The sequence below is a fragment of the Mesorhizobium sp. dw_380 genome, assembly GCF_018588885.1.
Classification (GTDB): Bacteria; Pseudomonadota; Alphaproteobacteria; order Rhizobiales; family Rhizobiaceae; genus Mesorhizobium.
In genome coordinates, this window is sequence record NZ_JAFFIW010000001.1 from 1 (window position 1) to 56349 (window position 56349).

The following is a 56349-nucleotide window of genomic DNA, read 5'->3' on the forward strand; positions in this document are numbered from 1 at the left end:
GAACTTTTTGCGACAGAAATTTCGGGCCCGCTTTATCGATAGCCAACTGCCCCAAGGGAACAGGGACAACGTGGGGGGACGGCCACGAAGGAGCCCTATTGCCGCCGCATTGCCGTTCGACACCAAGGCCAACAAAGAGGCCATGGCACAACCGTGCATGGCCCTCTTTCAAGAGCCTCGTAATTAGAGCGGGCGATGAGCCTCATAAAGAAGGCGCGCCGCCCTCATTTGCAGAGTGCTCTATAAGAGAAGTGCATGGGGGCAATTCGACCGGGGCCTGGGGCTTCGTTGACTTAACCTGCCGTGACAGGCAAATGTCATGGCCACAACAAAAGCGACAAGCCGTTCCGCCCGGGGAAGAAGCAGCCTTTCTGGATGCCAGACACGGAAGATGTCATAGCCGAACTCGGCAACGAGCCGCCGCTTATCGCGGACGGCCGCAGCGGCCCTCCCGATCGGCGTGAGGTTTCTGCGCGCTGGCTGTCGGGAACATTCCTGACCGGCGTAACCTCGAGCGTGCTGATGGGTGTGGCGCTGTTCGCCGCCCTCGACGGGCGCCAGCAACTCGCGACCCCGCCCGAAATCGCGGAACTGATTGGCCTTGCCAGCAATGGCGATTCCGGCGAGGTGGCCAAGACGACCAGGCTGGTGGCGCCGCGTCAGATCGCCAAGGCCAAGGACCGCCGCCGCATGGAAGTGTCGATGGTCACCAAGGTTGGCGACCGCGATGTCATCCACACCATGCCTTTCGTGCAGATCAAGATGGCGCTCGCCGCGGGCCACACCACCAGCCGGCCCTACCCGCCTTTTGACCCGATGCAGGTGTTCGGCGACGACGGCGACGATACTCCGGCGCAACCGGCAACGGCTTCCGCGGCCTCCGGCCAGATCTATGGCGCCAAGGTCGAAAGCGAGATGAGCCTCAAGACCGTCGATTTCCCGATCGAGACGGCCTCCTTCGACGAGAAGAGCGACCTGTCCGCCGACGAGGTGGAAAAGGTGGTGCGCGAAGCCGGCACCGACCTCAGCGACGGCGCCGTGCAGGTCGCTTCACTCCATTATGTCGACCCGCAGCGATTCGGCGAGGCGTTTGCCGAGTCGATGGCCGGCTCCTATGACGTGAAGATCGTATCGGAAAACGTCTCCGTGGCGCCGCGCGCCAACGTCGATGACCAGGCACCGGCTTTTGCCGAGGAAATCATCCCCTTCACCAAGGATCTCGAGGTATCAGAGGCCTTTGCCGATTCGGGCTATACGGGCGAAGACGCCACCGGCATGGCCGAAGCGATCGCCAAGCTGTTGAACGCACCGGCACTCAAGGCGGGAACCGTGCTGCGCGTCGGCCTCGAGGTCCGTGGCGATGCCGCAAAGGTCGTGCGCACCAGCGTCTACGACAAGACCACGCATATTGTCACCATCGCGCTCGACGACCGCGGCCAGTATGTGCCCGCGCAGGAGCCGGAGCCCAATCCCGAACTTTTGACCGCGTTCGACGATTCGTCGGCGCCCGTGGTGGTGCGCGGCAATCTTCCCAATGTCTATGACGGCATCTATCGCACCGCCTATTCCTACGGCATGTCGAAAGCGATGACCCAGCGGCTGATCAAGCTGCTTGCGCCTGGCGTCGACTTCCAGTCGCGGCTCAATCCGTCGGACAGGCTGGAAGTGCTGTTCTCGCAGCCGGACGGGGACGACCAGACTTCCGACAATTCGGAACTTCTCTATGTCTCGGCGACCTTCGGCGGCACGACGCGCAACTTCTATCGCTTCCAGATGCAAGACGGCAGCACGGACTATTTCGACGAGAATGGATCGAGCGCCGAGCAGTTCCTGTTGCGCAATCCACTGCCAAACGGGAGATTCACCTCCGGGTTTGGTGCGCGCAAGCATCCTATTCTCGGCTATGTCCGCATGCACACGGGCACCGATTGGGCTGCTCCCATCGGATCGCCGATCATCGCCGCCGGCAACGGCGTGGTCGAGAAAGCGGGCTGGGCCGGTGGCTATGGCAAGCAGATCATCCTGCGCCATGCCAACGGGTACGAGACCTCCTATAATCACCAGAGCGCTTTCGCCAAAGGCATCGCGCCTGGCGTTCATGTCCGGCAAGGCCAGGTCATCGGCTACCTCGGCCAGACCGGCCTCTCCACCGGTCCGCATCTACACTACGAACTGATCGTCAATGGCACCAAGGTTGATTCGATGCGCGTCCGGCTGCCGGTCGGCAAGGTGCTGAAGGGCGACGACCTCGTCGCCTTCAAGCGCGAGCGCGAGCGTATCGACGATCTGCTGAAGCAGGAAGACGGCAATTCGCTGAAGGTCGCCAGCGCTAAGATCGACGGCTGACCGTCGGCTTTTCAAGCTTGCCGATGTTTCAGTCCTGTGGGTTCTCGGCACGTCGCGACCACGGCAACCGCTCGCCGGAAATGGTCGTCCATGCGATGACCGCGGAAAGCAGGCAAAGCAGCGCGGTTACCGAAGAGACCGCCGAAAAGGCGGCGTCGCTTGCAACAAGCCTTGCCGCATCGAGCACCGGCGCAAGCCCGGCCGATGCCGGTTCGCCGAAGCCGGGTACGCCTGAAATGGCGTTCCCGTCCAGTGCTTTGGCGTAGACCCACGCGGCCAGCGACCCCATCGCCGCCACCGCGATCAGGCCGCCAATGCGTGACACGGCGTTGTTGATGCCGGAGGCGGCACCCGTATCCTTGTCCTCCACCGCTGTCATGATCGCGGTCGAGAGCGGCGACACGACCAGCGCCATGCCGAGCCCCATCAGTGCCATCAGCGGGAATATTCCGGTCCAGAATTGGTGGATGCCGGCATGGCTGAGCAGGGCAAGTCCGGCGAAGGCGAATGCCACGATCAGGCTGCCGCAGGCGATCGGGAACCGCGGCCCGATCCGGTCCGACAATTGGCCGACCGGCCCCGACAGAAGCGCGATCGACGCCGACAGCGGCAGGAAGATGAAGCCCACCTCAGCCGTGCTCAGCCCCCAGCCGGCGATCAGCAGCATCGGCAGGTAGAAAAGATTGGCCGACAGCGCGAAATAGAGGAAGAAGGTCGCGAGATTGGCGCCGGCGAATGCACCGATCCGAAACAGGTCGAGATCGATCATCGGCTCGCGCTGCCGCTGCTCGAACAGGATGAAGACCACAAGCAGCACGACGCCGGCGGCAATGCTCGGCCCCGCCATGTGGCCCTCGCCGCTGGAGCTCATCGAGGTCAGCCCATAGGCGAGCGCGCCGAAGGCCAATGTCGCGAGCGCGCCGCCCGCAAGGTCAAGGCTGCGTTTCTCCGTCGGCGCATCGGCCGGGATCTTGACGAGCAGCAGATAGATCGAGATCAGGCCGAGCGGCAGGTTGACGGCAAAGATCGCCCGCCAGATGCCGCCACCGAAAGCCGACAGCACAAGCCCGCCGAGCACCGGTCCAAGTGCGGTGGTCAGCGCCGAGGCCGCCGCCCAGATGCCGATCGCGCGGCCGCGTTCTTTCTTCGGGTAGGCCTTGGCGATGATGGCCAGGCTGCCCGGCACCATGATAGCCGCGCCAATGCCCTGAAGGGCGCGAAACGCGATCAGGATAACAGCGTTCGGTGCCAGCGCACAGGCGAGCGACGTGGCGACGAACAGCGCGATGCCGGCCACGAAGGCTCGGCGCAGCCCGAACCGGTCGCCGGCGGCACCGCCGGCAAGGATCAGCGCCGAAAGCGTCAACGCATAGGCATTGGAAATCCACTGCGCCTCGGCGAGGCTGGCGCCAAGATCGACACGGATGGCCGGCATGGCGATGGCCAGGACCGAACCGTCGATGAAACCGAGCGCCGAGGCCAGGATCGCCGACACCAGCACGTATCGCCGCTGTGATTGCGGACAGAAGGTTCCGTTCGTGACCGGTCTGGTCTGCGGGACGGCGGCGGCTTTGCTTGGTGAACGCATGAATGCTGCTTAAACCGCCGACGCACCGGCAACAACCGGCCACCGGCTTGCTGTCGTTGAAACCAGCCACCTACCGGGCGCAAACGGCGGCAGCCATGCTAGGTTCCGGACAGTTGCAGGCGGAGACCAATCGATGAAGCGCCCACTCGAAGCATCGGCCGAGGGACGCGGCCGCGTCGTCGGCATCACCGACGGGGTGTTCGCCATCGCGCTCACCCTGATCGTTCTCGAGATCAGGGTGCCGGCGCACGAGGCGATCCACTCCGAACGCGATCTGCTTGCCGCCATCGCGGCGCTGGCGCCGCGCTTCCTGACTTATGCCTTGAGTTTTCTGACGCTGACCATTTTCTGGTTCGGCCAGCAGGCGCAGCATGGGCTGATCGCCAAGTCCGACAGGCGGCTCGCCACGCTGAACCTGTGCTTCCTCGCCTTCATCGCCTTGCTGCCGTTCTCGACCGATTTGTTGGCCGATTTTCTCGAATTCAGGACGGCAGTGCTGGTCTACTGGCTCAACCTGCTGATGCTCGGCGTCACGCTGCTCGCCAGCTGGCGCTATGCGGAAAAGAACGGCTTTGTCGCGGAAGATGTCGATGCCGACACGAAGCGCACGGTCTATCTGCGCATCGTCAAGGCGCAGATCCTGTGGGCAGTCGGCGCGGCGCTCTGCCTGATCACCCCGTTGCTCAGCGTCGGGTTCATTCTGGTGGTGCAGCTGATCTACGCCATCGCGCTGCGCGGCTCATTGCTGCGCAAAGTCATCGGCTGAAGATCCGCCGACGAACTCCACCGTCACGCCGGGCGAAACAAGCTTGGCCAGTTCACGCGCATCCCAGTTGGTCAGGCGCACGCAGCCATGGCTTTCGGTCTTGCCGATCTTCGACGGATCCGGCGTGCCGTGAATGCCGTAGGTCGGCTTGTCCAAGGCGATCCACACCGATCCAACCGGACCGTTGGGCCCAGGCGGAATGGTCAGGATCTTGTCGTTCTGGCCTTGCTTGAAGTTGATGTTGGGATTGTAGGTGTAGTTCGGATCGAGCGCGACGCGGGAAACCGCGTGGATGCCGGACGGAGACGGCGTGTCCGACGAGCCGATGGTTGCGGGATAGGCCGCGACCAGCTTGCCGGCCGCGTCATAGGCGAAGACTTCCTTCTTGCCCTTGTCGGCGACGATGCGGGCAACCGGCGTCGAGACCAGTTTGCCGAAATTGGCGACCTTGATGATCGTGCCGGGACGGTTGAAGTTGGCGTCCGGGTTAAGCGCCTTGAGGTAGTTCTCGTCCATATGGAAGCGCTCCGCCAGCGCCTCGGTCACCGAGGTGTAGCCCATGCGGTCGAGCTGCGCCTTCTGGCTGTAGTCTTCCGGGATCGAGGCGACATACGGGCCGGCCGCGTCTTCCGCTGTGATGGTGTAATTGGCAAAGGCGTCGCCGCCTGATTGCGAGAGGGCCGCCTGGATGCCGACAGCATCGGTCGATTTCAGGTTGCTGCCAGTGATCTCATTGTAGGCGGCAAGCGCCTTGTCGACGTTAGAGCCGAATCGTCCGTCGATGACGCCAGGCGAAGCGCCGCCCCTATCGAGCAGGACCTGCAGTGCCGCCACATCCTGGCGCGCGCCGAGCGAAAGCGACGGATCGACCGTGGTCCTGCCGCCGGCCTTTGGCGGCAGTGCCGCCTGATCGGCGGGTGCTGTCTGTTCCGTCGGACCTGTCGGCTGGACCGGCTCTATCGAGGCCTCGTCGAGCGGCTGGCGCTTGATGGTGCCCGGCTTTGCCGGCTGCGGCGCGTCGGGATAATTGTCGTAACTGCCGTCGTCCTGCGGTGCCGGCGGATAGGCTTCGACCGAATTGTCGCTATTGGGGTCATATTCGTCGGCCGGCGGCGGGATGACCCGGCCTTCCTCTTCCAACTGCTTGCGGCGGAAGCGTGCCATATCCTCCGGATCGTCGAGATAGTAGCGATCATCATCGGCAGGGGCGCGGCCCAGCTGGCGCAGCCTTGTCTCACGGCGCAATGCACGACGGTCGAGGCGTGTCTGCGGCGGCTGGATGGCGATGACCTTGCCGGTATCGGCATCGACGATGACGCGGTTGCCCCTGGCGTCGTAATAGATGTCGAGATTGCCGTCCTGGGCGACAAGGATGCCGCCGTCTTCAGCATTGCGGCTGACCCTCGGCACATTGTCCTGCGTCGGCGCGGCGAGCGCGCCCCAAGAGAGCATCCCGGCTGCGAGTGCCGAAAAGACGAAGATCGTGCGGAACATCGTGGCCAAACTCTCCGGTCCGTAAATTGCCGCCGCCCGGCATTGTTCTTCGGCGAACCCCTTCGCCAGCAATCACTATCCCACCATATGGTTCCGATATGAACCGGGCATGAAGATGGCGGTTTTCCGGCCTATCGACGAATATCAGCCAGCTTGCGCGAGCCCCAGTTCCTTGCGCGCCTGTTTCGTCAGCTTCAGGGCGACTAGGCGATGGCTCTCACGCAGATAGTCCTTCAGCGCACCATCATCCATGCTCTGGCTTGTCTGACGCTGGATCCATTTCATGCCGCGCGAGGCAAGATAAGGCGCCGGCCGACAGCCAGGCAACTCCTTCAGCACATCATAGGCGATATCTGAACATTTGAAGGTGACGAAGAGCTGCTGGCCCTGGTCCCAGCCGCCGATCGCGAACACCTTGGCCCCAACCTTCCAGACATGAGCGCCGCCCCATTGGACGACATGCGTGGCCGAGGGCAGCGAGGCGCAGAAGGCGTTGTAGTCGTCCAGCGTCATGCGCACCCCACCATCAATATGAAAATGCCGCGCGCCCAGCTGGGCGCGCGGCGTTGGATCAGGCCGCCGCTTCGGTTGCGACGACCGTCGGCTTCGAGCGGAAGTTCAGCCGGTCCGAGCCGGCGGTGACCTTGACCGTCGAGCCGTCGAGGATTTCGCCGAGCAGGATCTTCTCTGCCAGCGGATCCTGCAGTTCCTTCTGCATCACCCGCTTCAGCGGTCGCGCGCCATAGGCCGGGTCGTAACCCTTGGCCGCAAGCCATTCGATCGCCTCGTGATCCAGAGACAGCGTGATCTTGCGATCGACAAGCAGGCTCTCCAGCCGCTTGAGCTGGATCTCGACGATGCGGTCCATGTCCTTGCGGCGCAACCGGTGGAACAGGATCACCTCGTCGACGCGATTGAGGAACTCCGGCCGGAACGATGCCCTGACGACGCCCATCACCTCGTCGCGCACCGCGTCGACATCCTGGTCCTCGCTGAGATTGACCAGATATTCGCCGCCGAGATTCGACGTCATGATGATCAGCGTGTTGCGGAAATCGACCGTGCGGCCCTGCCCGTCGGTGAGCCGGCCGTCATCGAGCACCTGCAAGAGCACGTTGAAGACATCCGGATGCGCTTTCTCGATCTCGTCGAACAGCACGACCTGATAGGGCCGGCGCCGCACCGCTTCGGTCAGCGCACCGCCTTCCTCGTAGCCGACATAGCCCGGAGGCGCGCCGATCAGCCGGGCGACCGAGTGCTTTTCCATGAACTCCGACATGTCGATGCGCACCATGGCGCTCTCATCGTCGAACAGGAAGCTCGCCAGTGCCTTGGTCAATTCGGTCTTGCCGACGCCCGTCGGCCCGAGGAACATGAACGAGCCGATTGGCCGGTTCGGATCCTGCAGCCCGGCGCGGGCACGCCGAACGGCCTTGGAGACGGCCTGCACCGCCTCGCCCTGGCCGACGACACGCTTGCCGATCTCGTCTTCCATGCGCAACAGCTTGTCGCGCTCGCCCTGCAGCATCTTGTCGACCGGAATGCCGGTCCAGCGCGAAACGATATGGGCGACGTGGTCGGGGTTGACCACCTCCTCGACCATGCCGGCCTTGCCGTCCTGGGCCTCCGCCTCCTTCAGCTTCTTTTCCAGTTCCGGGATCTTGCCATAGGCGAGCTCGCCGGCACGCTGGAACTCACCCTTGCGCTGGGCAATGGCAAGGTCGTTGCGGGCCTCGTCGAGCTGCTTCTTCAAGTCGGCGGCGAGGCCGAGCTTCTGCTTCTCGGCCTGCCACTTGGCGGTGATCTCGGTCGATTCCTCCTCGAGACCGACAAGTTCCTTTTCCAGGCGGGCGAGCCGGTCTTTCGAGGCATCATCCGTCTCAACCTTCAGCGCCTCGCGTTCGATCTTGAGCTGCATGATGCGGCGATCGATCTCGTCCAGCGCCTCGGGCTTGGAATCGACCTGCATACGCAACCGCGAAGCGGCTTCGTCGACCAGGTCGATCGCCTTGTCCGGCAGGAAGCGGTCGGCGATGTAGCGGTTGGACAACGTCGCCGCCGCCACCAGCGCCGAATCGGAGATACGCACTTTGTGATGCTGTTCGTACTTCTCCTTCAGGCCGCGCAGGATCGAGACCGTGTCCTCCACCGTCGGCTCGTCGACGAAGACGGGCTGGAAGCGGCGGGCAAGGGCTGCATCCTTTTCGACATGCTTGCGGTATTCGTCGAGCGTGGTCGCGCCGACGCAGTGCAGTTCGCCACGCGCCAGCGCCGGCTTCAGCAGGTTTGACGCGTCCATGGCGCCGTCCGCCTTGCCGGCGCCGACCAGCGTGTGCATCTCGTCGATGAATAGGATGATGTTGCCGTTGGCCGAAGTGACTTCCGAAAGCACGGCCTTCAGCCGCTCCTCGAATTCGCCCCGATATTTGGCGCCGGCAATCAGCGCGCCCATGTCGAGCGCCATCAACTGCTTGTCCTTCAGCGATTCCGGCACATCGCCATTGACGATGCGCAGCGCCAGGCCTTCGGCGATGGCCGTCTTGCCGACGCCAGGCTCGCCGATCAGCACCGGATTGTTCTTGGTGCGGCGCGACAGCACCTGGATGGTGCGGCGGATCTCGTCGTCACGGCCAATCACGGGGTCAAGCTTGCCGGCGCGAGCATCAGCCGTCAGGTCACGTGCGTATTTCTTCAGCGCGTCATAGTTCTGCTCGGCACTCGCCGAATCGGCGGTGCGGCCCTTGCGGACATCGTTGATGACCTGGTTCAGCGCCTGCGCGGTGACGCCAGCCTTGGCAAGGATGTCGGCGGTTTTGGCCGATTTCTCCATGGCGAGCGCCTGCAGCAGCCGCTCGACCGTGACAAAGCTGTCGCCGGCCTTCTTGGCCAGTTCCTCGGCGGTCGAAAACACCTTGGCCAATGGCTGCGCCAGATAGAGCTGGCCGTTGCCGCCTTCCACCTTAGGCATCGCCTCGAGCGCCGTCTCGACGCCGAGCTTGACGTCACGGACATTGCCGCCAGCGCGCTCGATCAGTGATGCGGCCAGGCCCTCGTCATCGTCGACGAGTACCTTCAAAATGTGTTCGGGAGTGAATTGCTGGTGGTTGCGGGAGAGCGCCATGGTCTGCGCGGATTGGATGAAGCCGCGCACGCGCTCGGAATATTTCTCAAGATTCATATCTGTCTCCTTCCATCACCGGCCCGCTTTGCGGCACCGGATCAGATTGCGGTGACGGACCCGCCCATTCGAGCCGGATCCTGTTCAGTCGAGATATGGTGCATGGACCCCGGCCCCTCAAGACGTCTCGATATCGGCAGGTGCATAATATTCCACAGCCGCTCAAACGAAAACGGCGGAGATTTCTCCCCGCCGTCCAACGTCTTGAAATGCCGTCGATCAGTTGTCGATGTCGGCGATCACCGGCTCGGCACCGCCATTGTCGGCCGGAGCCGCGGCTGCCTCGCCGGCATTCGCATTGTCACTGCCGCCGTCGACCTGGTCGGCATTGGTGCGCGGGCGGCGCGGACGGCGCGGGCGGCGGGCAGCACCGCTCTCGGCGGCCGCCTCGTTGAGTTCGGCCTGAGCCGCCAGACCGGCTGGCGAAAAATTCTCGAACAGCGGTGCCGGCTCGGCTGCGGCAACGGTCTCGACCGGCGAAGTGGGTTCTGCCTGTGCCTCCGCCGGTGCTTCGTTGCGCTGCTGACCGCCTTGCTCCGTGGAAGAACCGTAGTCGCGCTGGCTGTTCTGGCCATAGCCGCCATGGGGGCGGCGATCGCGGTGGCGCCCGCTATTGTTGTCGCGGCCGCCGTTGTTGCGCCCGCCATTGTCACGGCCGCCATCACGATTGTCGCGACTATTTTCACGGTTGAGCGCAACCTCGGCCGGCGTGCCTTCGATCACCGGCTGGGGGCCGGCGCCATGGTTGACCACGGGAACTTGCGGATCGGAAACGGCGTTGCCACTGCTGCCCACTCCACTGTTGCTCGCCCCACTATTGCCGGCATTATCGAATTCGTCGCGATCCTCATCGCCGTCATCGTCGAAATCGTCGCGATTCTGCTGGACGTTCTGGATCGGCATCTGCGCCTGCGCGGCGGCTATGATGCGATTGTAGTGTTCGGCGTGCTGGAGATAGTTCTCCGCCATGACCCGATCGCCGGAGCTTTGCGCATCACGGGCAAGGGTGGCGTATTTTTCGGCGATCTGCTGAGCCGATCCACGGATCTTCACGTCCGGACCGTTGCTCTCGTAGTTGCGCGTCAGGGGATTAGGCCCCTTGCGATTGTTGTTGTTGTTATTGTTGTTGCTGCCGCCGCCATTGTTGTTGCGACCGCGCATGCGCCTGTTCTGCTGTTGTGGCCTCATTCGACTCTCTTCATTTTGAATTTTGAAATTTTTTGAAAACTCGTCACGAACGGTGGCGCTCATGCAGCCAGCCGTTTGGTTTCTTCACCGGCGTTCGCCCGCATCGATTGCGTTGGCGCCACGTGCCATCCTGTTCCGGTTACATCACTTGCCGGACGATTCCCGCACGAAGCTTGGGCGTCGTTTGCGCAAGAAGGCAGCTATTTCCAAGGAAACCGAATCGCTAAGAGCACTGCCTGCTTCGTCTCATCCGGTTAAGGCGACCCTAGCCGCATTCCCCGGCATTGCCAAGCGCTTTTTTCGCGCTGCGTCAAGGCTTTCCCTGTTGAAAGACAAGAACCCTGTCGTTTCCACCGAGGTCACGGAAAGCGCCGACCAGTCCATAGCCCGCAGCCCTGAATATATCCGTAACTTCGTCATGCTGTGTGTGGCCGATCTCGACCGCAACCCTGCTTTCGGCTTCCAGAAATCTTGCCGCCTCGGCGGCGATAATCCTGTAAGGGCCTAGCCCATCCACGCCGCCATCAAGAGCAAGGCGCGGGTCGAAATCGCGGACTTCATCCTGCAGATTTCCTATGTCTCCTGACGATATATAGGGAGGGTTTGCGGCAATTACATGGTATCGGCCGGAAACTTTTTCAAACCAGTCCGACTGCAGCGCCGTGAACCGATCGCCAAGCCCGAGTTGCCCGGCATTGAGGGTTGCCGTCGCCAGCGCGCCGGCGGAGATGTCGACGCCGGTCGCGGTGGCTGCCGGCACGGCACTCAGCAGCGCCAGGGCGATGGCGCCCGTCCCCGTTCCGAGATCAAGGATGCGGCATGCGCCCTCCCGCTTGGCCATTGCCTTGACGAAGGGCAGCACCGCCTCGACCAGCGTTTCGGTGTCCGGCCGTGGCTCCAGCGTTTCCGGCGACAGCAACAGGCGCAGACCGTAGAATTCGCGATAGCCAAGGATGCGATGCACCGGTTCGCCACCCGCCCGGCGCCTCAAAGCGGCATGGATCGCGGCGATGGAGTTGTCGCCGATCTTGCGTTCGGGGTCGGCAATGGCCTGCGTGCGCGTCGTGCCGGAAAAATGCTCGACGATCAGCCGCGCGTCGAGCGTGGGATCATCGACATCAGCCGCCGCAAGCCTGGTCCGCGCTTCCCGCAGCAGCGGCCCCAGCGCCTTGGGCAGATGGTCAGCCATCGAGGCCGATATCGGCCAGCAGCTTCGACTGGTGATCGGCGATCAGCGCGCCGACGATTTCGTCGAGCTCGCCCATCATCACCCGGTCGAGCTTGTAGAGCGTCAGGTTGATGCGATGGTCGGTGACGCGGCCCTGCGGGAAATTATAGGTGCGGATGCGCTCCGAGCGGTCGCCGGAGCCGACTTGCGACTTGCGCGATTCCGAGCGCTCCTCGTCCGCCTTGCCGCGCTCCAGGTCGTAGAGCCGGGCCCGCAGGATCTGCATGGCCTTCGCCCGGTTCTGGTGCTGCGATTTCTCCGCCTGCACCACCATGATGCCGGTCGGCAGATGGGTGATGCGGACCGCGGAATCGGTGGTGTTGACGTGCTGGCCGCCGGAGCCCGAAGCGCGCATCGTATCGATGCGGATGTCTTCGGCGCGGATCTCGATATCGACCTCTTCCGCTTCCGGCAGCACGGCGACGGTCGCGGCGGAAGTGTGGATGCGCCCGCTGGCCTCGGTCGCCGGCACGCGCTGGACGCGGTGCACCCCGGATTCGAATTTCAGATGGGCAAATACGCCCTTGCCGGACACGGTGGCGATGATTTCCTTGAACCCGCCGGCATCGCCGTCGCTGGCCGACACCGTCTCGAACCGCCAGCCGCGTTCGGCGGCGTAGCGCTCATACATGCGAAACAGGTCGCCGGCGAAGAGTGCCGCCTCGTCACCGCCGGTACCGGCACGGATTTCGAGGATGGCGTTCTTGTCGTCGGCTGCGTCCTTGGGCAGGAGCAGGATCTGGATGTCCTTCTGCAGCGCCTCGATGCGCTCCTCCACGCCGGGCAGATCAGCCTCGGCGAGTGCCCGCATCTCGGCATCGGTGCCCTTGTCGGCCAGCATCGCTTCGAGGTCGGCCTGCTCATGCTCGGCCGAGCGCAGCTCCCTGACCTTCGCCACCATCTCCTGCAGCTCGGCATATTCCGATGCCATCTTCACATAGGCATCCGGCGCCGGTCCGGCCGACATCTGCGCTTCGAGCATCTCGAAACGCTTGACGACTTGATCCATACGATCGCGGGGCAGATTGACCATGATGAGGGTGCTACAACGGGATCGAGCGGTCGTCGGCAAAGGCCTGTAGCAGCGCCCGCATCGGCAATCCCTGCGCCGGCGCCATCAGATTGTCGTCGAAGAACGCCGTCAGCTCCTCCAGCGGCAGCTCCGTCAGCATCGCCTTGACCGGGCCGATCGAGGCCGGCGACATCGAGATCGAGCGGAAGCCGAGGCCGATCAGCGCCATCGCCGAGATCGGCTTGCCGGCAAGTTCGCCGCAGAGCGTGACCGGCGTGTGGTTGCGGGCGCCGGCGTCGGCAATCTGCTTGAGCACGCGCAGGAAGGGTGCCGACAGCGTGTCGAACCGGTTGGCCAACTGCGTGTTGCCGCGGTCGACCGCCATGACGAACTGGAACAGATCGTTCGAACCGACAGAAACGAAATCGACCGCCTTCATCAGTTCGTCGAGCTGGAACAGAAGCGACGGCACTTCCAGCATGGCGCCCAGTTTGAGGCTGGTCGGCAAATGATGGGCGAAGCGGGACAAATGCCGCACCTCGCGGTCGATGATCTCGCGCGCCTGGGCGATTTCGCCAAGTTCGGTCACCATCGGCAGCATCAGCTTGAGTTCGCGCCCGCCGCTGGCCTTCAGCAGGGCGCGAATCTGCGTGCGCAGCAACCCTGGCCGGTCAAGCGTGAGCCGGATCGCCCGCCAGCCAAGCGCCGGATTCTCTTCCTGGATGGCGCCTTTGAAGTAGGGCAGCACCTTGTCGCCGCCGATATCGATGGTGCGGAAGGTGACCGGCTTGCCGCGCGCCGCCTCTAGCACGTCGCGATAGAGTTTCTCCTGCGCTTCGGCGCGCGGAAAGGTCGAGGCGACCATGAACTGCAGCTCGGTGCGGAACAGGCCAATGCCGGCCGCGCCCGCCTCGGCAAGCTGCGGCAGGTCGACGGCAAGTCCGGCATTCATCAGCAGGTCGACCTGGACGCCGTCCTTGGTCGTCGACGGCTTCTTGCGCAGCTCGCGATAGACCTCCTGCCGGCGCGCGCGGAACCGCACCTTTTCGGCATAGGCAGCTTCGAGATCGGACTGCGGCCGCAGATGGATCGTGCCTTCTTCGCCGTCGACAATGATGGCATCGCCGTTTTCCGCCATGGAAACGGCGCCCTTCATCTGGCCGGCGACTGGAATGCCCATGGCGCGGGCGACGATGACGACGTGGCTGGTGGCCGCGCCATCCTCGAGCACCAGCCCGCGCAGCTTGTCGCGGGGGTAATCGAGCAGTTCGGCGGCGCCCATCGAGCGGGCGACGATGATGGCGTCCTTGGGCAGCGAGGCGGCGACATCTTCCGGCCCACGTCCCATCAGCTGGCGCAGCAGCCGGTTGGCGAGGTCGTCGAAATCGCTCATCCGCTCGCGCAGATAGGGATCGGTCATGTGCAGCATGCGGGCACGCATGTCGCTTTGTACCTTTTCCACCGCAGCCTCCGCCGTCAGGCCGTTGCGGATCGCCTCTTCCAGGCGCCGCACCCAGCCGCGGTCGTTGGCGAACATGCGGTAGGCTTCCAGCACCTGACGGTGTTCGCCCTCGAACGCGACGTCGCGGCGCTCCAGCATGTCGTCGATGGAGAGCCGCAGCGAGCCAAGCGAGGCTTCGAGCCGCCGGACCTCTTCTTCGCTGTCCTCGTTGAACAGATTGGTGACGACGATGCGCGGCTCGTGCAGCACGACATGGCCAAGCCCGACGCCTTCGTTGAAGGACAGGCCGGTGAAACTGACCGGGCGTCGCAAATCGAGTTCGAGGCCCGGCCGGGTCAGCCGCGCCAGATCGCCGGTGGCGATCATCTCGGCGATGACCATCGCGGTGGTTTCCAGCGCCTCAACCTCGTCGTCGCGATAATGGCGCATGGTCTTGTTCTGGACGACAAGGACGCCCAGAGTGCGCCCTGCCCGCAACACTGGCACGCCAAGGAAGGAATTGTAGATCTCTTCCCCGGTCTCCGGCAGATAGGCGAAAGCCGGGTGTTCCTGCGCGTTGGACAGGTTGAGCGGCCGCGCGCTGGCGGCAATCGTGCCGACAAGGCCCTGCCCCAGCCTCAGTTGCGCCAGGTGGACGGCGTTCGGGTTCAAACCTTCGGTGGCGTAGAGCTCGAGCACCGAATCTGCGCGCAGCACGTAAAGCGAGCACACTTCCGCGACCATGTTGGAGGCGATGTCGCGCACGATGCGGTCAAGCCGCTCCTGCGGCTCCAGCGGCTCTTGCATGAGCTCGCGGAGCCGTTTCAGCAAAACGCGCGGGCCACTGGCCTGGTCACGCATCGCGGCTTCTTCTCCAATGAAACACTTGCCGGCGCAGTTTCCGCCGCGGCCGGCACGCGCGCAACAACTGATTCAGTCTGCTACTGCTTATCCAGACCGTAGACGGAATGCAAAGTGCGAACCGCAAGTTCCGTATACGGACCGTCGATCAGTATCGAAATCTTGATCTCGGAGGTGGTGATGGCGCGAATGTTGATCGCCTTGTCGGCCAGCGCCTTGAAGGCGGTGGCCGCGACACCGGCGTGGCTCCTCATGCCGATGCCGATAACCGAAACCTTGGACATGCCGGCTTCCGACTGCACGACATCATAGCCGACCTCGGCCTTCAGCCGATCGAGCACGGCAAGCGCCTTGTCGACGTCGCCCGATGGCACCGTGAAGGTCATGTCGGTGAACTTGCCGTCCTCGGAGATGTTCTGGACGATCATGTCGACGTTGATGTTGGCCTCGGCAAGCGGCCCGAAAATGCCGGCGGCGACGCCTGGGCGGTCGCCGACGCGGCGCAGCGAAATCTGGGCCTCGTCCTTGGCGTAGGCAATTCCGGTGACGACCTGCTGTTCCACGATCTCTTCCTCGTCGCAAATGAGCGTTCCCGGAGGATTGAGCAAATCCCCCATTCCGGGCGCGTCGGGATCGTCGAAAGACGACCGCACGAAGGTACGCACCCTGTGCACCATGGCAAGCTCGACCGAACGCACCTGCAGAACCTTGGCGCCGAGCGAAGCCATTTCAAGCATTTCCTCGAACGAAATCTTGGCCAGCCGGCGCGCTTTCGGCTCGATACGCGGATCGGTGGTGTAGACGCCGTCGACATCGGTGTAGATGTCGCAGCGGTCGGCCTTGACCGCCGCGGCGATGGCCACGGCGCTGGTGTCGGAGCCGCCACGTCCGAGCGTGGCGATCCGATTGTCAGGCCCGATGCCCTGGAAGCCGGCGATCACGGCGACCTGGCCTTCGCCGAAGCGCTTGACCAGGAAAGCGCCGTCGATGTCGAGGATGCGCGCCGCGCCATGCGCGTTGTCGGTCTTGATCGGGACCTGCCAGCCCTGCCAGGAGCGGGCATGAACGCCCATGTTCTGAAGCGTGATCGCCAGAAGGCCAGCCGTGACCTGCTCGCCGGAAGCGACGACCGCGTCATATTCACGCGCATCGTGCATCGGCGATGCCTCGCGCGTCCATTGGACCAGTTCGTTGGTTTTGCCGGCCATCGCCGAAACCACCACCGCCACCTCATGGCCGGCGTCGACCTCGCGTTTGACGTGACGCGCCACATTGCGGATGCGGGCGATGTCGGCGACGGAGGTTCCGCCGAATTTCATCACGATGCGCGCCATGGAAGCGAAATGCCTTTGACTGAAGCCGGCCTGGAGCCGGAAACGGAGGAAAGCGCCCGGCTGCCGCCGGCCGCTCAATGCGCGGCCTCCTTAGCCAAATGATGAAGGTTTCGCAAGGCTGGCCGCGGACTGCCGGCTTCAAGAAGACTGCATATTGCCTTCCAGGCCAGTGCCGCTTACCAAATGTGACCCGCGAGGAATTCCTTTTGGTTCGGCAGAATAGATGATTGCCCGTCTTCGGCGTGCCATGCGATGGCAATCGGTACCACTCGTCACCGGCTTCGCTGTATTGGCGCTGATCGTCGGCGCCCGTGCCGTGCTCGTCGAAAGCCAGCGAGCCAATCGCGCCGCCGCTCGCGAGACAATCGAGTATCAACAGTTGCTTTCCGGGCTGCTTTCAATGGCGCAGGACGCCGAGAGCGGTCAGCGCGGCTATCTCTTGACCGGCGAGAAATCCTATCTCGAACCTTACCGGAAGGCAGTCGATGCCATTCCGGGGCAGCTCTCCCGCATCGACGCCATGACGGCTTCGGACGACCAGCTCGTCCAGCAGATCAATCACATCAAGGACGCGCTTTCGCAAAAGCAGGCTGAACAGGCCCGGACAATTGCCCTCTATGACAAGGGCGACGCGGCCGACGCGCTGCAACTGGTCCGCAGCGGACAGGGCAAGGCCGCCATGGACGAAATCCGCACCAGCATGGATACGATCCGCCGCATCGGCGCCGCCGACATCGCCGCGCGCGACGAGCACACGGACCGAGTTGAAATCTGGTTGCGCATCGGTTCGCTGGCGGCCCTGCTGGCGATCTTCCTGCTCGGCGTCTACACCATCCGCGAATCCCGCCGCCGCTTCCGCGACGTTGTCGTCGGCCAGGAAGAGCTGATGCGCAAGAACATCGAACTCGGCAACGAGATCCAGACGCGTGAAAAAGCCGAGTCGCAGATACGCCAGTTGCAGAAGATGGAGGCCGTCGGGCAACTGACCGGCGGCATCGCCCACGATTTCAACAACATGCTGGCGGTGATCCTCAGCGCGATGAACCTTGCCCAGCGCAAGCTGAAGCGCGGCGAGCACGACTTGGAAAAGCTCATCGAGGCCGCGGCCGACGCGGCCAGCCGTGCCGCCAATCTGACCTCCCGGCTGCTTGCCTTCTCCCGCCAGCAGCCGCTGGCACCGCAGGTCGTCGACGCCAACCGGCTGGTGACCGGCATGTCCGACCTTCTGCGTCGTGTTCTGGGTGAAGGCATCCGCATCGAAACGGTTCTGGCGGGCGGCCTGTGGAAAACCCACGCGGATCCCAGCCAGATCGAGAATGCGATTCTCAACCTGGCCGTCAATGCCCGTGACGCGATGGGCGAAGACGGCAAGCTGACCGTCGAAACCGCCAACAGCCATCTCGACGACAGTTACGCCACCACCCATCCCGAGGTGACCGCCGGCCAGTATGTGATGATTGCGGTCAGCGATACCGGTGAGGGCATGCCGGCGGATGTGATGGCGAAGGCGTTCGAGCCCTTTTTCACGACCAAGCCGGTCAACAAGGGCACGGGACTTGGGCTGAGCCAGGTGTTCGGCTTCGTCAAACAGTCGGGGGGCCACGTCAAGATCTACTCCGAACCGGGCGAAGGCACGACGGTCAGGATCTACCTGCCCCGTTTTTTCGGACCGGAGGAGGCGGCAGTACATGCCGAGCGCGGCGACAGCACCGCCAAGGTCACCGAAACGATCCTCGTCGTCGAGGACGACGCCGGCGTGCGGGCCGCCACGACAGAGGCCATGCGCGAACTCGGCTATACAGTCATCCACGTTGGAAGCGGTCAGGAGGCTCTTGAGAAGCTAGCCGCGACACCTGGCATTGCCCTGCTTTTCACGGACATTGTTATGCCGGTGATGAACGGCCGCAAGCTCGCCGAAGAGGCGGTGGCGCGCCAACCCGGCCTGAAAGTCGTCTTCACCACTGGTTTCACCAGGAATGCCGTCGTCCACAACGGCGTGCTCGACCATGACGTGCACTTCCTGGCCAAGCCGTTCAGCATCGAGCAACTGGCCGCGAAGCTGCGCGATGTGCTGGACGCGAAATAGGCAGCACCAGAGCTTCGCCTCAGTCCGACGCTGCCACGCTCGTCCACAGGCCAGGATAATCGACGACGAAGCCGTGCGGCGAAGCACGGAGTATCTCCTCATAACCGAACATCGGCGCGGCATAGGCGTAGCGGGTCCCGTCAAGGCGACGATAGCTCTGTTCCAGACGCACCAGTTCCAGCGCAGGGAAGGTCAGGTAGGCAGCCGGAGCGGGCATCGTCTCCCCGATGCCGAGAGCGAGCCGGCGGATCGCCAGCAGGTTCGACGCCGGCGTGAAACCAAGGTCGACGTCGACGAGGCCGGCAACACCGTTCTGCGGTTCACCGTTCAGCATCCACCGGCCGTCGGAATCGCGTTCGATCTCATAGTGCAGCTTGCGCATGCCGAGAAAGCCTTCGACACGCGCCGATCGGGTGCGCCAGCCGGCGTCGCAAATCACCTCATAGGCAAGGCAGCATGGTTCGCCGTCCTGGACGACGATGGCCTGTCCCTGGAGACTGAACCCGCCGTCGGTCTGCGAAAGCAGGCAGGCGTCGTGGCCTTCCACATCCAGCCGGCGCCACAGGATCGAAGCCATCTTCCGTGTCATCGTCGTCTCCCTTTGAACTCAAAGCGTATCCTCTCTTCGCCCGCCAGGCCGATTGTGTTTCGCCCCCAATGCCCGGCAGGTGACATGTCCTGACAGAGCGCATTGCTTGGCCAGTGGAGGAAAAATGCTGCCTTGACATTCGCGGCCTCACGCCCGACTTCCTAGCGTTCGAGGAGACCAAATAATGCCAGAGCCCCGACGATCGACGATCGATGCCGGAGAAGTGGAACGCTTTTCCGCCCTTGCCGCCGAGTGGTGGAACCCGAACGGCAAGTTTCGTCCGCTGCACAAATTCAACCCGGTCCGGCTTTCCTATATCCGCGACCAGATAGCGACGCGCTTCGGCCGTGACCCGCGTGCGGCGCGGCCTTTCGAGGGCCTGCGCATCCTCGATATCGGCTGTGGCGGCGGTCTTCTTTGCGAGCCTATGGCGCGGCTTGGCGCCGAGGTGGTCGGAGCAGATGCCTCCGAGACGAACATCGAAGTGGCGAAGCTGCATGCGGCCGAGGGCAATGTGAGCGTCGACTATCGCGCCACGACCGCCGAGGACCTTGCCGATGCCGGCGAGACATTCGACGTCATTCTCAACATGGAAGTGGTCGAGCATGTCGCCGATATCGACCTGTTCGTCGCCAAATGCGGTCAGATGGTCCGGCCCGGCGGCATCATGTTCGTGGCCACCATCAACCGCACGCTGAAGGCGCTGGGGCTGGCCATCATCGGCGCCGAATATGTGCTGCGCTGGTTGCCGCGCGGCACCCACCAGTTCGGCAAGCTGGTGCGTCCGGAAGAGCTGGAGAAAGCGCTTGGTGGCGCCGGCCTGACCGTTATCGATCGCACCGGCGTCACCTACAATCCGCTGGCCGACCGCTGGGCGCGCTCGAAGGATATGGACGTCAACTACATGGTGCTGGCGGAAAAATCATCGGTCTGACCACGTTCGCGGAATTCGCACCAAGGATGTGTTGAGATTCAGGTCAGGCAGAGTCGAAAATGGTGGGTTCCGAGAACCGGAGCGGAGCGTACTTTTCGTACGTGAGCACCGGAAGCGCAGGAAGCCGCCGTTTGCAGACCGGCCTCACCTGAATATCGATACATCCTACGCATCGAGCGGCCGGTAACCGCCCCGCCAGTAGATCAGCGCCTGGCCGGCATCGTGGGTGCGCACCGCCTCGACCGAGCCGATGACAATGGAATGCGTGCCGCGATCGATCATCTCGTCGAGGCTGCAGTCGAACGCGGCCACCGCGTCCGAAAGCAATGACGCTCCGGTCTCTAGCGTGATCCATTCGGCGCCCTCATAACGATCCTTGCCCTTGATGCCGCCAAAGCCGGAGAAGCGCTCGGCCACACGCTGGTGCTGAGGCCCGAGCGAATTGACGCCGAAATGCCGGTAGCGCTCAATGACCGGCCAGGTCGACGATGATCGGTTGACGCAGGCGATGACCTTGGGCGGTTCGGCCGACAGCGACACCACCGAAATGACGACCAGGCCAGAGCGGTCCTCGCCAACGCCGGCGGTGATGACGCTGACATTGCCGACGATGAGCCGCATGGCGGCGCGGAAATCGGCGACCCCGACAGGGCCCTCTCCCGAAGCTGTGGACATAACCTTCTCCTTCGCAGCCCTGAAGCGGTTCGTCGTTTCATGAAAACGACGAACCACTCCTGGAATTACTCTAAGCCGCCGACTGCATCGCGGCCGGTGCGATGCGGATGCCTCTTTGTTCGAGAATGGGTAGCACGGTGTCGCGGAAATAGGGGAATTCCTCGGCATAGTCGACGAAGGACAGCGTCGACCCGCGAAACCCGGCCTCGTGCAGGTCTGAGATCCCGTCGGCGACCTGATCGGGCGTGCCGGTGAGCGGGAAGCCGCCATGGCCCGCCGCCATGCGATCGCGAATAAGTGCCAGCAGATCATGCGGGAACGACTGCGCATGGGCGAATTGCAGCCGCACCAGATTGTCGACCGCCGCCCAATCGGCATTGGTGCGACCGAAATGCTCGAGATAATCCTTGGCTTCCTTCTCGGTCGGCCGGCAGACGACATGGGCAAAGGTCAGCACATCGACATTGCTGCCGGCAGAGATCGCCTGTTCCTTCAGTGCGGCGATCTCGTCGCAGGAGCGCGCCAGGTCGATCGCCGGCGTGAACAGGAAATCGGCATTGCGGACCGCGAATTTGCGGCCCTCTTCCGATCCGGCGGCATTGAGGATCGGCAGCCGCGACGACGGACGCGGGTCGCCGAGCACGTTCCTGAGCTTGAACCAGGTGCCGTCCCAGTCGAAAGCCTCTGTGCGCTCCCACAGCGCCCTGACGATATCGAACCACTCCTGCGCATAGCCATAGCGCGTCACGTGGTCATCGGGCAGAATCAGGCCAAGCGCCTCATATTCCGGCTTGTTCCAGCCGGCGACGATGTTGAGGCCGATGCGGCCGCGGCTGATCTGGTCGATGGTCGCCAGTTGCTTGGCGACGACCACAGGATGGTTGGCCGCAGTATGGGTGGTGGCGAAAACCGTGATGTTGCGGGTAAGCGCCAGAAGCCCGGCCGCCCAGGTGATCGTCTCCAGCACATTGCCGTGAAAGTTGGTCTCGCCGCCATAGCCGATCCAGCGGGCAATCGGCAGCATGAAGTCGATGCCGGCCTCATCGAGCAGCTGCGCCAGCCGCAGATTGTTGTCCCAAGAACTGACCCAGCGTTCGGGGACCTTGGTGACCGTCATGCCGCCGGAACAGTTGGACGCGAAAGTGCCGAGGAAGAAAGGCTGCGCATTGGGTGCGGTCTTGTCGAGCATGCTCATCGGTGGTGTTCTCCTCATTTTTTCTTATAATTTATGATAGAAAGTCTATCATAAATCCATGTAGACGCAATCACCGGTATCGGCGCATGCTGACAGTGGGGGAACAGGCAGATGACTGAACGGCGCAAATCTCTGGAAACACAGGCCGAATTGCTGGATCGCGGCTGGCATCTGGCCCGCACGCCGCTGGAAATCGACGTCACCGAAGTCGAGTACGCGCTGATGCGCTCCTACGAGGCGTTCGGCCATTGGCAGGCCGAATGCCTCGCCACGGTGATCGAGTTTTCCGCCAGCGGACCGGAGAACGCGCTGCTCCACATCATCCGCATGAACGACCGTCCGAAAAGCGTGCGCGATCTTGCCCAGATGACCAACCGCGACGACATTCCCAACATCCAGTACAGCTTGCGCAAATTGCTCAAGGGCGGTTTGATCACGCGCACCGGCAGCGGCAGGGCCGGCGTCACCTACGAAGTGACGCCGCTTGGACATCGCGTGACCGAGCGTTATGCCGACATCCGTTCCGTCCTGCTGATCGAAGCCGTGACGCGCATTCCCGAAATGGCCGACAAGCTCGAAGAGGTCGCGCGCACGCTCGAACTGATGACCGGCATCTACGAACAGGCGGCGCGCGCCGCCGCCACGCACCGCCGCCGGCATCCGAGGCCGGAGCCCGGCGGCGGCGCCGACGATGGCGCGGATTGAACCCTGGAGGCTCAGGCTTTCTGGCTTTGCGCCCTTGTGGTGATGAACACGCCGGCAGTGATGATGACGGCGCCGGCCCAGGTCAGCAGCTGATAGTGCTCGCCAAGGAAGATCGTGCCGGCAAACAAGCCGACGGCGGCCGCCACATAGCCGATCTGGCTGAGATAGACCGGGCCGCCGACCGCCTGCAGCCGGAAGAAGAAGGCAAACATCGCCGACGCGGAGGCCACCTGCGCGACGACGATCAGCGGCACGCCGCCGAGCGGAACGAAAGCCTTGACACCGAACAGGGCGAGAATGCCGGCGAGCAGCAGCGTTGCCGACGCCAGATGGCTGCCGACGGCCAGTTCGATCGGGCCGGTGCCTTTAGGCCAGTCGACGGTGCGATAGATGTTGCCGGCGGCGAGACTGACCGGGATCAGCAATCCCATCACCACCCAGAACAGATCGGCCGGCTGGCCGGCCTCGCCGCGCGTTACCGCCACCATGACGGCGCCGACGAAGCCGACGGCGATGCCGATGATGCCCAGCATATTGGGGCGCCGGACACGCAGCAGGATCGAGAACACCAGGGTGATGACAGGCGAAAGCGTGAACATGATGCCGGTGTAGCCGGCGCCCAGATGCGGTATGGCCGAGAACATCAACAGATTGGGAACGGCGTAAGACACCGCCGCGGTGACGAAGAAATAGCGCAGTTTGTGCAGGGTGAGCCGGATGCGCTGACCGCGCAGCAGAAGCACGCACAGCAGCACGCCGCCGGCGCCGAGCGAAATGACGAAGGCCCAGACCATGGCCGGCACGCCGGCCGCCGTGCCGAGCTTGCCGAAGGGCAGCGTCAGGCCGAGCAGGCCACCGGTGACGATAAGCAGGCCGAGCGCCGAATCCCAGAGAAGTTTCATGATCGAACCTTGTCGTGCGCGGCCTCTTGGCCAGCATTGCATCTTGCGATAAGATAATGCAAAGATTCTTAACGTCAAGATATATGATGGTGAGACAATGGACAGGGCAGCGCGAGCGATCGAGCAGTGGAAACGGGAGCGGCCGGATCTGGATGTCTCGCCGATGGGTGTGCTCGGGCGATTGAATGAGGCATCATCGCTGATCGCCCGCGATCGTCTCGCGCCGCTGTTTGCCCGTTATGGATTGCAGTCCGGGGAGTTCGATGTGCTGGCGACGCTGCGCCGCTCCGGATCACCCTACGCGCTGATGCCGACCGCGCTCTACGAAGCAACGATGGTGACGTCGGGCGCCATGACCAACCGGCTCGACCGGCTCGAAACCTCTGGGTTGATCAAGCGCGAGCCACACCCCAATGACCGGCGCGGCATCGTCGTGCGGCTGACCGAAAAGGGCCTCGCCTTGATCGACGAGGCTGTCACCGCGCACGTTGCCAATGAGCACGAGATTCTCGCGGGCCTGACCCGTGCCGAACAGGAGACGCTTTCGCGTCTGCTCGAGAAATTGATCGGCAGCGTGAGCTAATCGCTTAGTTGCGGTCGTCCGGAAACACCGGGATCGGCATGAACTCGACGCCGTCATCAGCCAGGCTCTTGGCCTCGTCCAGCGTTGCCTCGCCATAGATGCCGCGCGGGTCGGATTCGCCGAAGTGGATCTTGCGCGCTTCCTCGGCGAACTTGTCGCCGACATAGTCGGCATTCTCGCGCACCTTCTCGGCCATCGCCTTCAGTTGCGCCATGGCTTGCTTCTGCGCCTCGCCCATGGCGAGCGCTATGGTTTCCTGCTTGCGCGCCGTCGAAACGGCGGGCGCCATCAGGGCCTTCTGCACCTTGTGCGAGCCGCAGCTCGGGCAATCGACAAAGCCGCGTTTCTTCTGGGTGTCGAAATCGTCATTGCTGCGAAACCAGCCCTCGAACTCGTGCTCGTTTTCGCAGATGAGGGAAAAGCGGATCAAGAGGCAGCACCCCTGAGACGCGGCGCCTCCAGCGCACCGGCATTGATGGTGAAATCCCGCGCATTCTTCAAATTGGGGATCTTCTTGCGCGCCGCGAGCGACTGCGCCGGGTCGATCTCGGCGACGATCACATCAGGCTCCTCATGCGCGGCTTCGGCGATGATGCGGCCCCACGGATCGACGATCAGCGAATGGCCATAGGTCTCGCGGCCGTCTTCATGCAGGCCGCCTTGCGCGGCGGCGACGACATAGGCGCCGTTCTCGATGGCGCGGGCCCTCAGCAGCACATGCCAGTGTGCCTCGCCGGTCTGGCGGGTGAAGGCGGCGGGTACGGTCAAGAGATCGGCGCCGGCCAGCGCCTCGGCGCGGAACAATTGCGGGAAACGTAGGTCATAGCAGACCGCGAACCCCAGTTTCACGCCCGCGACCTCGGTCACGACAGCCTCGGTGCCCGGCTCGTAAGCGGCGGATTCGCGCCAGCTCTCGCCATTGTCGAGATCGACGTCGAACATGTGGATCTTGTCATAGGTGGCGAGCGTGGCGCCGTCCGGGCCGAACAGCAGCGCCCGGTTGGCGAGCTTGCCGTCGGCACGCAGGATGGCGGTCGAGCCTATATGCAGGAAGACGCCGAGTTCGCGCGCCAGCCTGTGCGCGGTTGCGACGACGACGTCCTTGTCTTCGGATGTGAAGGAAGCGGCACGCGCTTGCCTGTCGCGGATCAGCGCTCCGGTCATTTCCGGCGTCTGGATGTAGGTCGCGCCTTGCGCCGCCGCCCTGCGCACCAGCCGTTCCAGATCGACCGCATTGCGCTCGGGGCTTTCGCCTGAACGCATCTGCACCGCCGCTGCCTTGAAAACACCCATCGTCACACCCTCAAACCGTCGAGCCATTGGCGAGCAGTCTGTCCAGCTGGCCTTCGGCCTCCAGGTCATGGAGGTCGTCACAGCCGCCGACATGCCTGTCGCCGATGAAAATTTGCGGAAAGGTCGTACGCCCGTGAGCGCGCGAAATCATCTCCTGGCGCAGTTCCGGCGAAAACGAGGCGTCATGCTCGGTATAGGCGACGCCCTTGCGCTCCAGCAGCCGCTTGGCTGCCGTGCAGTAGCCGCACATCATGCGCGTATAGATCGTGACATCGACCATGACGAAATTCCGCTTTCCTTGCCGACCTATATAGTGGCGGAGTCGTCCGCCCGAAAGTCCCCCGGCAACACCCGGGCGAAGGTCAGCACGTCGACGGCGGCAGCACCTCCCCTTTTCAGCGCCTTGGTGGCCGCGCGCACGGTGGCGCCGGTGGTGTAGACATCGTCGATCAGAAGCACCCTGCGGCCGGCAATCTCGATTTCCGTGTCGGCAGGCACGCGAAAGGCGGCGCGTACATTCTCCTCGCGCTCCTGCCGTTCCAGCCCGACCTGCTGGCGGGTGAGTTTCACGCGACGCATGGCGGAAGGCGCGAAAGGCAGCCCGCTGAGTTCGCAAACCGCCCGCGCCAGTTCCGCCGACTGGTTGAAGCGCCGCCTGAAGAACCGCCGCCAGTGCAGCGGCACCGGCACCACCACATCGGCATCGGCGATGAGATCGGCGCCGGCGCGCACCATCCAGCGCGCCATCCATGGCGCGAGATCGGTGCGATCCTGGTATTTCAGCCCTTGCACCATCTGGCGGGCAACGCCTGAATAGGCGACAGCCGCCCGCGCCCGTTCGAAGGGCGGCGGATCGGCGATTGCCTCGGCCGAGAGAAAGCCCTCGCCCATATGATGGGTGAACGGCGTGCCCATCACCGGGCACCAGGGCCGCTCCAAAAGCCGCAGCTTCGGCCAGCAGGTGCCGCACAGCACCCCAGGCTGCGAGACATGCCGGCGGCAGCCCGCGCAAACCGGCGGAAACAGGATGCGCGCCGGCCAGCCGAGGGCCGACCGGGCGAGGCTCCCGATCTCGATGGACTTGATCTTGGACCTCCGATCGGCCACGTGGTTGGTTCTCCGCGCCAGCTGTACCAGCTATATCAGGATGCGGACAAACAAGGACCCGCCCGTGCAGCCGATAATGGATACCTCTCTGTGGCTGGCGCACAAGCGGCGTGCGCTCACCCATCCGGTTGACGGTGCCGATTTCCTGATGAATCGCGCCGTCGAGGACCTTGCCGAACGGCTGGGTGCCGTCGAGCGCAGGTTCGGCAAGGCGGCGGTGCTGTTTTGTCAGACCTCGGCCGCGGCTGACGCGCTCGCCACGAGCGGCAAGGTGACGGATATCATCCGCGTCGAGACGGACGCTGCTTTCCTGAACGGCGCTGCCGGCTCGATCGCACCGTTGGAAACCGTACCGTTCGACCCGGAAAGCCTCGATCTGGCGGTGTCGCTTCTGTCGCTGCAGGCGATGAATGACATTCCCGGCATGCTGATCCAGATCCGCCGCGCGCTGCGGCCAGACGGGCTTTTCCTCGGTGCCTTCGCCGGCGCCGGCACGCTCGGCGAGCTGCGCGAAAGCCTGCTTGCGGCCGAGACCGAGCTCTACGGCGGCGCCAGTCCGCGCGTCATCCCGTTCACCGATGTGCGCGATGCCGGTGCGCTGCTGCAGCGCGCCGGTCTCGCTTTGCCGGTTGCCGACGTCGAGACCGTGACGGTTCGCTATGCCAACCTGTTTGCCCTGATGGCGGATCTGCGCGCCATGGGCGAAACCAGCGCGCTTGCCGATCGCAGCCGGCGGCCGGGCTCACGCAGGCTGTTTGCCCGCGCCGCCGAAATCTATGCCGAGCGGTTTTCCGACCCTGATGGCCGGGTAAGGGCAAGCTTCTCGATCGTCTGGATGTCAGGTTGGGCACCCGATGCATCGCAGCAAAAACCGCTGAAGCCCGGTTCAGCCAAGATTTCGTTGAAGGCTGTGTTAGAGGGACGCGAGGGGCAATGACCCCTCCGCGGACGCGCGCAAGTCAGGGTGCGAAGGCGTTCGCAAGCCTGCTGGAGTTGTCGCTGAACAGCCAGGTGATCGAATTGAAGACTTGGTTGATGCCACCGACGATCGTCAGCGACAGCACGGCGACGATCAGGCCGTATTCGATGGCCGTGGCGCCCTCTTCGTCGGTCAGGAAACGCAGCAGCACTGTTCTCATCACCTCGACCCCCGTTGCCAGGACCTTACCGCCGATCTGTTAAGAAAGGTTAACGGCAAAGGCTTAACAGGCGATGAAACCACCGCCTTTAGAAAATATGTTAACCATGTCAGCAGGCGCCGCTGGTCCTGCCGTCAGTCCCGATGATGCACACCGAACCGGGCTGCGGCTGCAGCACGCTGCGGCGCACCGTATAGGTGGTGCGATGGCTGATCGAGCCGGTTGCCGTCATGTCGAGGCCGCCGGGAAAATCATCGCGCACCGATTGCGAGCGCGTCTGGCTGTCGAGAAAAGGGGTTGCGATCAGCGCCAGCGCCACCGCGGCCGATCCGAACAGCAGGGTCACGCGCAGGATGCCCATGCCGGCATCGGCGGCACGAAAGCCGCGGTCGGGCCGGATCGAATCCCAATCCCTGTCTAGGCTCATGCTATCGCTCCCCAGTGAATCGGCGACGCGGCCGCGACGACACGGCCATGCGTCAATTTTTCACGATGAGATAAATCTTCCATTAACGCTGGCTGATATGGACCGTGTTTCCGATCCGTCCCCCGATCTCTAGAGGAGATCGATGAGAAACGGGATCAACGGCGCGTCGGCCGGCGGCATCGGATAGTCGCGCATTTGCTTTGGCCGCACCCATTTCAGCGCCTGCCCTTCCCTGGGTTGGGCAATGCCGCGGAAACGGCGGCAGACAAACAGCGGCATCAAGAGATGGAAGTCGTCATAGGAATGGCTGGCGAAGGTGAGCGGCGCCAGGCATGGAATCTCGGTCTCGATGCCGATCTCTTCATGCAGTTCGCGGATGAGGCACTGTTCCGGCGTCTCGCCGGGCTCGACCTTGCCGCCCGGAAATTCCCACAGGCCGGCAAGCTGCTTGCCCTCGGGGCGCTGCGCCAGGAGCACGCGGCCGTCGGCGTCGACCAGCGCGCAGGCGGCAACCAGCAGCAGCCGCTTGCCGGGATTCGCAAGATCATTCATGTCCGGGCGGCCGGCGATAGTGGTAGCGATAGACCTCATCGAAACCGAGCGACCGATAGAGCGCCAGCGCCGGCACATTGCCGGCCTCGACCTGCAGCCAGGCTTCCCGCGCGCCGCGCAGCCTCGCCCATTTCAGCGCCGACCGGATCAGGTTGCGGCCGTGCCCCTTGTTGCGCGCCGACTTGTCGGTGGCGACCTCGAACAGGCCGGCGAGATCGCCGTCATGCACGCAGATCAGCGTCGCCAGCGCTTCGGCTCCATCTTCGAGAGCGAACAAGCCAGCCTCGGGCTGGATGGCGCCGATGATCTCCGACAGGCCGGGCCGCAGCGAAACGTCCGAGCCGCTGACCTTGAGCGACGCGCCGATGAAGCGGCTGATATCCTTGAGCGGAATCTGGTCCATGGCGGCGTCGAGCTGCGCGTCGGCCAGCGGCAACCGCATGACCAGCGATTCGTCGAACCGGCTCCAGCCCCCCTCGTCGAGATGGCTGGCCAGGTCAGGACCTGACAGCGGCGACATGCGGAAGGTCAGCGGCCTTCCATAGGCGTCGAAACGACGGCTGGCGCGCCCGATGCGGTCGGCAATGTGCTGGGTGTCGCCGGGATCGAGCGGATTGACCGAATTCAGCCGCTTGGCCGGATGGCCGGCGGTCAGCCGCACCACCCAGGTGCCGTCATAGTGGACGGCGGCCGCCGGCCAGGCGCGAAAGCCGGCCGCCTCATAGCGGCGCACGGTCGCGAGCATGCTTGCGGGGTGGCGCGAAACCAAGGCGATCAGCTCCGGTAATCGCCATTGATGGCGACATATTCCTTGGTGAGATCGCAGGTCCACACCGTCGCCTTGCCGCGGCCAATGCCGATATCGGCACGGATGCGGATATCGTCGCGCTTCATGTAGGTCGAAGTCTTTTCCTCCGAATAGGCAGGGTCGCGCTCGCCCTCATGCGCCAGCCTGTTGTCGCCGAACCAGATCGACAGCCGGTCGCGGTCGGCGGGCTCGCCGGCCTTGCCGACGGCCATGACGACCCGGCCCCAATTGGCGTCCTCGCCGGCGACCGCCGTCTTGACCAGCGGCGAATTGGCGATCGACAGCGCTATGCGCTTGGCCGAGCGCGCCGATTTCGCGCCGGTGACGGTGACTTCGACCTGCTTGCGGGCACCCTCGCCGTCGCGCACCACCTGCAGCGCCAGCGACTTCAGCACCTTGCCGAGCGCCCGGCGGAACGTGCCGAGGCGGGCATCCCTGGGGTCGGTTATTTCTGGAGCGCCGCGCTTCGCGGCCTTGCCGGTTGCGAAGATCAGAAGCGTGTCGCTGGTCGACGTATCGCTGTCGACGGTCACCGCATTGAAGGTCTTGGCCGTGCCGCGCGACAGCAGATCCTGCAGCACCGGCGCCGCGATCGGCGCGTCGGTGGCGATGAAGGACAGCATCGTCGCCATATCGGGGGCGATCATGCCGGCCCCCTTGGAGATACCATTGATGGTGACATTGGTGTCGCCGAGCTTGACCGTCTGCGTCGCCACTTTCGGATAGGTGTCCGTGGTCATGATGGCCTTCGCCGCCTCGGTCCACAGGTCGGGCTTGCCGTCGCTGACCAGCCCGGCGAGCAGGTGGCTGAACTTGGTGGTGTCGAGCGGCTCGCCGATGACGCCGGTCGAGGCCAGGAAAACCTCTCCTGCCGCGCAGCCGGCCGCCTTGGCTGCCGCCTCGCCCGTCAGCGCGGTGGATTCGCGGCCTTTCCTGCCGGTGAAGGCGTTGGCGTTACCGGAATTGACGACCAGCACCCGGGCCTTGCCGGCGCCAAGGTTCTGCCGGCAGAAATCGACCGGTGCCGACGGGCATTTCGACTTCGTGAACACGCCGGCGACCGTGGTGCCGGGATCGAAGACCATGGCCAGAAGGTCGGTACGGTTCTTGTACTTTATCCCCGCTTCGGCGGTGGCGATGCGCACCCCTTCGATGACAGGCATCTTGGGGTATTTCTTCGGCGCGAGCGGCGAAATCGTCGTGGACATGGGACCTCGGGCGGGAAAATCGCAAGGGAAGGCCGGTTTGCCCGATACGACGCGCGGGCGCAAGGGCGTTTTGTCGGCGCTTGCCGGGCGGCAAACCCACCCCGGAGCTTTCCCCCAGTCCATGGAAAAACAGTCCATGGAAAAACGGCCCGTTTCGTTTGATCGCCGGCTCACCTATGATGGCCGGCGAAATTGTTGGCGAGGACGACGCAAATGGCCGAGGGCGCCGATCCGGCACGCAGATCGATTGGCGCCAGGCGCAACCCCGACAGCGCCGAAGCCATTTTGGAGGCCGCCGAAGCCGTGCTGGTCGAGGCGGGCTATGCCGGGTTTTCGATCGAGGCCGTGGCGCGGCGTGCGCGCGCGGGCAAACCGACCATCTATCGCTGGTGGCCGAGCAAGGCCGCACTGCTGCTCGAAGTCTACCAGCGGCAGAAACGTGTCGACGTCCCCGATACCGGAAAACTGGAAGAGGATATCGTCGGCTTCCTGGTGAATCTGTTCGCGCACTGGCGCGACACATCGTCGGGCAGCGTGTTCCGGTCGCTGATCGCCGAGGCGCAGTCGGATGAAACCGCGGCGGCGGCCCTTGCCGGCTACGCCGGCGGACGCCGTGCCCACACCGGCCAGATCATCGAGCGCGCCAAGGCAAGGGGCGAGGTGGCGGGCGATATCGATGCGGCCGTGGTCGCCGATCTCCTCGCTTCCTATGCCTGGCGCCATCTCCTGACCAACCGACTCGACGAGCCCGAGGCAACGATCCGCAAGATGGTCCGCTATCTCCTGCAAGGCATAGCGGCCGAAGCCGGCCAATAAAAAAGGCGCGGCAATGTTCGCTGCCGCGCCCCTTTTTGAAAAAACTTTAAGGCTTACTTGCCGCTTTCCAGCGCGTCGACGGTCTTCTTCAGGTTGGCATCGGGGATCTCGACCTTGGCACCGGCGCGCAGCGACTTGACCAGCGCGAAATACTTGTCACGGATGACCGCCTGCTTGGCCTGGTCCTTGACGTCGTTGAAGGCCGGCGGCTGCTTGGCGCGCTTGTCCTCGAGCTTGATGACATGCCAGCCGAACTGCGACTGCACCGGCTGCTCGGTGTATTTGCCGACATCGAGGGCGAAGGCCGCCTTGTCGAACTCCGGCACCATCTGGCCAGGTCCGAACCAGCCGAGGTCGCCGCCATTGGACTTGCCTGAGGGATCGCTGGTGTGCTCGTTGGCGAGCTTCTGGAAATCGGCGCCGCCGTCGAGCTGCTTGATGATGGCCTCGGCCTCTTCCTTCGTCTTCACGAGGATGTGACGGGCATGTACCTCGTTGACCGGCGGCGTGTTGGCGATCTCCTCGTCGTAGCGGGCGCGAATCTCGGCGTCGGTGACCTTGTCGACGACGCCCTTTTCGACCATCTCGCCATGCAGCGCGCGCTGCTGCAGGAAGGCCATGCGGCGCTGGAAGTCGGGATTCTTGTCGAGACCGGTGGCGACGGCCTGGGCAGCCATGACGCGGATCTCGATGGCCGCCGAAAGTGCCGCGGCGCGGCGCTGTTCGGGCGGCAGCTGCGCAAACTGCTGCGACAGCTCGCCTTCGGCAAGCACGAGGTCGGCCTCGGTGAGCGGCTGGCCGTTGACCGTGGCGACGACGGCATTGGGGTCGACCGGCTTCGCCGCGGGTGCCGCCGCATCGGCCGGAGCAGCGGGAGCGGTCTCCTGCGCCATGACAGGCGACAGGCAAAGAGCCGACAGGCCGAAGGCCAGGCCAAGGCTGGCAAGCGACGCACGGCGGAACAACAAGGACATTAAGATGACTCCGGTCGAGGATTGTAGGAGGGATGGCTTCCAGATCAGCCAGATTGTGGCGGAATTTGGCGCGACCGGCAGGGCCAGCGCGGCGTTGACATCAGTTGAGCCCCCTCTTATCTGTCCAGCGACTTGGCGTCCAGAACCGTTTTCCGGGCGCTTTTTGTGTTTGCCCGTATTCAAGCGGTGCGTTCACGCGGATTTGATGGGGCCGGCCGGCGCCCATCTAGATTGAGAATTCTATCGAAAGGACCATTGGATGGTCAGTCTCGGCGGTCTCGCCCGTAAGGTTTTCGGCTCCTCCAACGACCGTCGGGTCAAATCGACCCGGCCCCGTGTCGAGGCGATCAATGCCATGGAAAACGAGATGCGGGCGCTCTCCGACGCCGAACTCGCCGGCCGCACCGAAAAATTCCGCCAGGATGTCGCCAATGGCGCCAGCCTTGACGACCTTCTGATCCCGGCCTTCGCCACCGCCCGGGAGGCGGCGCGCCGTGTGCTCGGCATGCGCCCCTTCGACGTCCAGCTGATCGGCGGCATGGTGCTGCACAATGGCGGCATTGCCGAGATGCGCACCGGCGAGGGCAAGACCCTGGTCGCGACGCTGCCGGTCTATCTCAACGCGCTGGCCGGCAACGGCGTCCATGTCGTCACCGTCAACGACTATCTCGCCACCCGCGACTCCGAATGGATGGGCCGGGTCTACAAATTCCTCGGCCTGTCGGTCGGCGTCATCGTCCACGGCCTCTCCGACGAGGAGCGCCGCGTCGCTTACGCGTCCGACGTCACCTATGCCACCAACAACGAGCTCGGCTTCGACTACCTGCGCGACAACATGAAATACGAGCGCGCCCAGATGGTGCAGCGCGGTCACAACTACGCGATCGTCGACGAGGTCGATTCCATTCTGGTCGACGAGGCGCGCACGCCGCTGATCATTTCCGGTCCGCTCGAGGACCGTTCGGAAATGTACAACACCATCGATACCTTCATCATCCAGCTGCAGCCGCAGGATTATGAGATCGACGAGAAGCAGAAGACCTCGATCTTCACCGAAGAAGGCACCGAGAAGCTGGAGAACATGCTGCGCGACGCCGGCCTCTTGAAGGGCGAGTCGCTCTACGACGTCGAGAATGTCGCCATCGTCCACCACGTCAACAACGCGCTGAAGGCGCACCAGCTGTTCCAGCGCGACAAGGACTATATCGTGCGCAACGGCGAGATCGTCATCATCGACGAGTTCACCGGCCGCATGATGCCCGGCCGCCGCTATTCGGAAGGCCTGCACCAGGCACTGGAAGCCAAGGAACATGTGGCGATCCAGCCGGAGAACCAGACGCTGGCCTCAGTCACCTTCCAGAACTACTTCCGCCTCTACAAGAAGCTTTCCGGCATGACCGGCACGGCGCTGACCGAGGCCGAGGAATTCGGCAACATCTACGGCCTCGAAGTCACCGAGATCCCGACCAATTTGCCGGTCATCCGCAAGGACGAGGACGACGAGGTCTACCGGACGGTCGAGGAGAAGTACAAGGCGATCGTCAAGGAGATCCGCGAAGCCAGCGCCAAGGGCCAGCCGACGCTGGTCGGCACGACCTCGATCGAGAAGTCGGAGCAGCTGGCCGAGCGCCTGCGCAAGGAAGGCTTCAAGGATTTCGAGGTGCTGAACGCCCGCCACCACGAGCGCGAGGCTGCGATCGTCGCCCAGGCCGGCAAGCCCGGCGTCATCACCATCGCCACCAACATGGCGGGCCGCGGCACCGACATCAAGCTCGGCGGCAATGCCGAGATGCGCATTGCCGAGGAACTGGGCGACATGCCCGCCGGGCCCGAGCGCGAAGCACGGGAAAAGGAAATCATTGCCGACGTCGAGCGGCTGAAGGAAAAGGCGCTGGCCGCCGGCGGCCTCTACGTGCTCGCCACCGAGCGCCATGAATCGCGCCGCATCGACAACCAGCTTCGTGGCCGCTCCGGCCGCCAGGGCGATCCCGGCCGCTCGAAATTCTTCCTGTCGCTGCAGGATGACCTGATGCGCATCTTCGGCTCCGAGCGCATGGACGGCATGCTGCAGAAGCTCGGCCTCAAGGAAGACGAAGCGATCATCCACCCCTGGATCAACAAGGCGCTGGAAAAGGCGCAGAAGAAGGTCGAGGCGCGCAATTTCGACATCCGCAAGAACCTGTTGAAATATGACGATGTTTCGAACGACCAGCGCAAGGTGGTGTTCGAACAGCGCATCGAGCTGATGGACGGCGAAGGCCTCTCTGAAACCATTACCGAGATGCGCGAGGGCGTCATCGACGAGATCGTCGCCAAGGCCATCCCCGAAAACGCCTATGCCGAGCAGTGGGATGTTGCCGGCCTGAAGGCCGAGATCGCCGAATTCCTCAATCTCGACCTGCCGGTCGAGGAGTGGGTCAAGGAAGAAGGCATCGCCGAGGACGACATCCGCGAGCGTATCACGCAGGCCGCCGAAGCCGCCGCCAAGGAGCGCGCCGAGCGTTTCGGCCCCGAGGTGATGACCTATGTCGAGCGCTCGGTCGTGTTGCAGACGCTCGACCATCTATGGCGCGAGCACATCGTCAACCTCGACCATCTGCGCTCCGTCGTTGGCTTCCGCGGCTACGCGCAGCGTGATCCGCTGCAGGAGTACAAGGGCGAAGCCTTCGAGCTGTTCCAGGCGATGCTCGGCAACCTGCGCCAGGCCGTCACCGCGCAGTTGATGCGCGTCGAACTGGTCCGCCAGGCCGCCGAAGCCCCGCCTCCGGAAGCTCCGGATATGTTCGGCACCCATATCGACGGCACCACCGGCGAGAACGATTTCGACGGCGGCGAAACAGCCCTCCTGGTCCGCCCGGAGACAGCCGCCATCGTCGCCCCCGAGGATCGCGACCCCAACAATCAGGCGACCTGGGGCAAGGTCGGCCGCAACGAAGCCTGCCCCTGCGGCTCCGGCAAGAAATACAAGCACTGCCACGGCGCTTTTGCGTAACTTCCCTTCTCCCCGTCCCTATACAGTCCCTATACGGGGAGAAGGTGCCCGAAGGGCAGACAAGGGGCGGCGCTGACGGTCCCATTTAGCCGATCTCCCCACCTGAGGGGGAGATGGCCGGCAGGCCAGAGGGGGGCGCTGTCCCGCCGACCAACCCGCCTTCAGCCGCACCATTCGGCTTCGAACTCGAACGAGTACGGTGTCTCGTCACCCTCAACCGAACTGCCACAAGGGCGAGGTAAGGCCCCCCACCCAACCGTTTCTTAATGTGTCTTCGCTACATCAAAGCCTGAAAAAGAGGCGGAAAACGGAGACTAATCGGGGTGCGCTTTTCCGCGGCCACGACAGCCGGGCGGTTTTTGCCGCAGCGTTTGGCGCTGCGCGTCGAGCCGTTGCTTGGCCGCATCGATGCCGTGCTGTTCACCGCCGATGAACGCGGCGAGGCTGGCCGCATGTCGGTCATCGCCTTCTCCATCCGCATCGTCAGCGCCGTCATCGCCTTCATCAGCCAGGTGCTGATGGCGCGCTGGATGGGGTCGTTCGAATACGGCATCTTCGTCCTCGTCTGGGTGACGATGGTGATCGTCGGCAATCTTGCCTGCCTCGGCTTCCACACCTCGGTCATCCGTTTCATCCCCGAATACCGCGAGCGCGGCCTGATGGATGAACTGCGCGGCATCGTCGTGGCCAGCCGCCTGTTCGTGCTGATCGCGTCGACGGTCATCGCCGGGCTCGGCGCGCTCGGCGTCTGGCTGGCGGCGCCCTGGATCGAAAACTACTACGTCATCCCGTTCATCCTCGGCGTCATCTGCCTGCCGATGATCGCGGTGTCGGATCTGCTGCAGGGCCAGGCCAGGGCGAACAGCTGGGCGTTATTTGCCTTGTCGCCGACCTATCTAGTGCGGCCGGTGCTGATCCTGCTGTTCATGGCGCTGATGCTCTACGCCGGCTATGCCGCCGACGCCAGGACGGCGATCTTCGCTTCGATCGCGGCCACCTATGTCACCACGCTCGGTCAGTTGATCGGCGTCACACACCGCATGGAAAGGCAGATCCCGGCCGGGCCGATGAAGGTGCATTTCGCGCAATGGTTCATCGTCTCGCTACCGATCTTTCTGGTCGAGAGCTTCTTTTTCCTGCTCACCAATGCCGACGTGCTGATGGTCGGCGCCTATATGGATCCCAACGACGTCGCCGTCTATTTCGCGACGGTGAAGACGCTGGCGCTGGTGCATTTCGTCTATTTCGCCGTCAAGGCCGGCGTCGCCCAGCGCTACGCGCAGTTCACCCATGGCGAGCCGGCAAAGCTTGCCGCCTTCGCCCGCGAGACGGTGTCGTGGACCTTCTGGCCCTCGCTGCTGATGGCGCTGCTGGTGCTGGCGCTCGGCGAACCCATGCTGGTGCTGTTCGGCCCCGAATTCACGTCGGGCTATCCGCTTCTGTTCCTGCTCGTCTTCGGTGTCGTGGCGCGCGCCGCCGTCGGCCCATGCGAAAGCCTGCTCACCATGAGCGGCAACCAGAATATCTGCGCCGCCGTCTATGCCATGACACTGGCCTTCAACATCGGCCTCAACGTGGTGCTGATCCCGCATTTCGGCCTGTGGGGCGCGGCCATGGCCACCGCCTTTGCCATGATCTTCGAGGCCAGCGCACTGTCCTTCACGGTGTGGCGCAAGCTCGGCATCGTCATGGCGATCTTCGTGCCAGCCAAAGGAGCCGCCTGATGGCCGCCATCCCGTTGCTCGAGGAAACCAGCGGCGGCACCGCCGGCGCCATGGTGTCGGGCCTTGCCGGCCTGGCGCGCGACGCCGACCCCGCCCATATCGAAATCCTCGCCAACAACCGGCCAGAGCGCAAGCTCGCCATCTACCCGGCATCGGCCGGCTTCGATCTGGTCGAGGAACTCGATTATCTCTGCGCCCGCACGATCGAGCCGAACGTTTTCTTCAACCCGCGCTTCCTGGCGCCGGCCATGCCCCGGCTGGAAGATCGCGAGGTGCGGCTGGCGGTGATCCGCGACGGCGACGAATACCGCAACCGGCTGCGCCTTCTGGTGCCGATCTCGGTCGAGCGCCCGGTGGTGCCGCTCGGCGTTCCGGTGATGCGCGCCTGGTCGAGCCCGTTCGGTCCGCTCGGCACGCCGCTCATCGATCGCGACGATCCGGTCGGCGTCGTCGAGGATTTCTTCTCGATGCTGTCGCGCCCGCACCTCAAGCTGCCGAAAGTCTTCGTCCTGCCCGACATCAGGCTCGACGGTCCGGTGGCGAGCCTGCTTGGCACCGTGGCCGAGACGCGCGGCCTGATGCTGGTCACCACCGGCCAGACCCAGCGCCCCGCGCTGGAGAGCGAACTCGACGGTGACGATTATTTGAAGGCTTCGCTGCGCGCGCACCATTATCGCGAGTTCCGCCGCCTGAAGCGGCGCCTTGCCGACCTCGGCAGGCTGGAGCATCTGGTGGCGCGCGGCCCTGAAGAAATCCGCCATGCCATCGAAAGCTTCCTGACGCTGGAGGCCGCCGGCTGGAAGGGCCGCGAGCGCACCGCCATGGCGATCGACCGCTACCGCGCCGCCTTCGCCCGCGAGGCCGTGCACAGGCTCGCCGAACAGGACATGTGCCGCATCCATTCGCTGACGCTCGACGGCCGCACCATCGCCTGCCTGATTGTCTTCGTCGAGGCCGGCGTCGCCTATACCTGGAAGACGGCCTATGACGAGACGATATCGGCCTATTCGCCGGGCACGCTGCTGATGATCGAGGTCACCAGGCAGCATCTCGACGATCCCAACATCATGATGACCGACTCCTGTGCCATGCCGGACCATCCGGTAATGAGCAGGCTATGGACCGAGCGCAAGCCGATCGGCACGCTGGTGATCGGCCTGACTCCGGACGCCGACCGCCTCGCGCGCCAGGCCGCCTCGCAGCTTCATCTCTACCGCGAGACCCGCAACATGGCCCGCCTGCTGCGCAACCGGATGAAGAGTTTGCTGAGGCGGCGGTGATCCTCCTTCGCCAAGGCTACGGAGGACACTCCCTCGTCTATCGAGCTTCGAAGCTCGAAGAGGGGTGGCTTGCCACCCGAAGCTCGAAGAGCGAAGGGTGGTGAGCTTGCTGAGGTGGCGGTGATCCTCCTTCGCCAAGGCTTCGGAGAGCACTCTCTCGCCTATCAAGCTTCGAAGCTCCAAGAGGGTGGCTTGCCACCCGAAGCTCGAAGAGCGAAGGGTGGTGCCCCTAGCCGGGATCGAACCAGCACTCCTTGCGGAACTCGATTTTGAGTCGAGCGCGTCTACCAATTCCGCCATAGGGGCTCAGGCCGGACGGCCTGGATGGGCGCGGACTATACGGTCGGAGGCCTGTTCGTCAACTGGCCAATTCTAAGGATCGCTGGATGCGACCAATCTTCGCCTTTCGATTTCGTGGTCGTGCTGCCATTGTGCAGCGCGGAAAATCTTTCTAGACAGGCGGCGCATGGAATGTGGCGCGTGTGAATGGATGGCCGCGTGCGCTTTGGCTGTTGTTTTCATCCTGTCTTTGCCCCCTGGCATCTGCGCACTTTGGGCGACATGCATTAGGAGTGCCGATGCTTCGCGGACTTTACGACTGGACCTTGTCGCTGGCGGCCCGCAAATCCGCCGAATGGTGGCTGGCCTTCATCGCCTTCGTCGAAAGCTCGGTGTTTCTCGTGCCGGCCGACGTGCTCTATCTGCCGATGGCGCTGTCGCGGCCGGATCGCGCCTATCGCTACGCGCTGATCGCCACAGTCGCCTCGGTGCTGGGCGGCATCGCCGGCTGGTTCATCGGCCACTACGCCTATGATGCGGTGGCGCGGCCCATCCTCGAATTCTACGGCAAGTATGACGAGTTCGAGCAACTGCGTATCTCGTCGGGCGTCGGCTTCATCATCCTGATGCTGATCACCTCGGGCGCTGCCCATCTGCCGCCGATCAAGGTGGTGACGATCCTGTCCGGCGTGATTGGCGTCAACCTAGCGCTGTTCATCATACTCGCTATCGTGGCGCGCGGCGGCCGCTTCCTGCTTCTGGCGTGGCTGTTGCGCCGCTACGGCGAGCCGATCCGCGAGTTCATCGAAAAGCGCCTTGGCATGATCGCCGGCGCGGCGGCGGCTGCCCTGATTTTGCTCTATATCCTGATCAAATACGCCCTCTGAGTCATTCCTCAAACCCGCGCAACGGTTTTGAGGTCAGCAAACCGGACCTGGCGGGCGGCGAACACAATGGACGAAAACCCATGACAGCGACCATGAATGCCGATACCGGACGCCAGCGGACGCGGACCGCCCTGTTTCTCGCCTTCGCCATGGCCGCCACCGTCGGCTCGGCGCTTGGCTTCCAGCACATTGGCGGCTACATCCCCTGCCATCTCTGCCTGGAGCAGCGCACCCCCTATTACATCGGCGTGCCTTTGATGGTGCTGGCGGCGATAGCATCGATGTTGCGGGCACCGGCCTGGCTGACGCGTGGCTTGCTGGGCATCGGCGGCCTCTTGATGCTCTACGGGCTTTATCTCGGCGTCTACCATTCCGGCGTTGAATGGGCCTGGTGGCAAGGTCCGGCCGACTGCACTGCGGGTGCCGGCCCGGTCGACACCGGCGGCAAGGGCGTGCTCGACGCGCTCGACAAATTCGTGCCACCCTCCTGCGACAAGGCAGCGCTCCGCATCCTGGGCCTGTCGCTGGCCGGCTGGAACGCCATCGCCAGCCTGATCCTCGCCGCCGTCGCCTTCCGCGGCGCACTTTCCCGCGACTGATGTGGCGCGAAAGCGCCGACGCGAGATCGTTCAAGAATTCGGCAGGCTGAGTCGTATGGAGTGATTGTCGAGAACCGAAGCCGAGCGGACTTCTGCACGTCCCGGAAGAGTGGTTCCCGGTTTTCCGAAAAGGACATGCGGCAACCAGAAAAGTCCGTGAGCATCGGAAGCGCAGACAATCGCTTCAGACGGCCAGCCTCCCGAATTATCGAACGATCTCAAGGTTCGAGTTCGACATCCCAGTAGAGATAATCCATCCAGCTTTCATGCAGATGGTTGGGTGGAAACAGGCGGCCGTTATTGTGCAAATCGTGCACGGTCGGCTGGTACGGCTTCTGCAGCGGCCACATCTTGGCATGCGCCGGCATCATGCCGCCTTTCCTCAGATTGCAGGGCGAGCAAGCGGCAACGACGTTCTCCCAGGTCGTGGCACCGCCACGATGGCGGGGGATGACGTGGTCGAAGGTCAGGTCGTCGGGCGTGCCGCAATACTGGCACTGGAAGCGGTCGCGCAGGAAGACGTTGAAGCGGGTGAAGGCCGGATGCCTTGACGGCTTCACATAGGCCTTCAGGCTGACGACGCTCGGCAGCTTCATCGAAAAGGTCGGCGACGAGACCGCGTGCTCATATTCGGCGACGATGTTCACCCGGTCGAGGAACACCGCCTTGATGGCATCCTGCCACGACCAGAGCGACAAGGGGTAATAGCTGAGCGGACGGTAATCCGCATTCAGCACCAGTGCTGGAAGCCCATCCGGAGATACGGCAACCGTCACGTGTTCACCTCCTTGGTTCTAGACCCGAACGGCGCGGATACTGTAAGCCTGACATGACAGGGATGTGAAGCGGATTGTCGCGTCGCTGAAGCGCCAAAAAAGCATGATTTTCATCCTTTTTTGCGGATTCAGGCCGGCGGTGCGGCGTCCCGCCCCCTGGTTTCGCGATAATAGGACCAGAAAAGCCGCGATGCGACACCTCGCCACGGGCTCCATGATTCGGCGAGTTGGATCAATGTTTTCTCCGGCGGACGCGGGTCGATGCCGAGTGCGTGGCCGACAGCAGCCTGCAGGGCGACGTCGCGCGCCGGGAAGATGTCGGGGTGTCCGGCGGCAAACAGAAGGTACACTTCCGCCGTCCACGGGCCGATGCCGGGCACCGCCGTCATCGTCGTGATCGCCTCGGTGGCGTCGAGCGAACAGAGGTGATGCAGGTCGAGCCCGTCGGCCACCGCCTGGGCCACCGCGATCAGGCCGCGCTGCTTGGGCCGTGACAGGCCGGCCTCGCGAAACATGTCCTCGCCAGCAGCCAAAATCGCCTGCGGCGTCAACGGGTCGACAAGCCTGGTCAGCCGGCCGAAGATCGAATCGGCGCTCGCGCGGGACACCTGCTGCGAGACGATGATCGAGGCCAGGCTCCTGAACCCAGGTTCGGAGAGCCGCAGCGGCACCTCCCCGGCCATGCCGCGCACCTTTTCCAGCCGTGGGTCGATTGTGCAAAGCGCGTCGAGCCCTCGTGCGATGTCGTCCAGTGTGGCGATGCGTTGCATGGTATCCTTGTCCGCGAATGTGCCGCAAAGTAGCAACTGCCAAAACCGCCGCACAACCCGATTGCCGCTTGAGACATGACGCTCCTGACATTCCGCTTCGCGCCCAGCCCCAACGGCGAACTGCACCTCGGCCATGCCTATTCGGCGCTGCTCAACCAGAAGCTGGCAAGCGCCTCGGGCGGCCGTCTGCTGCTGCGCATCGAGGATATCGACACGACGCGCTGCACGCCTCAATTCGAGGCGGCCATGCTTGCCGACCTGAAATGGCTGGGCCTTGGCTGGGAAGAGCCGGTGCGCCGACAATCCGTGCATTTCGCCGAATACAAGGCGGTGCTTGACCGGCTGATCGACGAGGAACTCGTCTACCCCGCTTTCATGAGCCGCGGCGAGATCCGCGCCTTCATCGCCGACCGCGAAAAGCGCGGGCGTGGCTGGCCGCGCGATCCCGACGGCGTGCCGCTCTACCCCCCGATCGACAAGGCGCTGCCGGTCAAGGAACGCAAGCGGCGGATCGCCGATAACGAGCTCTTCGCCTGGCGTCTGGATGTCGATGCTGCTGTCGCGCGTATCGGCAGGGGTCTCGCATGGACCGAATTCAGCGACGAGACGCTGTCCGCGACGCGCTCGGTCGAGGCCCGTCCGCAGGACTGGGGCGATGTGGTCGTGGCACGCCGCGACATCCCGACCAGCTACCACCTCGCCGTCATTGTCGACGATGCCCTGCAAGGCGTCAGCCATGTCGTGCGCGGGCAGGACCTGTTTTCCGCGACCGGCGTGCAGCGCCTGCTGCAGGAACTGCTTGGATTGCCGCAGCCGGCCTACTTCCACCACCATCTCATCCTCGGGCCGGACCGGCGAAAACTGTCTAAGAGCCTTGGCGACACCGGCCTTGCCGCCTTGCGCGATGCCGGCGCATCGCCGGACGGCATCAGGCGGATGGTCGGGCTTTGAGCCCGGTAAAACGCCGGGAAAACGTCCATTGAGCGCACCGCCCGTTGAATTCCCGTGATGCATGGATCAACGGTTTCGTTTTGCGCGCCGGGTTGAACAGGACTAGAGCATCGCCACGGTCAGTTCTCATCAGCTTGGCGGTTTCCGGAAAATGCACAGCATCAAGCGGTTCATCCCCGCCACCTTTGTCGTCCTGTGGGCGACCGGCTTCATCGGCGCGCGCTACGCCATGCCGTGGGCGGAGCCATTCACCTTCCTTGCCGCACGTTTCGTGATAGCCGCGATCCTGTTTGCCATCCTGATGATCGTGCTGGGGTCGAAACGGGCCAGCCGCGAGGAGGCGCTGCATGCCGCCGGTGCCGGCGTGTTGATGCATGGCGTTTATCTCGGCGCCGTCTTCTGGGCCATCCACAGGGGCATGCCGGCCGGGTTTTCGGCCCTGATCGTCGGCCTGCAGCCGCTGATCACGGCGGTCCTTGCCGGCAAGTTCCTCGGCGAGGCGATCCTGCCGCGCCACTGGCTTGGCCTTGGCATCGGCCTCATCGGCATCGTCATCGTGCTGTGGCCTAAACTCGGCGCGCTCGGCGGCGGCGTAACAGTGGCGACGCTGACCGCGTCCCTGATCTCGGTGCTCGGCATGAGCGCCGGCACCATCTGGCAGAAGCGGTTCGCTTCCGGCGGCGACCTCGTCGCCGCGACCATGTGGCAATATATCGGCGGCGCTTTGCTGATGATCCTGGCCTCGCTTGCCTTCGAGACGCACACCGTCGTCATCAACGGCGAACTGATCTTCGCCATGGCCTGGCTGGTGCTGGTGCTGTCGCTCGGCGCCATCTTCCTCCTGATGGTGATGATCCGCGACGGCGAGATGTCGAAAGTGGCCTCGCTGTTCTATCTGGTGCCCGCCGTGACCGCGATCATCGCCTGGGCCCTGTTCGACGAGCAGCTCAATGCACTGCAGGTTGTCGGCATGGCGATTACAACCTTCGGCGTTGGGCTGGCAACCGCTCGACAAACCAAGGCGCAGGTTCAACAAGCATGATCCCGAACCGAAGGTCAGCGCAGCAAAAAGTGGCAACCGGTTTCGGAAAAGATCATGCTTAACTCAGCCGACTCTTGCGCGCGCCTCCAGATAGCGGCTGATCGCGGCATTGAGCTCGCCGCCGAGGATGAAGATCGCCGAGACGATATAGAGGAAAACCACCGCGATCATGATCGAGGCCAGCCCGGCATAGGTCGTCACATAGGACGAGAAATGGTCGAGATAGGTGGCGAATATCGTCGAGCCGATAAGCCACGCGGCTAGAGTGAAGGCGATGCCCGGCACCAGCGAGACGAAGCGGCGCTTGCCGGCCGGCAGCCAGTAGTGCACGGCAAACAATCCGCCGATGATGACGGTTGAGGCGATGACGTAACGCCATAGTGTGATCGTGCCCGTATAGGGTTTGATCCACTCGAAATGAGCTTCCGCCAGCCGTGCCAGCAAGGGCGCGAACACCAGGAGCACGCTGATCGCCAGAAAACCGGCGGTGGCGATCAGCACGAAGAAGATGCTCTGCACCCGGCGATAGATGATGCCGCGCGTCTCCGTGACGCGATAGGCCCGGTTGAGCGACGTGCGCAGCGCCTCGATGCCGTTCGAGGCGAAATAGGCGGCAAGCAGCACGCCGTAGGTCAACAGGTCGGTGCGCCTGACGGTCAGCACGTTCAGCACCTCGTGCGCGATCGGCTTGGCGATCTGATCCGGCCAGGTGTCGAAGACCAGATGCACGGCGGTATCGGCAAAGGCCTGCGCACCGAGGAAGCTGCCCAGCGTCGTGGCGAAGATCAGGAACGGAAACAGCGCCATCAGCGAGGTGATCGCCAGATGGCTGGCCATCGCCCAGCCGTCATCGGTGTTGAAATGGCCGATCGCGTCGTAGAGCACGCGGCGCAGGGCGACAATATTCCGCAGCAAGAACGCGCGCTCCCTTCGATTGTCTCGACGCCGCGAATATGGGAAGTGAATGCGGCAAATGGCAACCCTTCGTCAAACCACCAATTCTCAAGCGCCAGAGTTGCGCACCATCATCGTCACCGGTGCGTCTTCCGGCATAGGTGCATACTGCGCCCGCGCGTTGAAGGCCGAGGGCTGGCGGGTGTTCGCCACGGCGCGCAAGCCGGAGGACATCGCCGCCGTCGAGGCGGACGGCATCGAGGCTTTCTACCTCGACTACAGCGAACCGGACTCGATCGCCGCCCTGGCGGCGGCGGTGCTCGACCGCACCGGCGGCGGGCTCGACGCGCTGTTCAACAACGGCGCCTACGCCCAGCCAGGCGCCGTCGAGGACCTGTCGGTGGCCGCGCTGAAGGCGCAGTTCGAGGCCAATTTCTTCGGCTGGCACGATTTGACCAACCGCCTGGTTCCGGTGATGCGCCGCCAGGGCCATGGCCGCCTCGTCCATTGCTCGTCGATCCTTGGTCTGGTGCCGGTGCGCTTTCGCGGCGCCTATGCGGCATCGAAGCATGCGCTCGAGGCCCTGATGCTCTGCCAGCGCCAGGAACTGGCCGGCAGCGGCGTCCATGTTTCGCTGATCGAACCGGGGCCGGTGAAATCGAAGATCGCCAGCAACGGGCTCCCCTGGTTCCTGAAAAACATCGACCACGAGAATTCCGTGCATAGCGCGGACTATGCCGCGCAGTTGGAGCGGCTGCGCGCCGGCGGCAGCCAATCGGCGCTGAAGCCCGGACCGGAGGTGGTCTACAAAGCACTGCGGCATGCGCTTCTGTCACGGCGCCCGCGCCCACACTATGTGGTAACAGTGCCGGCTAGGATCGGCGCGGCGCTCAAACGCATCCTGCCGGCATCGATACTCTACCGCCTGATGGCCAAACGCGCCTGATGGCCAAACGCGCCTGAACAAGAACAACTGGAACCGCAACAATGGCAACCGTCTTCAACATCCTCGCCATTCTGGTCATGGCCGCCGTGGCGATCGTGCTGATCCGGGGCCTCGTCAACATGATGCGTGGCGGTTCCGGCGTCACCTCGAACAAGCTGATGCAGGCGCGCGTCATGCTGCAGGCCGTGGCGCTGTTGCTGATTCTGCTGGCGGTGTATTTCACCCGCAAGTGAGGCCGTCCGGGGGCGATATGGTCAAGCTCAACAAGATTTACACCCGCACCGGCGATGACGGCACAACGGGTCTCGGCACCGGCGAAAGGCTGCTGAAATCCGATCTGCGGGTGGACGCCTACGGCACGGTCGACGAGGCCAATGCCTGCATCGGTATGGCGCGTGTCCACACGGCAACCAGCCATCCGGCGATCGACGCCATGCTTTCGCGCATCCAGAACGATCTCTTCGACCTCGGTGCCGATCTTGCCGTGCCTGATGACGGCAAGCCGCTCGGCTATGAGCCGCTGCGCATCATTGCCGCGCAGATCGACCGTGTCGAAAAGGACATCGACCTGCTCAACAAGGACCTTCAGCCGCTCAAATCCTTCGTGCTCAACGGCGGCACTCCGGCAGCGGCCGCCCTGCATCTCGCCCGCACCGTGGCGCGGCGGGCCGAACGGCTGATGGTGGCGCTGGCGCAGGACCCAAGCGAGCACGTCAACCGCGACGGACTGAAATACATCAACCGCGTTTCGGATTTCCTGTTTGTCGCCGCCCGGGCGGTCAATGACAATGGAAATGCCGACGTGCTATGGGTTCCCGGCAAGAACCACTGAACGGACCGAAAAGCGGGAGGGGGCCAGGGACCGATGTTCATCCCGCTTTATGACACCAACAGGCTGCGCCATATCCGGCTGCAATATGTGACGATCGGCCTGATCGTCGTCAACGCACTCGCCTATTGCGCCACCGCGCTCGGCGGCGAGAACTTCACCGACGCCGCCGTGCTTGGCCTCGGCTTCATCCCGTCCGTCGTTCATGACACCGCCGAGCTCGACCCTCGCTTCGTCGTCATCCCCGAAAGCCTGAGCTATCTCACCTATTCCTTCCTGCATGCCGACATCATCCATCTCGGCGGCAACATGCTGTTCCTGTGGGTGTTCGGCGACAATGTCGAGGATGCGCTCGGCCATATCCGCTATCTGATCTTTTATCTCCTGTGCGCCATCGCCGGCGCCGCCTTCCAGGGGCTCGTCGCCTGGGATTCGCAGGTACCGCTGATCGGCGCCTCCGGCGCCATCGCCGGCGTGGTCGTCGCCTACCTGATCCTTTATCCCAGGGTGAAGGTCTGGGTGCTCGCCTTTGCCCGCATACCCCTGCGCATTCCGGCCTTCATCCCGCTTATCCTGTGGGTGCTTTTCCAGATCGTCATGTTCGCCGCTGGTGGCGAGGACCAGATCTCCTGGGCCTGTCATATCGGCGGCATCATCGCCGGGGCGGTTCTGGTCCTGGTCTTGCGCAGCCGCGGCGTGCCGCTTTTTGCCGCCGCTGACGAGGATACCGTGGTTCCCACGTCAGACCAGCCTTCCGTTGCTGTTGAGCCGGCACCTGAAACGTCGGCCACCGCGGCGCGCTGGGGCCGAGGAACCCCGTCCGGCCCAAACTGAACCGATTTGAGCCGCTTTCGGCATATTGACGTGCAGGGTTGCCCCAACTACGGAAACGTCTCAGTCACAGCCCAAGGCGGTCAAAGACCAGAATTTCCATCCTGAATGTCGGCTTTCGACAACTCAGAAAGGGCGCAGGCTGTTATAGCGCGCGCAACTATCGTGAAGAGGTGACAGGCAAATGAAGATTCTTGTGCCCGTGAAGCGGGTTGTGGATGCGAATGTGAAGGTTCGCGTCAAGGCTGACGGTTCGGCGGTGGAACTCGCCAACGTCAAGATGGCGATGAACCCGTTCGACGAGATCGCGGTGGAAGAAGCGATCCGGCTGAAGGAGGCCGGCAAGGCCGAAGAGATCATCGTCGTCTCGATCGGACCGCAGCAGGCGCAGGAAACCCTGCGCACCGCGCTCGCCATGGGCGCCGACCGCGCCATCCTGGTCAAGACCGACGAACAGACCGAGCCGCTCGGCGTGGCCAAGGTGCTGAAGGGCGTCGTCGAGGCGGAGCAGCCCGGCCTCGTCATCCTCGGCAAGCAGGCGATCGACGACGATTCCAACCAGACCGGCCAGATGCTGGCGGCACTTCTCGGCTGGGCGCAGGGCACCTTCGCTTCCAAGGTCGTGCTCGAAGGCGACAAGGCCAAGGTGACACGCGAAGTCGACGGTGGCCTCCAGACCGTGGAGCTGAAGATGCCGGCGATCGTCACCGCCGATCTTCGCCTCAACCAGCCGCGCTATGCCTCGCTGCCCAACATCATGAAGGCCAAGAAGAAGCCGCTCGACGAGAAATCGCCCGCCGACTACGGCGCCGACGTCAAGCCGCGCCTCAAGGTCATCAAGACCGAGGAGCCGGGCGGCCGCAAGGCGGGCGTCAAGGTCAAGAGCGTCGCCGAGCTGGTCGATAAGCTCAAGAACGAAGCCGGCGTGCTCTGAGATCGGAAGGAACAGATAATATGACCATTCTCCTCATCGCCGAACACGACAACGCAACGCTTTCCGACCAGACCGCCAAGGCGCTTTCGGCAGCCCTGCAGATCGGCTCGGACGTGCATGTGCTGGTGGCCGGCAAGGGCGCCAAGGGCGCTGCTGATGCCGCCGCCAAGCTCAAGGGTGTGAGCAAGGTGCTGCTCGCAGAGGCCGACGAACTCACCGAGCAACTCGCCGAGCCAATGGCCGCGCTCGTCGTTTCATTGGCCGGTGGCTATGACACGATCATCGCGCCGGCGACCTCGTCGGGCAAGAACGTCGCGCCGCGCGTGGCCGCCCTGCTGGATGTCGCGCAGGTGTCCGAGATCATCGAAGTGGTTTCATCAGACACCTTCAAGCGGCCGATCTATGCCGGCAACGCCATCCAGACCGTGCAGTCGACCGACGCCAAGAAGGTCATCACCGTGCGCACCGCCTCCTTCCAAGGAGCGCCCGAGGGCGGCTCGGCTTCGGTCGAGACAGTCAGCGCTCCGGCCAATCCGGGCCTGTCCTCCTTCGTCGAGAACAAGCTGTCGGAAACTGACCGTCCGGAATTGACGTCGGCCAAAATCATCATCTCGGGCGGCCGTGCTCTCGGCTCGTCGGAGAAATTCCAGGAGGTCATCCTGCCCGTCGCCGACAAGCTCGGCGCCGCGGTCGGCGCGTCCCGCGCCGCTGTCGATGCGGGCTATGCGCCGAATGACTGGCAGGTCGGCCAGACCGGCAAGGTCGTCGCTCCCGATCTCTACATCGCGGTCGGCATTTCCGGCGCCATCCAGCACCTTGCCGGCATGAAGGACTCCAAGGTCATCGTCGCCATCAACAAGGACGAGGAGGCCCCGATCTTCCAGGTTGCCGACTATGGTCTTGTCGGCGACCTCTTCGTCATTCTGCCGGAGTTGCAGAAGGCGCTTTGACGCTCGCTGGCAAAGCGTATTAAATAGTGGAGGGCGGGGTAGACGAAGTCGCCCCGCCCTTTTAGTTTGCACCGCACAAAAAGCAGGCCACAAGGCCGTTGGACGGGATCGGTGTAATGAGCAAGATCGAGACGATCGGCATCATCGGCGCGGGCCAGATGGGTGGGGGTATCGCCCATGTCTCCGCGCTTTCGGGTTACAAGGTTCTGATCTACGATATATCGCCTGACCGGATCGAGAAGGGCATCGCCACGATCAGCGGCAACATGGCCCGTCAGGTGGGCTCCGGCAAGCTTGACGAGAAGCTGCGCAACCAGGCGATGGCGCGCATTGCCTCCGCGCCGGCGATGGCCGATCTGGCCGGCGCCGATCTGGTGATCGAGGCGGCGACCGAGGACGAGACGGTCAAGCGCAAGATCTACGCCCAGCTTTGCCCGCAGCTCAATCCAGAGGCCATCCTGGCGACCAACACCTCGTCGATCTCGATCACCCGGCTTGCCGCGCAGACCGACCGGCCGGAGCGCTTCATCGGCATACATTTTATGAACCCTGTGCCGCTGATGAAGCTGGTCGAACTGGTGCGCGGCATCGCCACCGAGGACCAGACCTTCGAGGCGGCGAAAACCTATGTGAAGCAACTCGACAAGACCATCACGGTCTCGGAGGATTTCCCGGCCTTCATCGTCAACCGCATCCTGCTGCCGATGATCAACGAGGCGATCTACACGCTCTATGAGGGCGTCGGCTCGGTCGACGCTATCGACACCGCCATGCGGCTCGGCGCCAACCATCCGATGGGGCCGCTGCAGCTTGCCGATTTCATCGGGCTCGACACCTGCCTGTCGATCATGCAGGTGCTGCATGACGGCCTGTCGGATTCGAAGTACCGCCCCTGCCCGCTGCTGGTCAAATATGTCGAGGCCGGCTGGCTCGGCCGCAAGACCGGGCGCGGCTTCTATGACTATCGCGGCGAGCATCCCGTACCGACGCGCTGAACCCGACGACCGGCCTTTCCCTCACGATGCCGCGGCGAGCGGCTGTTCTGACCTGTCGTCGGTGACCTTGCCGTCCGGCGCCACGCAAACGCATCCGCGGCCGGCCGCCTTGGCGGCATAGCAAGCAGCGTCGGCCCTCGCGATGATCTCGTCGACCTCGCCGCAATCGGCGCAGATCGTAGTGAGCCCGATACTGGCGCCGATCGCGTGCGGCCGGCCATCCCAGGTGAAATCCAGGCCGGCTATCGCATCGATGATCGAGCGCGCCGCAATCCTGGCGCCGGCGGTCGAAGCCGATTTCAGGATGACCGCGAATTCGTCGCCGCCGAGGCGCGCGACGATGTCCTCAGGACCGAGCACGCCGCGCAGCGCCTCGGCCACCCGCTTCAGCAGGGCGTCTCCCGCGGCGTGACCGCCCGTGTCGTTGACCAGTTTGAAGTGGTCGAGGTCGATGAACATGAACTGATGCCTGCTGCCTGCAGTCGTCGCGACGTCCTTGCGGGCCTGCTCGACCAGATCCTCCATGGTGCGGATGAAACTCGAACGATTGGCAAGGCCGGTCAGCGCATCGTGCGCCGCGGCATGGGCAAGCTGCCGCTGCAGGGCGCGTGCATCGGTGAAGTCCTGGAAGACGATGACCAGACCGCAGAATTCGTTGCGCTCGTTCATGATCGGCGACACGACCTGACGGATACTGCAGCGCGCGTCATCGCGCCGGATCAGCACGGCGCGGCTGTTCTGGTCGGACGGCGCCTCCGCGCCGATCGCGGGCCGCGCCAAGCCGATCCTCTGACCCGTCTCCTCGTCGACCGCCCGATAGACATGGCCGAGCGTCTTGCCGAGTGCCTCCTCGCCGGAAACGCCGGTCAGCTTCTCGGCAACCGGGTTCATGAAGGTGACGCGGCTCGCCGCATCGGTGCAGATGACGGCATCGCCGATCGACTGCAGCGTCACCCTGAGCCGCTCCTTCTCGTCGGCCAGCATCGCCGCCGACACCGTCAGGCGCTCTTCGGCCTCCTTGCGCAGGGTGATGTCCGTCAAGCTGCCGATCGCCCGGATCAGCCGCCCGTCCTCACCGCGCTCAATGGCTTTGCCGCGGTCGAGGATCCAGATCCAGCGCCCGTCCTTGTGACGCATCCTGAACTCGGCTTCGAAGAACTCCGTCTTGCCGTCGAGATGCGCGAGATCCGCTTCGGCGACAGTCCGGCGGTCGTTGGGATGGATCATCGTCAGCCAGAGATCGGGGTCGCCATCAAGCTCACCGTCGTCGAAACCCAGCATCTTGACCCAGGTCGAGGAATAGGTCGTGCCGCCCTTGCGCATGTCGAAGTCCCAGACGCCCTGACCGGCGCCGGCGAGCGCGAAGTTCCAGCGCGTTTCGGCCTCGGCGATGCGCGCCTCTGCCTGCTTGCGCGCGTCGATGTCCTCGATCTGCGAGACGAGATAGAGTGGCCGCCCGCTTGTCTCGTCCCGAATGACGGAGCCGGCGAGATGCGCCCAGACGGGTGTGCCGTCCTTCCGCAGATAGCGCTTCTCGAACTGAAAGGCATTGACGGTCCCCGCCTTCAGCCCATCCATGGTTTCGCGGCCGATCTGGAGATCGTCGGGATGCGTGATCTGGAAAAAGGTCAGCGCCTCGATCTCTTCACGGCTGTAGCCGAGCATGGCGGCGAAGGCCGGATTGGTTTCGAGAATGCGCCCGTCCAGCCCGACAATTGCGATGCCAATCGCCGAATCCTGCATGGCCCGGCGGAACCGCTGCTCGCTCTGCGCGATCTGCCGCCGGTCATCGGAGATGCGAACGACGAACAGGCCGGCGAGGAAGAGCGCGCCGGCCGCCACCGCGACCGACATTTGAAGACAAAGTCTGAGTGCTTCGGCGCCAAGGTCGAGCTTCGACGGCACGACCGAGGCCGCCGCCACCGCGACACCCGCCGCAAGCAACGCCAGCGCTGCATGTCTGTGGAGCCTGATTGATTCTCGTAGTCTCACGATCCGTGCCACCCCCGTGGGCAATCGCTTTTTCCCGTGAAAACCTTGGAGGATCGATTTTAAGGAAAGGTTGCGCCCGGGGTATTGGCGATACCGGCAACCGGCAAACATTGCCGGCATGATTAAGGATCGGTATGCAGGGGGGTGTTCGCAGGTACCCTGCTACCAGCGCACGAAAAACCGCCCGCCGAGCGCCCCAAGCAGAGCAAGCGCCGCGATCGCGATCGTATACCAGGTGGCGACGAAAAGCGGCGAATCGTCGAAACAATGCGCGGCATAGAAGGTCGCAGCCAGGCCCCCGGCGAGCAGGCCTGCCACTGCGCCGGCAAGCACCGGCCGCGTCGGCGCACCGTAGCGCAGCATCCACAGGAAGATCGCCAGCGGGCCGATGCCGATCAGCGGGATGAAGGTCATGCAAATCATCATGTTGGAGCCGACAAGGCGGGTTCCCCAATCGGCCTCCGGCACGGCGAACAGCTCCAGAACCACCGCCGCCGCGACCAGCAGCGGCGCGGCAACCATCCCCGCCATCGCCCGCCCGGTCGCCGCACCCGGCGTCGACAAAGCGCGGACCAGGGCGAAGGCGCTGATGGCCAGCACGATGGTGAAAACAAATTTGGAGAGAAAGCGCATCGTGTGCGCGGCCACCATGAAGTCGGGGCGTGGGCCGATCGTCAGCAGGAAGACGATTGCCGCGACAACCACGGCGGCACCAGCCGCCAGCCACCAGGCTGAGCGCAATGGCATCGCCTTGCTGCTTGCATCGGCGTCCAGCGCCTTGATGAGATCGTCCGTCCTCATATCATTCCCGCCCGAATCGTCTTGCTATCGCGGCAAGTCCTCGATGCAGCGACACACGCACCGCTGTCTCGCTGATGCCGAACTTCGCCGCCGTTTCGCCGATCGAGCAGCCCTCCACCGAAACGGCAGAGACCACCGAACGCTGTGCCGGCGGCAATCCGCCCAGGGCCCGGTTGATGTCGCGTTCGCTGACGGTCTCGGTTTCCGGCTCGGCGAACGTCTCGGCGATATCGTCGACATCGATCTCGATGCGCCGTCCGCGCCGACGAAACGCATCGATCAGCTTGAAGCGGGCGATCGCATAAATCCATGGCAGCACCGGCGCGTCCTGGCGCCAGGTATGCCGTTTCACATGAATGGCCAGCAAGGTTTCCTGCACGACGTCCTCGGGATCGACCCCGCCCTGCACGATCTTGCGCCTGACAAAACCGCGCACCAGCGCGGCAATCCGGTGCAGAAAGTCGGCGTAGGCTCTTTCGTCTCCCGCGATCGCGGCCCGCAACAGCCGGGAAAGCTCGGCCTCGTCCTTGCCGCTCACAAGAGTTCACTCCCCGATTTTCGCGCTTCGGCACTGATTTGTTACGTGGCCGGCGAAATAATGTCCAAGCCAAACTAGGGGCAAATCACGAAAGTTTGCGGGATCCTGAGGGCGCAACCGCACACCGGCTCCCCTCACCGGCCTTTGCGGGAATGCCTCGTGCCAAACCGTCGGCCAAGCCGCCATCACATGGAATTGTCCGCTCGCATCGACCTTTACCCCTCAGCGACCGATTGAAGCAGACCGTCAATGTTGACTATACGTGTCAGGTATTGATAGGTGCTTCGTGCCAAAACCAATGACATCGAGGATGACGCCATGAAATTCCCTCTTCCCGCCCTTGCCGGTGCCGCCGCGCTTGCAATCAGCCTGACCGCAGGTCCGGCGATGGCCGAAGATGCCGGCATCATCGTCTACAACGCCCAGCACGAAAGCCTGGCCAAGGAATGGGCCGAAGGCTTCACCAAGGAAACCGGCATCAAGGTCACCTTGCGCAATGGCGGCGACAGCGACTTCTCCAACCAGATCGTCGCCGAGGGCGCCTCCTCGCCAGCCGACGTGTTCCTGACGGAAAATTCGCCGGCCATGGCGCTGGTCGAGAATGCCGGCCTGTTCGCACCGGTCGATGCCGAGACGCTTGTGCAGGTGCCACAGGATTATCAGCCAGCCAGCGGCAAATGGGTCGGTGTAGCTGCGCGCAGCACCGTTTTCGCCTACAACACGACCAAGCTCAAGGCCGACCAGCTGCCCAAGTCGCTGCTCGATCTCGCCGATCCGAGCTGGAAAGGCCGTTGGGCGGCCTCGCCTTCGGGCGCCGATTTCCAGGCAATCGTCAGCGCATTGCTGCAGCTCAAGGGCGAGGCCGCCACAGCCGACTGGCTGAAGGCGATGAAAGAGAACTTCACCGCCTACAAGGGCAACAGCACCGTGATGAAGGCGGTCAACGCCGGCGAGATCGAAGGCGGCGTGATCTACCACTATTACTATTTCGGCGATCAGGCCAAGACCGGCGAAAACAGCAAGAACATCGCGCTGCACTATTTCAAGAACCAGGATCCGGGCGCTTTCGTCTCGGTCTCGGGTGGCGGCGTGCTCGCCTCCAGCAAACATCCGAAGGAAGCCCAGGCGTTCCTGAAATGGGTGACCGGCAAGGGCGGCCAGGACGTGCTGAAGAACGGAACCTCGTTCGAATACGCCGTCGGCAAGGGCGCGGGGTCCAATCCGAAGCTGGTGCCGCTGGCTGATCTGCAGGCGCCGAAGGTCGACGCCACGACGCTGAACTCCAAGAAGGTCACCGACTTGATGACGGCAGCCGGCTTGCTTTAGTTGGCGTTCGTCCTAATAAGGGCAACCGACCGTGCTCCCGCGGGAATTGCCCTTCCGCGGGAGCGTTTTGTTTCGAGATGCATTCGTCCATGACGACACGCTGCGTTCCTGACCGCGACCGCGGTCCCTTGATTGCTGGCGCCGCGCCACAAATGCGGGGCTCTTGAGCTGATGCAGTCCGCGGTCGATCTCGCGCGCCCGGGCTTGCCGCCGAAGATGCGCCGAAGGGCGCAGCGGCGGGCGGCGCCCTGGCTTGTCATCGCCGCCATCCTCGTCTCCCTGCTGGCGTTGGTACCGCTTGCCTTCATCATATGGATCGCGGTGCAGACCGGCTGGGACACCGTCGCGGCGCTGGTCTTCAGGCCGCGCGTTGGCGAACTGCTCGTCAACACGACCCTGCTGGTGCTGCTGGCCGTGCCGATCTCGATCGTCCTGTCGGTGACGCTGGCTTGGCTGACCGAGCGCAGCGACCTGCCCGGCGCCCGGTTCTGGGCCTGGCTGTGCGTGGCGCCGCTCGCCATTCCCGCTTTCGTGCACTCCTATGCCTGGATCACCATGGTGCCCGGGCTGCATGGTCTGTGGGCCGGCGTGCTTGTGTCCGTGATCGCCTATTTCCCCTTCCTCTATCTGCCGGTGTCGGCGGCGCTGCGCCGCCTCGATCCCGCCCTGGAGGACGCGGCCGCGGCACTTGGCCTTGGACCCTGGCGCGTGTTCTGGCGTGTCGTGGTGCCGCAGCTGAGATTAGCCATCTGCGGCGGCTCGCTGCTGGTCGGACTGCACCTGCTGGCCGAATATGGCCTCTATGTCTTCATCCGCTTCGACACCTTCACCACGGCGATCGTCGACCAGTTCCAGTCGACCTTCAACGGACCGGCCGCCAACATGCTGGCCGGCGTGCTGGTGACCTGCTGCTTCGTGCTTCTGGGCCTCGAAGTGCTGGTGCGCGGCGAGGAGCGCTACGCCCGTGTCGGTTCCGGCGCGGCGCGGTACCTGCCACGAACAGGCCTCGGCCGTGCCACCATCCCGAGCCTGGTCCTGCTTGTCTTCACCACGCTGCTGGCGCTTGGCGTGCCGTTCGTCACCATCGGCCGCTGGCTCGTCGCCGGCGGCGCCGGTGTCTGGCGCCTCGACGAAATTGGCCTCGCGCTCGGCCAGACGCTGTTCCTGTCGCTTGCCGGTGCATTGCTTGCCACCATCGCCGCCATGCCGATGGCCTGGATCTCCATCCGCGCGCCGGGGCCGTTGCAGCGCCTGCTCGAGGGTTGCAACTACATCGTCGGCTCGCTACCGGGTGTCGTCATCGCGCTGGCGCTGGTCACCATCACCGTGCGCATCGCCCTGCCGCTCTATCAGACCCTGTTCACAATCCTGGTTGCCTATGCGCTCATGTTCCTGCCGCGTGCCCTGGTCAGCCTGCGCGCATCGATCGCCCAGGCCCCGGTCGAGCTCGAGCGGGCCGCGTCCGGCCTCGGCCGGCCGCCGCTCAACGCGCTGTGGTCGACGACCATCCGCCTGTCGGCGCCCGGTGCCGCGGCCGGCATGGCGCTGGTGGCGCTCGGCATCATGAACGAGTTGACCGCGACC

At 63.9% G+C, this 56349-nt stretch carries 54 protein-coding genes and 1 tRNA gene (1 of these 55 only partly in view); 25 read left to right on the top strand and 30 right to left on the bottom strand.

All coding sequences use genetic code 11. The features are described 5' to 3' along the window. On the top strand, window positions 1–187 hold a 187-nt coding region (locus JT360_RS00005), incomplete at its 5' end, for a hypothetical protein (protein ID WP_214469432.1). Between the two features lie 188 nt (window positions 188–375). Next, the gene (locus JT360_RS00010) at window positions 376–2346 is read left to right on the top strand and encodes a M23 family metallopeptidase (protein WP_214469434.1); all 1971 of its coding nucleotides are present in this window, start codon (window positions 376–378) and stop codon (window positions 2344–2346) included. A gap of 28 nt (window positions 2347–2374) precedes the next feature. Here JT360_RS00010 and JT360_RS00015 read toward each other — a convergent pair whose 3' ends face one another. Beyond that, on the bottom strand, window positions 2375–3934 hold the full coding sequence (locus JT360_RS00015; RefSeq protein ID WP_214469435.1) for an MFS transporter: 1560 nt from the start codon (window positions 3932–3934) through the stop codon (window positions 2375–2377). A 133-nt stretch (window positions 3935–4067) separates the two neighbouring features. Between JT360_RS00015 and JT360_RS00020 the strand changes: the two genes are divergently transcribed. Next, entirely contained in the window at window positions 4068–4700 is a 633-nt protein-coding gene (locus JT360_RS00020) for a TMEM175 family protein (RefSeq protein WP_214469437.1), read from the top strand. On the opposite strand, the gene JT360_RS00025 is transcribed toward JT360_RS00020, so the two are convergent. From JT360_RS00025 to JT360_RS00060, 8 genes are all read right to left on the bottom strand, one after another. Then, on the bottom strand, window positions 4674–6194 hold the full coding sequence (locus JT360_RS00025; protein WP_214469439.1) for a L,D-transpeptidase family protein: 1521 nt from the start codon (window positions 6192–6194) through the stop codon (window positions 4674–4676). The genes JT360_RS00020 and JT360_RS00025 overlap by 27 nt on opposite strands. Before the next feature lie 144 nt (window positions 6195–6338). Then, window positions 6339–6707 carry an MmcQ/YjbR family DNA-binding protein gene (locus JT360_RS00030; RefSeq protein ID WP_214469441.1) on the bottom strand — a complete coding sequence of 123 codons (369 nt, stop codon included), beginning with the start codon at window positions 6705–6707 and terminating at the stop codon, window positions 6339–6341. A 58-nt stretch (window positions 6708–6765) separates the two neighbouring features. Beyond that, entirely contained in the window at window positions 6766–9372 is a 2607-nt protein-coding gene (gene clpB, locus JT360_RS00035) for an ATP-dependent chaperone ClpB (RefSeq protein ID WP_214469443.1), read from the bottom strand. 219 nt (window positions 9373–9591) lie between these two features. Further along, window positions 9592–10560: a DUF4167 domain-containing protein gene (locus JT360_RS00040; protein WP_214469445.1), complete on the bottom strand. Its 969-nt coding sequence runs from the start codon at window positions 10558–10560 to the stop codon at window positions 9592–9594. Window positions 10561–10870: 310 nt separating this feature from the next. Further along, on the bottom strand, window positions 10871–11749 hold the full coding sequence (prmC, locus tag JT360_RS00045; RefSeq protein WP_214469447.1) for a peptide chain release factor N(5)-glutamine methyltransferase: 879 nt from the start codon (window positions 11747–11749) through the stop codon (window positions 10871–10873). Next, on the bottom strand, window positions 11742–12821 hold the full coding sequence (gene prfA / locus JT360_RS00050) for a peptide chain release factor 1 (protein ID WP_214469451.1): 1080 nt from the start codon (window positions 12819–12821) through the stop codon (window positions 11742–11744). Before prfA ends, prmC begins: the two co-directional genes overlap by 8 nt. A 10-nt stretch (window positions 12822–12831) precedes the next feature. Next, entirely contained in the window at window positions 12832–15102 is a 2271-nt protein-coding gene (gene ptsP, locus JT360_RS00055; protein ID WP_214469453.1) for a phosphoenolpyruvate--protein phosphotransferase, read from the bottom strand. 80 nt (window positions 15103–15182) lie between these two features. Then, window positions 15183–16436, bottom strand: a complete 1254-nt coding sequence (locus JT360_RS00060; RefSeq protein WP_214469454.1) for an aspartate kinase — start codon at window positions 16434–16436, stop codon at window positions 15183–15185. Window positions 16437–16683: 247 nt separating this feature from the next. On the opposite strand from JT360_RS00060, the gene JT360_RS00065 reads away from it, so the two are divergent. Next, window positions 16684–18522 carry a CHASE3 domain-containing protein gene (locus JT360_RS00065; RefSeq protein WP_214469740.1) on the top strand — a complete coding sequence of 613 codons (1839 nt, stop codon included), beginning with the start codon at window positions 16684–16686 and terminating at the stop codon, window positions 18520–18522. Between the two features lie 19 nt (window positions 18523–18541). Here JT360_RS00065 and JT360_RS00070 read toward each other — a convergent pair whose 3' ends face one another. After that, window positions 18542–19111 carry a putative glycolipid-binding domain-containing protein gene (locus JT360_RS00070; RefSeq protein ID WP_214469457.1) on the bottom strand — a complete coding sequence of 190 codons (570 nt, stop codon included), beginning with the start codon at window positions 19109–19111 and terminating at the stop codon, window positions 18542–18544. A 184-nt stretch (window positions 19112–19295) separates the two neighbouring features. Here JT360_RS00070 and ubiG point away from each other — a divergent pair, with 184 nt between their 5' ends. Further along, window positions 19296–20045: a bifunctional 2-polyprenyl-6-hydroxyphenol methylase/3-demethylubiquinol 3-O-methyltransferase UbiG gene (ubiG, locus tag JT360_RS00075; RefSeq protein WP_214469459.1), complete on the top strand. Its 750-nt coding sequence runs from the start codon at window positions 19296–19298 to the stop codon at window positions 20043–20045. Window positions 20046–20210: 165 nt separating this feature from the next. Here ubiG and JT360_RS00080 read toward each other — a convergent pair whose 3' ends face one another. Together JT360_RS00080 and JT360_RS00085 are read right to left on the bottom strand one after the other, a co-directional pair. After that, complete coding sequence (locus JT360_RS00080) at window positions 20211–20720, bottom strand: flavin reductase family protein (protein WP_214469461.1); 510 nt, start codon at window positions 20718–20720, stop codon at window positions 20211–20213. A gap of 70 nt (window positions 20721–20790) precedes the next feature. Beyond that, the gene (locus tag JT360_RS00085; protein ID WP_214469462.1) at window positions 20791–21915 is read right to left on the bottom strand and encodes an LLM class flavin-dependent oxidoreductase; all 1125 of its coding nucleotides are present in this window, start codon (window positions 21913–21915) and stop codon (window positions 20791–20793) included. 111 nt (window positions 21916–22026) lie between these two features. Between JT360_RS00085 and JT360_RS00090 the strand changes: the two genes are divergently transcribed. Beyond that, entirely contained in the window at window positions 22027–22620 is a 594-nt protein-coding gene (locus tag JT360_RS00090) for a winged helix DNA-binding protein (RefSeq protein ID WP_214469463.1), read from the top strand. An 11-nt stretch (window positions 22621–22631) separates the two neighbouring features. On the opposite strand, the gene JT360_RS00095 is transcribed toward JT360_RS00090, so the two are convergent. Continuing rightward, the gene (locus JT360_RS00095) at window positions 22632–23522 is read right to left on the bottom strand and encodes a DMT family transporter (RefSeq protein ID WP_214469464.1); all 891 of its coding nucleotides are present in this window, start codon (window positions 23520–23522) and stop codon (window positions 22632–22634) included. Between the two features lie 97 nt (window positions 23523–23619). Here JT360_RS00095 and JT360_RS00100 point away from each other — a divergent pair, with 97 nt between their 5' ends. After that, window positions 23620–24105, top strand: coding sequence for a MarR family winged helix-turn-helix transcriptional regulator (locus tag JT360_RS00100; RefSeq protein ID WP_214469465.1), 486 nt, complete (start codon window positions 23620–23622; stop codon window positions 24103–24105). A 4-nt stretch (window positions 24106–24109) separates the two neighbouring features. Here the strand turns inward: JT360_RS00100 and JT360_RS00105 are convergent, their stop codons facing one another. From JT360_RS00105 to JT360_RS00120, 4 genes are read right to left on the bottom strand one after another with little or no spacing between them, the layout of a single operon-like run. Then, window positions 24110–24535 carry a DUF1178 family protein gene (locus JT360_RS00105; protein ID WP_214469466.1) on the bottom strand — a complete coding sequence of 142 codons (426 nt, stop codon included), beginning with the start codon at window positions 24533–24535 and terminating at the stop codon, window positions 24110–24112. After that, window positions 24532–25398, bottom strand: coding sequence for a carbon-nitrogen hydrolase family protein (locus JT360_RS00110; RefSeq protein WP_214469467.1), 867 nt, complete (start codon window positions 25396–25398; stop codon window positions 24532–24534). The genes JT360_RS00105 and JT360_RS00110 overlap by 4 nt, the downstream gene beginning before the upstream one ends. 10 nt (window positions 25399–25408) lie before the next feature. Continuing rightward, complete coding sequence (gene grxC / locus JT360_RS00115; protein ID WP_214469468.1) at window positions 25409–25678, bottom strand: glutaredoxin 3; 270 nt, start codon at window positions 25676–25678, stop codon at window positions 25409–25411. 26 nt (window positions 25679–25704) lie between these two features. Beyond that, complete coding sequence (locus JT360_RS00120) at window positions 25705–26505, bottom strand: ComF family protein (RefSeq protein ID WP_214469469.1); 801 nt, start codon at window positions 26503–26505, stop codon at window positions 25705–25707. A 64-nt stretch (window positions 26506–26569) separates the two neighbouring features. On the opposite strand from JT360_RS00120, the gene JT360_RS00125 reads away from it, so the two are divergent. Then, window positions 26570–27442, top strand: coding sequence for a methyltransferase domain-containing protein (locus JT360_RS00125; protein WP_214469470.1), 873 nt, complete (start codon window positions 26570–26572; stop codon window positions 27440–27442). 22 nt (window positions 27443–27464) lie between these two features. Here the strand turns inward: JT360_RS00125 and JT360_RS00130 are convergent, their stop codons facing one another. From JT360_RS00130 to argJ, 5 genes are all read right to left on the bottom strand, one after another. Further along, window positions 27465–27644 (bottom strand): Flp family type IVb pilin, encoded by a 180-nt coding sequence (locus JT360_RS00130; RefSeq protein WP_214469471.1) that lies wholly within the window; start codon window positions 27642–27644, stop codon window positions 27465–27467. A 109-nt stretch (window positions 27645–27753) separates the two neighbouring features. Beyond that, window positions 27754–28071 carry a hypothetical protein gene (locus JT360_RS00135; RefSeq protein ID WP_214469472.1) on the bottom strand — a complete coding sequence of 106 codons (318 nt, stop codon included), beginning with the start codon at window positions 28069–28071 and terminating at the stop codon, window positions 27754–27756. Window positions 28072–28200: 129 nt separating this feature from the next. Further along, on the bottom strand, window positions 28201–28623 hold the full coding sequence (locus JT360_RS00140) for a (deoxy)nucleoside triphosphate pyrophosphohydrolase (protein ID WP_214469473.1): 423 nt from the start codon (window positions 28621–28623) through the stop codon (window positions 28201–28203). Beyond that, window positions 28616–29368 (bottom strand): GNAT family N-acetyltransferase, encoded by a 753-nt coding sequence (locus JT360_RS00145; RefSeq protein ID WP_214469741.1) that lies wholly within the window; start codon window positions 29366–29368, stop codon window positions 28616–28618. Before JT360_RS00145 ends, JT360_RS00140 begins: the two co-directional genes overlap by 8 nt. Before the next feature lie 29 nt (window positions 29369–29397). Then, on the bottom strand, window positions 29398–30639 hold the full coding sequence (gene argJ / locus JT360_RS00150; protein ID WP_214469474.1) for a bifunctional glutamate N-acetyltransferase/amino-acid acetyltransferase ArgJ: 1242 nt from the start codon (window positions 30637–30639) through the stop codon (window positions 29398–29400). Window positions 30640–30852: 213 nt separating this feature from the next. On the opposite strand from argJ, the gene JT360_RS00155 reads away from it, so the two are divergent. After that, window positions 30853–31455 (top strand): TetR/AcrR family transcriptional regulator, encoded by a 603-nt coding sequence (locus JT360_RS00155; protein WP_214469475.1) that lies wholly within the window; start codon window positions 30853–30855, stop codon window positions 31453–31455. A 53-nt stretch (window positions 31456–31508) separates the two neighbouring features. On the opposite strand, the gene JT360_RS00160 is transcribed toward JT360_RS00155, so the two are convergent. Continuing rightward, window positions 31509–32429 (bottom strand): peptidylprolyl isomerase, encoded by a 921-nt coding sequence (locus JT360_RS00160; protein ID WP_214469476.1) that lies wholly within the window; start codon window positions 32427–32429, stop codon window positions 31509–31511. A 259-nt stretch (window positions 32430–32688) separates the two neighbouring features. On the opposite strand from JT360_RS00160, the gene secA reads away from it, so the two are divergent. The 3 genes from secA (at window position 32689) to JT360_RS00175 (ending at window position 38425) form a co-directional block, all read left to right on the top strand. Beyond that, on the top strand, window positions 32689–35421 hold the full coding sequence (secA, locus tag JT360_RS00165) for a preprotein translocase subunit SecA (RefSeq protein ID WP_214469477.1): 2733 nt from the start codon (window positions 32689–32691) through the stop codon (window positions 35419–35421). 323 nt (window positions 35422–35744) lie between these two features. After that, window positions 35745–37145, top strand: a complete 1401-nt coding sequence (locus tag JT360_RS00170) for a lipopolysaccharide biosynthesis protein (protein ID WP_214469478.1) — start codon at window positions 35745–35747, stop codon at window positions 37143–37145. Further along, entirely contained in the window at window positions 37145–38425 is a 1281-nt protein-coding gene (locus JT360_RS00175) for a GNAT family N-acetyltransferase (protein WP_214469479.1), read from the top strand. The genes JT360_RS00170 and JT360_RS00175 overlap by 1 nt, the downstream gene beginning before the upstream one ends. Window positions 38426–38646: 221 nt before the next feature. On the opposite strand, the gene JT360_RS00180 is transcribed toward JT360_RS00175, so the two are convergent. Further along, window positions 38647–38731: transfer RNA gene (locus JT360_RS00180), tRNA-Leu, on the bottom strand. Window positions 38732–39003: 272 nt separating this feature from the next. Here JT360_RS00180 and JT360_RS00185 point away from each other — a divergent pair. Together JT360_RS00185 and JT360_RS00190 are read left to right on the top strand one after the other, a co-directional pair. Next, window positions 39004–39591: a YqaA family protein gene (locus JT360_RS00185; protein WP_214469480.1), complete on the top strand. Its 588-nt coding sequence runs from the start codon at window positions 39004–39006 to the stop codon at window positions 39589–39591. A gap of 80 nt (window positions 39592–39671) precedes the next feature. Further along, window positions 39672–40190 carry a disulfide bond formation protein B gene (locus tag JT360_RS00190; RefSeq protein WP_214469481.1) on the top strand — a complete coding sequence of 173 codons (519 nt, stop codon included), beginning with the start codon at window positions 39672–39674 and terminating at the stop codon, window positions 40188–40190. 218 nt (window positions 40191–40408) lie between these two features. On the opposite strand, the gene JT360_RS00195 is transcribed toward JT360_RS00190, so the two are convergent. Beyond that, the gene (locus tag JT360_RS00195) at window positions 40409–40966 is read right to left on the bottom strand and encodes an HNH endonuclease (protein WP_010911702.1); all 558 of its coding nucleotides are present in this window, start codon (window positions 40964–40966) and stop codon (window positions 40409–40411) included. 128 nt (window positions 40967–41094) lie between these two features. Further along, the gene (locus JT360_RS00200) at window positions 41095–41736 is read right to left on the bottom strand and encodes a DNA-3-methyladenine glycosylase family protein (protein ID WP_214469482.1); all 642 of its coding nucleotides are present in this window, start codon (window positions 41734–41736) and stop codon (window positions 41095–41097) included. Between the two features lie 75 nt (window positions 41737–41811). Here JT360_RS00200 and gluQRS point away from each other — a divergent pair, with 75 nt between their 5' ends. Together gluQRS and JT360_RS00210 are read left to right on the top strand one after the other, a co-directional pair. Continuing rightward, a complete protein-coding gene (gluQRS, locus tag JT360_RS00205) occupies window positions 41812–42687 on the top strand; it encodes a tRNA glutamyl-Q(34) synthetase GluQRS (protein WP_214469483.1) in 876 nt (291 codons plus the stop codon). 151 nt (window positions 42688–42838) lie between these two features. Beyond that, entirely contained in the window at window positions 42839–43729 is an 891-nt protein-coding gene (locus JT360_RS00210) for a DMT family transporter (protein ID WP_214469484.1), read from the top strand. Window positions 43730–43792: 63 nt separating this feature from the next. On the opposite strand, the gene JT360_RS00215 is transcribed toward JT360_RS00210, so the two are convergent. Beyond that, on the bottom strand, window positions 43793–44644 hold the full coding sequence (locus JT360_RS00215) for a YihY/virulence factor BrkB family protein (protein ID WP_214469485.1): 852 nt from the start codon (window positions 44642–44644) through the stop codon (window positions 43793–43795). A gap of 58 nt (window positions 44645–44702) precedes the next feature. On the opposite strand from JT360_RS00215, the gene JT360_RS00220 reads away from it, so the two are divergent. From JT360_RS00220 to JT360_RS00250, 7 genes are all read left to right on the top strand, one after another. Further along, window positions 44703–45569, top strand: coding sequence for an SDR family oxidoreductase (locus JT360_RS00220; RefSeq protein ID WP_214469486.1), 867 nt, complete (start codon window positions 44703–44705; stop codon window positions 45567–45569). Between the two features lie 41 nt (window positions 45570–45610). Continuing rightward, the gene (locus tag JT360_RS00225) at window positions 45611–45802 is read left to right on the top strand and encodes a twin transmembrane helix small protein (RefSeq protein ID WP_140891988.1); all 192 of its coding nucleotides are present in this window, start codon (window positions 45611–45613) and stop codon (window positions 45800–45802) included. Between the two features lie 17 nt (window positions 45803–45819). Beyond that, the gene (locus JT360_RS00230; protein WP_214469487.1) at window positions 45820–46401 is read left to right on the top strand and encodes a cob(I)yrinic acid a,c-diamide adenosyltransferase; all 582 of its coding nucleotides are present in this window, start codon (window positions 45820–45822) and stop codon (window positions 46399–46401) included. 33 nt (window positions 46402–46434) lie between these two features. Continuing rightward, window positions 46435–47232, top strand: coding sequence for a rhomboid family intramembrane serine protease (locus JT360_RS00235; RefSeq protein ID WP_214469488.1), 798 nt, complete (start codon window positions 46435–46437; stop codon window positions 47230–47232). Window positions 47233–47413: 181 nt separating this feature from the next. Further along, the gene (locus tag JT360_RS00240) at window positions 47414–48163 is read left to right on the top strand and encodes an electron transfer flavoprotein subunit beta/FixA family protein (RefSeq protein ID WP_214469489.1); all 750 of its coding nucleotides are present in this window, start codon (window positions 47414–47416) and stop codon (window positions 48161–48163) included. 20 nt (window positions 48164–48183) lie between these two features. After that, window positions 48184–49113 carry an electron transfer flavoprotein subunit alpha/FixB family protein gene (locus JT360_RS00245; protein WP_214469490.1) on the top strand — a complete coding sequence of 310 codons (930 nt, stop codon included), beginning with the start codon at window positions 48184–48186 and terminating at the stop codon, window positions 49111–49113. A 116-nt stretch (window positions 49114–49229) separates the two neighbouring features. Next, complete coding sequence (locus JT360_RS00250; RefSeq protein WP_013892834.1) at window positions 49230–50108, top strand: 3-hydroxybutyryl-CoA dehydrogenase; 879 nt, start codon at window positions 49230–49232, stop codon at window positions 50106–50108. A 21-nt stretch (window positions 50109–50129) separates the two neighbouring features. Here JT360_RS00250 and JT360_RS00255 read toward each other — a convergent pair whose 3' ends face one another. From JT360_RS00255 to JT360_RS00265, 3 genes are all read right to left on the bottom strand, one after another. Then, complete coding sequence (locus JT360_RS00255) at window positions 50130–52100, bottom strand: PAS domain S-box protein (RefSeq protein ID WP_352126980.1); 1971 nt, start codon at window positions 52098–52100, stop codon at window positions 50130–50132. 162 nt (window positions 52101–52262) lie between these two features. Continuing rightward, window positions 52263–52901, bottom strand: a complete 639-nt coding sequence (locus tag JT360_RS00260; RefSeq protein ID WP_214469491.1) for an NrsF family protein — start codon at window positions 52899–52901, stop codon at window positions 52263–52265. Window position 52902: 1 nt separating this feature from the next. After that, window positions 52903–53439 carry a sigma-70 family RNA polymerase sigma factor gene (locus tag JT360_RS00265; RefSeq protein ID WP_214469492.1) on the bottom strand — a complete coding sequence of 179 codons (537 nt, stop codon included), beginning with the start codon at window positions 53437–53439 and terminating at the stop codon, window positions 52903–52905. A 318-nt stretch (window positions 53440–53757) separates the two neighbouring features. Here JT360_RS00265 and JT360_RS00270 point away from each other — a divergent pair, with 318 nt between their 5' ends. Beyond that, entirely contained in the window at window positions 53758–54765 is a 1008-nt protein-coding gene (locus JT360_RS00270; protein WP_214469493.1) for an iron ABC transporter substrate-binding protein, read from the top strand. Between the two features lie 171 nt (window positions 54766–54936). Continuing rightward, window positions 54937–56349, top strand: the 5' portion of a protein-coding gene (locus tag JT360_RS00275; RefSeq protein ID WP_214469494.1) for an ABC transporter permease. 168 nt of this gene lie beyond the right edge of the window; only the first 1413 of its 1581 coding nucleotides appear in the window; the start codon lies at window positions 54937–54939; the stop codon falls past the right edge of the window.

Coding starts and splice junctions, on each gene's coding strand:
- JT360_RS00030 (WP_214469441.1), bottom strand. CDS start 6,707: ATGACGCTGGACGACTACAACGCCTTCTGCGCCTCGCTGCCCTCGGCC.
- secA (WP_214469477.1), top strand. CDS start 32,689: ATGGTCAGTCTCGGCGGTCTCGCCCGTAAGGTTTTCGGCTCCTCCAAC.
- JT360_RS00085 (WP_214469462.1), bottom strand. CDS start 21,915: ATGAGCATGCTCGACAAGACCGCACCCAATGCGCAGCCTTTCTTCCTC.
- prfA (WP_214469451.1), bottom strand. CDS start 12,821: ATGGTCAATCTGCCCCGCGATCGTATGGATCAAGTCGTCAAGCGTTTC.
- JT360_RS00070 (WP_214469457.1), bottom strand. CDS start 19,111: ATGACACGGAAGATGGCTTCGATCCTGTGGCGCCGGCTGGATGTGGAA.
- JT360_RS00235 (WP_214469488.1), top strand. CDS start 46,435: ATGTTCATCCCGCTTTATGACACCAACAGGCTGCGCCATATCCGGCTG.
- JT360_RS00100 (WP_214469465.1), top strand. CDS start 23,620: ATGGACAGGGCAGCGCGAGCGATCGAGCAGTGGAAACGGGAGCGGCCG.
- JT360_RS00250 (WP_013892834.1), top strand. CDS start 49,230: ATGAGCAAGATCGAGACGATCGGCATCATCGGCGCGGGCCAGATGGGT.
- JT360_RS00240 (WP_214469489.1), top strand. CDS start 47,414: ATGAAGATTCTTGTGCCCGTGAAGCGGGTTGTGGATGCGAATGTGAAG.
- JT360_RS00065 (WP_214469740.1), top strand. CDS start 16,684: ATGCGATGGCAATCGGTACCACTCGTCACCGGCTTCGCTGTATTGGCG.
- JT360_RS00110 (WP_214469467.1), bottom strand. CDS start 25,398: ATGGGTGTTTTCAAGGCAGCGGCGGTGCAGATGCGTTCAGGCGAAAGC.
- JT360_RS00140 (WP_214469473.1), bottom strand. CDS start 28,623: ATGAATGATCTTGCGAATCCCGGCAAGCGGCTGCTGCTGGTTGCCGCC.
- JT360_RS00260 (WP_214469491.1), bottom strand. CDS start 52,901: ATGAGGACGGACGATCTCATCAAGGCGCTGGACGCCGATGCAAGCAGC.
- JT360_RS00270 (WP_214469493.1), top strand. CDS start 53,758: ATGAAATTCCCTCTTCCCGCCCTTGCCGGTGCCGCCGCGCTTGCAATC.
- clpB (WP_214469443.1), bottom strand. CDS start 9,372: ATGAATCTTGAGAAATATTCCGAGCGCGTGCGCGGCTTCATCCAATCC.
- JT360_RS00155 (WP_214469475.1), top strand. CDS start 30,853: ATGGCCGAGGGCGCCGATCCGGCACGCAGATCGATTGGCGCCAGGCGC.
- argJ (WP_214469474.1), bottom strand. CDS start 30,639: ATGTCCACGACGATTTCGCCGCTCGCGCCGAAGAAATACCCCAAGATG.
- JT360_RS00175 (WP_214469479.1), top strand. CDS start 37,145: ATGGCCGCCATCCCGTTGCTCGAGGAAACCAGCGGCGGCACCGCCGGC.
- JT360_RS00225 (WP_140891988.1), top strand. CDS start 45,611: ATGGCAACCGTCTTCAACATCCTCGCCATTCTGGTCATGGCCGCCGTG.
- JT360_RS00020 (WP_214469437.1), top strand. CDS start 4,068: ATGAAGCGCCCACTCGAAGCATCGGCCGAGGGACGCGGCCGCGTCGTC.
- JT360_RS00135 (WP_214469472.1), bottom strand. CDS start 28,071: ATGAGCCTAGACAGGGATTGGGATTCGATCCGGCCCGACCGCGGCTTT.
- JT360_RS00145 (WP_214469741.1), bottom strand. CDS start 29,368: ATGCTCGCGACCGTGCGCCGCTATGAGGCGGCCGGCTTTCGCGCCTGG.
- JT360_RS00090 (WP_214469463.1), top strand. CDS start 22,027: ATGACTGAACGGCGCAAATCTCTGGAAACACAGGCCGAATTGCTGGAT.
- gluQRS (WP_214469483.1), top strand. CDS start 41,812: ATGACGCTCCTGACATTCCGCTTCGCGCCCAGCCCCAACGGCGAACTG.
- JT360_RS00040 (WP_214469445.1), bottom strand. CDS start 10,560: ATGAGGCCACAACAGCAGAACAGGCGCATGCGCGGTCGCAACAACAAT.
- JT360_RS00245 (WP_214469490.1), top strand. CDS start 48,184: ATGACCATTCTCCTCATCGCCGAACACGACAACGCAACGCTTTCCGAC.
- grxC (WP_214469468.1), bottom strand. CDS start 25,678: ATGGTCGATGTCACGATCTATACGCGCATGATGTGCGGCTACTGCACG.
- JT360_RS00230 (WP_214469487.1), top strand. CDS start 45,820: ATGGTCAAGCTCAACAAGATTTACACCCGCACCGGCGATGACGGCACA.
- JT360_RS00080 (WP_214469461.1), bottom strand. CDS start 20,720: ATGTCCACAGCTTCGGGAGAGGGCCCTGTCGGGGTCGCCGATTTCCGC.
- JT360_RS00130 (WP_214469471.1), bottom strand. CDS start 27,644: ATGAGAACAGTGCTGCTGCGTTTCCTGACCGACGAAGAGGGCGCCACG.
- JT360_RS00190 (WP_214469481.1), top strand. CDS start 39,672: ATGACAGCGACCATGAATGCCGATACCGGACGCCAGCGGACGCGGACC.
- JT360_RS00220 (WP_214469486.1), top strand. CDS start 44,703: ATGGCAACCCTTCGTCAAACCACCAATTCTCAAGCGCCAGAGTTGCGC.
- JT360_RS00010 (WP_214469434.1), top strand. CDS start 376: ATGCCAGACACGGAAGATGTCATAGCCGAACTCGGCAACGAGCCGCCG.
- JT360_RS00015 (WP_214469435.1), bottom strand. CDS start 3,934: ATGCGTTCACCAAGCAAAGCCGCCGCCGTCCCGCAGACCAGACCGGTC.
- JT360_RS00200 (WP_214469482.1), bottom strand. CDS start 41,736: ATGCAACGCATCGCCACACTGGACGACATCGCACGAGGGCTCGACGCG.
- JT360_RS00210 (WP_214469484.1), top strand. CDS start 42,839: ATGCACAGCATCAAGCGGTTCATCCCCGCCACCTTTGTCGTCCTGTGG.
- JT360_RS00060 (WP_214469454.1), bottom strand. CDS start 16,436: ATGGCGCGCATCGTGATGAAATTCGGCGGAACCTCCGTCGCCGACATC.
- JT360_RS00025 (WP_214469439.1), bottom strand. CDS start 6,194: ATGTTCCGCACGATCTTCGTCTTTTCGGCACTCGCAGCCGGGATGCTC.
- JT360_RS00185 (WP_214469480.1), top strand. CDS start 39,004: ATGCTTCGCGGACTTTACGACTGGACCTTGTCGCTGGCGGCCCGCAAA.
- JT360_RS00095 (WP_214469464.1), bottom strand. CDS start 23,522: ATGAAACTTCTCTGGGATTCGGCGCTCGGCCTGCTTATCGTCACCGGT.
- prmC (WP_214469447.1), bottom strand. CDS start 11,749: ATGGCTGACCATCTGCCCAAGGCGCTGGGGCCGCTGCTGCGGGAAGCG.
- ubiG (WP_214469459.1), top strand. CDS start 19,296: ATGCCAGAGCCCCGACGATCGACGATCGATGCCGGAGAAGTGGAACGC.
- JT360_RS00160 (WP_214469476.1), bottom strand. CDS start 32,429: ATGTCCTTGTTGTTCCGCCGTGCGTCGCTTGCCAGCCTTGGCCTGGCC.
- ptsP (WP_214469453.1), bottom strand. CDS start 15,102: ATGCGTGACCAGGCCAGTGGCCCGCGCGTTTTGCTGAAACGGCTCCGC.